Below are 57,671 nucleotides of genomic sequence, written 5' to 3' on the forward strand. Positions count from 1 at the left end.
CGCCAGCAATGCCAACAGCTCGCGCTTCACGGGTGCCGAATCACAGTTCGACTGGCGCATGAGCAACGCCGACCGCCTGCGCCTGACCTATGCTTACGTCGACGCCACCTCCAGCAACCCACGGGACAAGGTGCAAACCGCACGTAACAGCGGCTCGGCCGGCTGGCTGCGTGAATGGGGCCAGGGCTGGTCCAGTGCGTTGTTCTACTATGGCGACGACGCCCTCAACCAATATCGCTTCGAACGGGTCGACATGCGGGTAGCCAAGCGCATTGCCCTGGGCAAAGCCAACGTGGAGCTGGCCGGCATGTTGCAACAACGCCTCGACAGCCAGCCCACGACCTGGGCCGACAACAATTACGACAGTCGCCACGTACTCTACTTCAGCGCGGAGTTAGAGTTCTGACATGGGCGATCTGTCACCGATGACCCACTTCCTGACGATACGGCTGTGGCGTCACGGCCTGCTGCTGGCGTGCCTGCTGCTGGCGCCTTTTGCGTGGAGCGCCGATATCCTGCTGACCGCCGCCGAAGACGGTGCCGGCGTGCAAGCCTTTACCCAGGCGCTTGCCCAGCAGCGCCCCGAAGACCATGTCACCTTCACCCCGCTCAAAGACTTGCCGGCCCCAAGCCAGTTGCCCGCCAGCACCCGCGTGATCCTCCTCGACCTGCCGGGCCTCGACTGGCGCCTGCAGGATGCCCAAGGGCCGCCGACCCTGGTGCTGCGCATCAGCCGCCTGCAAGCGCGTCAACGCCTGGGGAGCACTCATCCGGCCAAAATCAGCCTGCTGTGGAGCGACCCGCCGCTGGCGCGTCAGTTGCAGCTGATTGCCAATATCCTGCCTCAGGCCGAACGCATCGGTGTGCTCTATGGCCCCGACAGCGAGTTCCTGCTGCCTGAGTTAATCCAGTTCGCCAAGCCCATGGGCCTGGAAATCGTCCCCCAGCTCTGGGACAACACCAGTGACAGCCGCCCGCTGCAAACCCTGTTCAAGAACAGCGACGTGCTGCTGGGCCTCGACGACCCGCAGCTCTACAACCCCAAGACCGCCAAAAACCTGTTGCTGAGCAGCTATGCCCAACAGTTGCCGTTGGTGGGGCCCAATGCCGGATTTGTCAGAGCCGGCAGCCTGGCCAGCACCTACAGCGATCAGTCTGATTGGCTCGCTGTCCTGGACCGACTGCTGGACCATCCGCCTGCCAATTGGCCGCGCACGCTTTACCCGGAACACTTCAAAGTCGTGGGCAACCCGCAAGTCGCGCGCTCACTGGGGATCGAACAGGTCAATGAAGCCGCCGTCGCCGCACGCTTGGCCGAAGGAGAAAAACGTCCATGACCCTGCGTCGTCGTTGGGATATCAACACCCGCACCCAGCTCATTACCCTGGGCCCTGCGCTGTTGCTGACCCTGCTGTTAATCAGCTTCTTTACCTTCGTGCGGATCCAGGATCTGCGCCAGGAACTGGACCACACCGGTCAGTTGATCGCCAACCAACTGGCGCCGGCCACCGAGTATGGTGTGATTTCCGGCAACAACGATGTGCTCGACGCCTTGCTCCGCGCCACCCTGGCCACGCCCCACGTGCGCTTCCTGGAGATTCAGGACAGCGCCGAGAACATCCTGGTGTACGTCGAGCAACCCTCTGAGAAACACGACCGGTCATTGTCGGTCAAGGTGTTCCAGGCGCCGATCCGGCTGCAACATATCCAGTTAGGCAGTGACTTTTTCCAGGACAACCTCAACGAACCCAAGGCACCCCGGGCGGATTACCTGGGCCGGGTGATCGTCGGCATGTCCAACGACGCGTTCAGCCAACGCCAGCAAGAAATCCTGTTCAAGGCCGGTATCCTGGCGCTGTTCGCCCTGCTGTTTACCTTCCTGCTGGCACGGCGCCTGGCGGCGAGCCTGTCGCAGCCGATCAGCGCCATGGGGCATGCGGTCAAGGCCATCCAGCAAGGCGACTACAAGACACCGCTGCCGATTGTCGATGACTCCGAACTGGGCGACCTGTCGCGGCATATCAACAACCTGGCCGAGGGCCTTCACCAGGCCAGCCGCGAACAGCAACAGGCCATGGCCCAGTTGATCCAGACCCGCGAAGAAGCCGAACAGGCAAACAATGCCAAGTCGGATTTCCTGGCCATGATGAGCCATGAACTGCGCACGCCGATGAACGGTGTACTGGGCATGCTGCAACTGCTGGAAACCACCGAGATGACCGAGGAGCAGACCGAGTACGCGGCGCTGGCCTCCGAGTCCACCGAACACCTGCTCAAGGTGATCAACGACATCCTCGACTTCTCGCGTATTGAACGCGCCGCGCTGGAACTGGAACATATTCCATTCAACCTGGCCGACCTGATCAGCAGTTGCGCCCAGGCTTTCCAACATATTGCCCAGCAGCGGGGCCTGGCCCTGGAGCTGCCGATCCCCATGGGCATGGACGCCCTGCGCGTACAGGGTGACCCGACGCGTATCCGGCAAATCCTGGTGAACCTGATCGGCAACGCGCTGAAATTCACCGAGCACGGTACCGTTACCGTCGAGCCCCACTGGCAAACCCTGGACCACGAACTGGTCTGGTTCACCTGCACGGTGCGCGACAGTGGCATCGGGATTTCTGCTGAACGCCTGGAATTGATGTTCGACGCGTTCCAGCAGGCCGACAGTTCCATTTCAAGACGTTACGGGGGCACCGGCCTGGGCTTGCCTATCGCCCGTACCCTGGCCGAACGCATGGGAGGCACCTTACGTGCCCAGAGCGAAGAAGGCCGTGGCTCGGTGTTTACCCTGGAAATTCCGTTGGCCATTGACCAACAAAGCCTGCCGGCCATCACCCCGGACGGCACTGGCAAAGCCAGCGCCGGCGATGGGCGCCACGTGTTGCTGGTAGAAGACAACCCGGTCAACCGCACCGTGGTCGAAGCGATGCTGCGCAGCCTGGGCTTTGAAGTCAGCCTGGCCACCGATGGCGCCGAGGCGATCCGCAGCGCCGAAAGCCTGATTTTCACCGCAATCCTGATGGACTGCCGCCTGCCGCTGATCGACGGCTACGAAGCGACCCGGCAAATTCGCCAACTGCCCGGCTGCGCTGACCTACCCATCATCGCCCTCACCGCCAATGCCTTGCAGGGCGATCGCGAAGCCTGTCTGGCGGCGGGAATGAACGATTACCTGGCCAAGCCGTTCAAACGTACGGATTTGCAGAAAATCCTGCAGCGCTGGGTGTGATAGCGCGGCAACATCAGCCAACTGCGACTGGCGTGAAAGACGAAAGTGCGGCAGTCTTAGGCACCCAAACGGACCGATAAACAGGGCCGGTTTAAAATTTCAGTGAACAAGTGTACATTCAGTACCTTAACGCTGTGACTTTCACTACAACGCAATAGTCTATGTGTAGGCTGCCGATATGAGGCGTAAACGCTTCATTCGGTCCGGGAAGATTTGCCCCACCCTGCCGCATGGGATTATTGAGGAGCTCGCATGACCAAACAAAACGCCTTTACTCGGGAAGATCTGCTGCGCTGCAGTCGCGGTGAGCTGTTCGGCCCAGGTAACGCGCAACTGCCCGCCCCGAACATGCTGATGGTGGATCGCATCACCCATATCAGCGAAGAGGGTGGCAAGTACGGCAAAGGTGAATTGGTCGCCGAGCTGGATATCACCCCTGACCTCTGGTTCTTCGCCTGCCACTTCGAAGGTGACCCTGTGATGCCTGGTTGCCTGGGCCTCGATGCCATGTGGCAACTGGTCGGTTTCTACCTCGGCTGGCAAGGTTTGCCGGGCCGCGGTCGCGCCCTGGGTTCAGGCGAAGTGAAGTTCTTTGGCCAGGTCCTGCCGACCGCCAAGAAAGTCACCTACAACATTCAAATCAAGCGCGTCCTCAAGGGCAAGCTGAACCTGGCCATCGCCGACGGTTCGGTGACTGTCGACGGTCGCGAGATCTATACTGCCGAAGGCCTTCGGGTCGGCGTATTCACTTCAACTGACAACTTTTAAGGGTTATCCGCATGCGCCGCGTCGTTATCACTGGTCTGGGCATTGTTTCTTGCCTGGGCAATGACAAAGAGACCGTCACCGCTAACCTGCGTGCAAGTCGCCCTGGCATCCGCTTCAACCCGGAATATGCCGAAATGGGTCTGCGTAGCCAGGTTTCCGGCTCCATCGACCTGCCCCTCGAAGAACTGATCGATCGCAAGATCTATCGCTTCGTCGGCCACGCTGCCGCTTATGCCTACCTGGCCATGAAAGACGCGATCGCCGACTCCGGCCTGAGCGAAGACCAGGTATCGAACGTACGCACCGGCCTGATCGCCGGCTCCGGCGGCGCATCGACCCTCAACCAGATGGAAGCGCTGGACATCCTGCGCGAAAAAGGCGTGAAGCGCGTTGGCCCATACCGTGTCACGCGGACCATGGGCAGCACCGTTTCGGCCTGCCTGGCCACGCCGTTCCAGATCAAGGGCGTGAACTACTCGATTTCTTCGGCATGCGCCACCAGTGCTCACTGCATCGGTACTGCTGTCGAGCAGATCCAGCTGGGCAAGCAGGACATCGTGTTCGCCGGTGGCGGTGAAGAAGAACATTGGAGCCAGTCGTTCCTGTTCGACGCCATGGGCGCGCTGTCTACCCAGTACAACGAAACGCCGGAAAAAGCCTCCCGTGCCTACGACGCCAAGCGTGACGGTTTCGTCATTGCCGGCGGTGGCGGCATGGTGGTGGTCGAAGAACTGGAACACGCTCTGGCCCGCGGCGCGAAGATCTACGCGGAAATCGTCGGCTACGGCGCGACATCCGACGGCTACGACATGGTTGCGCCAAGCGGCGAAGGCGCCATCCGCTGCATGCAGATGGCGATGTCCACCGTGGATACGCCAATCGACTACCTGAACACCCACGGCACCTCCACTCCGGTCGGCGACGCCAAGGAAATGGAAGGCGTGCGTGCGGTATTCGGCGACAAGGCTCCGGCCATCAGCTCCACCAAGAGCCTGTCCGGCCACTCCCTGGGCGCCGCCGGCGTTCACGAAGCGATCTACTGCCTGCTGATGATGGAAGGCAACTTCATGGCGGGTTCCGCCAACATCGAAGAGATCGATCCGGCTGTCGCCGATATGCCGATCCTGACCAAGACCGTCGAGAACGCTAAGATCGACACCGTGATGAGCAACAGCTTCGGCTTCGGTGGCACCAACGCCACCTTGGTGCTGAAACGCTGGCAGGGCAAGTGAGCCCCGCAGGTTGATCGCCTGAAAAAGCCCTGACTGGTTCGGGGCTTTTTTCATTCTGCTACACGGAAAAGCGCGCCACCATCGTATTCAGATCCACTGCCAACCTCGACAGCTCCAGGCTCGCCGCACTCGTCTGATTCGCCCCGGTAGAGGTCTGGTGTGCCAGGTCGCGGATATTCATCAAATTGCGATCCACCTCCCTCGCCACCGCCGCCTGCTGCTCCGACGCGCTGGCAATCACCAAATTACGCTCGTTGATCAGGGTGAACGCCGAGGCAATCTCCTCCAGTGCCGTGCCCGCCGACTTGGCGATCTCCAGCGTCGAACGTGCGCGGCCATTGCTCTGCTGCATCGAGCTGACAGCCTGGTCGGTCCCCTGCTGAATTGCGCCGATCATCTGTTCGATTTCCTGGGTCGACTGCTGCGTGCGATGGGCCAAGGCCCGCACCTCGTCCGCCACCACCGCAAAACCGCGCCCGGCATCCCCGGCTCGCGCAGCCTCAATCGCCGCGTTCAGCGCCAGCAGGTTGGTTTGCTCGGCAATCGAGCGGATCACGTCCAGCACCTTGCTGATGCCGTAGACCTTTTGCGCCAGATCCTCGACCTGGGTCGCATTAGCCGTCACATCCGTGGCCAGGGCCTCAATCGACACCACCGTTTGACGCACCTGCTCACGCCCTTGCTGGGCAAAACGGTCAGACTCGCGTGACGCCTGGGAAGTAGCCACGGCGTTGCTCGCCACCTCTTCCACCGCCGCAGTCATCTGATTGACCGCCGTGGCCGCCTGTTCAATCTCCTGGTTCTGCAGGTGCAGGCCGCGAGTGGCATCCTCGGTTACACAACTGAGCTCTTCGGAGGCAGACGCCAGTTGGCTCGAAGACTCGGCAATGCGCCGGATGGTATCGCGCAGGTTCTCCTGCATCCCCTTGAGGGCCTGCTGCAAGCGCGCTGGCTCATCGCTCCCCGTCACACTGATGTCACCGGTCAGGTCGCCACTGGCCACCCCCTGGGCGACTTTCAGCGACTGCGCCAACGGCAGCACAATGCTGCGCGTCAACCACACCGCCAGCCCGATAGTGATCAGCGCCGTGACGACGATCATGCCAATCACCCAAATGCGAGATTGGCTGAACACGTTTTGCGCCAGGCTCGCGGCCTGGTTGGCGCTGGTTTTATTGAGGTTGGCCAGTTCACGCAAGGTGCCGGTCAGCGCATCAGCGAGTTGATTCATCTCGCCGTTGACCACTTTGGTCGCCTCGTCCAACTGATTCGCCTTGGAAAACGCCATGACCTGCCCCTGGCGTTGCAGGTATTGCTGCTCTTCGACCTTGAAGCGATCGAACAGCGTGCGCTCTTGCGGCAGGACGATCAGCCCCTCATACAGGGTTTGCGCGTGGTGCAGGCCATTTTTGAGTTCGGTGAGTTTCTGCTCATTCTGTGCCAGCGCCTGCGGGTCGCGATTGAGCAGCAAACGCAGGGTCAATGCACGCACCCGTAGCAGGTCTTGGTTCATTTCTCCCACGGCCATCACGCTGGGCAGCCAATTATTCTCCACCTGGTCCGACTGTTGACGCATATTGGCCATCTGCAACAGGGCGAAACCGCCCAAGGCAAACACCATCAATGCCAGCACGCCAAAGCCCAAGCCAGCGCGTGGGGCGATATTCAGACTACGGATACTCATGCCAGGATTCCTTTCGAATGCGCTGCATCCACCTGCAGCAAGTCTCCTGAAAGGTATCGGCCCTTTAGCGAAATTGTGTAAGACGAAAACGTAATATCAAAACGCCTTACGATCGCGTCAAAAACCCGCCGGGAAAAAATGCGGAACGCCGCTCGCCTCGAATGCTCTATAACTGCATGACCTTCTTCCCGCCCCTAGTGAGGTTCACCATGCCTGTTACCGTTAACACCCTGAACCACGATAACTTTCGCCATAGCGTGAATATCAACCACCACGAGCTGTTCACCGACCTGCCCAAGAGCCTGGGCGGCGACGACTCGGCGCCGTCTCCCCACGACTACTTCGATGCCGCACTGGCCTCATGCAAGGCACTGACCGTCAAGCTCTACGCACAGAAGAAAGATATCCCCCTCACCGGCGTCACCGTGGAGGTCAGCCATGACAGCACCGAGGAGCAAAAGGGCAAATACAAGCTCAACGTCAAACTGACCCTCAAGGGCGTGCTCACCGATGCGCAGCGCGATGAGCTGCACCGTGTGGCTGATCGCTGCCCGGTACACAAGCTAATGACCACCGCCGAAATCACCATCGAGACAAAATTATCGGAAGGCGCTTTCAGCCAATAACGCCAACTTCCCGCCGAGCGGGTTATGCTCAGTGTCATCTAACCCGCTCAGACAGGGATGCCCCATGACCGCCCTTACCGTGATCCGCCCTCGAGCCGAAGATGTCGAAGGCCAACCGATCCTGCGTCCGTTGCCGTCTCGCGAATGCCGCAGCGTCGGGCCCTTTGTGTTTTTCGACCACATGCTGCCCACCCGCTATGCCCCAGGAACAGGCATGAATGTTCGCCAACACCCGCATATCGGGCTGTCCACCCTCACCTATCTGTTTGAGGGCGCCTTGCAGCACAAGGACAGCCTGGGCTCTGACCAGGTGGTACTGGCCGGCGATGTCAGCTGGATGACCGCAGGCAGCGCCATCGCCCATGTCGAGCGTACCCCCGAGACACTCAAGGCTCGTGGTTTCAGCCTGCACGGTCTGCAAGTGTGGCTGGCCTCTCCCAAAGACCACGAAACCGGCCCGGGGCACTATAGCCATCATCCAGCGGCGAGCCTGCCGGTCAGCGATAACCTGGGCGTACAGGTCCGCCTGATTGCCGGTCATGGGTTCTGCCTCAAGTCGCCGGTACCGGTGCTGTCGCCCACGTTGTACGCCGACGTGCAGATGTAAACCGCTACCACGCTACTGATCCCCGATGAGCACGAGGAACGCGCGGTGTATGTGCTGGAGGGTGAAGCGCAACTGGACGGTGAGGCACTGGAGGTACATAGCCTGGCGGTATTGCCGGCTGGGCAGGAGATGATGTTGTTTGCCGAGACCGACTGCCACCTGATGCTATTTGGCGGCGCACCACTGGATGGGCCGCGGCGGATCAATTGGAATTTTGTCGCCAGTGACCCAGCGGTGATTGAACAGGCCAGGCAGCGATGGGCGGCCGGGGATTGGCCGACGGTGCCGGGTGAAACTGAAAGAATTGAGTTGCCTGTGAGATAGCGATCGGGGGCAAGCCCCCTCCCACATTTAGATCACCTACGCTTTCAAGTGAGCGCAAGGCGCAGGTGGCACCGACTTTGAAACAGCGTGGCGGCTAAAGAAGGACGCTGGAGCAAAGTGAACGAGGCCTGAAATGTGGGAGGGAGCTTGCCCCGATGACGCCGGAACAGACGCTGAAGATTTAGCCCTTGAACACTTCATCCAGCAAGTTATGCATCGACTGGAAGGCCCGTGCGGCTGTCTTCGCGTCGTACATCATCTTGCCTGGCACATTGGCGTGAGGATCGGTGAAGGAATGCACCGCGCCGCCATAGCTCAGCAACTGCCAATCCACACCCGCCGCGTTCATCTCGTCTTCGAACGCCGGCAATTGCTCTTTGGGCACCAATGGGTCAGAGGCGCCGTGCAGCACCAGCACTGAACCCTTGATGTTCTTCGCATCCGCCGGGTTCGGTGTGTCGAGCGAGCCATGGAACGAAACCGCCGCTTTCAACGGTGCACCGGTGCGGGCCAGTTCCAGGGAGCAGCAGCCACCGAAGCAGAAACCAAAGGTCGCAAGCTTTGATGTATCCACCGCCGCTTCGGTCTGGCCTTGCAGTTGCTCGAGTGCCGCCTGCATACGCTTGTTCAGCAGTGGACGATCATTCTTCAATGGCATCATCGCCGCGCCGGCTTCGTCACCGTTCGAGGGGCGTACCTGTTGACCGTACAGGTCAACGATCAACACCACGTAGCCCTTACTGGCAACGCTTTTAGCGATCGCCTCGGCCCCCGCACTCACCCCCATCCAGTTCGGCGCCATCAGCAGGCCCGGCAGCGGGCCTTTGTGGCTGGCGTCGAACACAAGGCGGCTTTCATAAGACTGACCATCAATCTGATAGACCACGGAACGCACTGTGACTTGGCTCATCATTTACTCCAGTTGAGGTACACAAGAACGAAAAAACCCGCCGAAGCGGGTTTTTCTACAACGGTGTTAAACCGACAGTTCAACCAACAGCTTGTTCAGTCGACGCACATAGGCGGCCGGGTCTTTCAGGCTGTCGCCGGCAGCCAGGGCGGCCTGGTCGAAGAGGATGTGCGACAGGTCGCCAAAACGTTCTTCGCTCTGCTCGCCATCGAGTTTCTCGATCAGCGGGTGAGCCGGGTTGAATTCGAAGATCGGCTTGGAATCCGGAACCTTCTGACCACTGGCCTCCAGGATCTGGCGCATCTGCATGCCCAGGTCTTGCTCACCGATGGCCAGGATCGCCGGGGAATCCGTCAGACGGTGGGAAACCCGCACTTCGCTGACCGCATCACCCAATGCCGTCTTGATCCGCTCAACCAAACCTTCTTTGGCCTTGGCGACTTCTTCGGCTTCTTTCTTCTCTTCTTCGGAGTCCAGGTTCCCCAGGTCCAGGTCACCACGGGCCACGTCGACGAAGGTCTTGCCGTCGAACTCGCTGAGGTAGCTCATCAGCCACTCATCGATGCGGTCGGTCAGCAACAGAACCTCGATGCCTTTCTTGCGGAAGACTTCCAGGTGCGGGCTGTCTTTGACGGCTTCGTACTTCTCGCCGGTCAGGTAATAGATCTTGTCCTGACCTTCCTTGGCACGAGCCAGGTATTCGGCCAACGACACGATTTGCTCAGCGCCGTTGCCCTGAGTCGAGGCAAACCGCAGCAAACCGGCGATTTTTTCCTTATTGGCGAAATCTTCCGCCGGACCTTCTTTCATCACCTGGCCGAAGTTTTTCCAGAAGCCCTTGTATTGCTCAGGCTCGTTCTTCGCCAGTTTTTCCAGCATGTCGAGTACACGCTTGGTCAGCGCAGACTTCATGGAGTCGATAATCGGGTCTTTCTGCAGGATTTCCCGCGACACGTTCAGCGACAGGTCATTGGAGTCGACCACGCCTTTGATAAAGCGCAGGTACAGCGGCAGGAAGGATTCCGCCTGGTCCATCACGAACACGCGTTGTACGTAGAGCTTCAAGCCTTTTGGCGCTTCACGCTGGTACAGGTCGAACGGAGCGCGGGCCGGGACGTAGAGCAGCGAGCTGTATTCCAGCTTGCCTTCGACCTTGTTGTGGCTCCAGCTCAACGGGTTTTCGTAGTCGTGGGCAATATGCTTGTAGAATTCCTGGTATTCCTCATCCGTGACTTCGGTACGAGGACGGGTCCACAAGGCGCTGGCACGGTTGACCACTTCCCATTCCTGGGCAGGTTTCTCTTCGCCTTCGGCCGCTGTTTGCTCTTTCGGCAGCTCGATTGGCAGTGCGATGTGGTCGGAGTACTTCTTGATGATGTTACGCAAGCGCCAGCCATCGGCGAACTCATCTTCACCGGCTTTCAGGTGCAGCACGATACGAGTGCCGCGGTCGGCCTTGTCGACAGTGGCGATTTCAAATTCGCCCTCGCCTTTGGACGACCAGTGCACGCCTTCGCTGGCGTCGAGACCGGCGCGACGGCTGAACACTTCCACTTTGTCGGCAACAATGAAGGCCGAGTAGAAGCCCACGCCGAATTGGCCGATCAGGTGCGAATCTTTCTTCTGGTCACCCGACAGGTTTTTCATGAAATCGGCGGTGCCGGATTTAGCGATGGTACCCAAATGGGTGATCGCATCTTCACGGCTCATACCGATACCGTTGTCTTCAATAGTGACGGTCTTGGCGTCCTTGTCGAAGCTCACACGGATTTTCAGTTCGGCGCCACCTTCCAGCAACTCAGGCTTGGACAGGGCTTCGAAACGTAATTTATCAACAGCGTCAGAGGCGTTCGAGATCAATTCGCGAAGGAAAATTTCCTTGTTGGAATACAGCGAATGGATCATGAGGTGCAGCAGTTGCTTCACCTCGGTCTGGAAGCCCAGGGTTTCCTTTTGAGTTTCCACACTCATCGTCATCAAACTCCAATTGGATGGCAGTGGCCGCGCCCTTGAGGGTTGGCGGCGGGTTGTCATCAAAGTTGGGGGCTAAGACCAGGATTTCAAGGGCGCGACAACGCCTCAATTTTGAAATGTGCACGGGCAGTGGCAATCGGCTCGGCCGGCGTGCTTTGCCAAGCGGTAATCGCCACATTGGCGACTCGCCGGCCCTGGCGCCATACCTGGCATTTGGCGTAGGTGTCGCGAAACTGCCCCGCACGCAGGTAATCCAGGGAAAAATCGATGATTTTCGGCAGGCCCGGAGCGCCGGTAAACACCTGCAAGTGCAACGCCGCCGACAGCTCCATGAAACCGGCGATCACCCCGCCGTGCAGCGCCGGCAAAATAGGGTTACCAATGTTGTCCTTGTTGGCCGGCAGGCGAAACAGCAACTCATCCCCCAGTCGAGTGCATTCGACGCCGATCAGCTTGGCGTAGGGCACCCGATCGAGCAGTGCGTCGTAGTTGCCACGCGCCTGGGCTTGTTCCAGACGGGTCTTGAACCGATGCGTCATGCCTGTTCTCCCTTGATCATACCGCCCAGCCCTTGAGTGCCTGTGAGACGCTTGCCCATGCGCATGAAGGTGCCCACCCCATGGGCGATAGGTTGTTGCGGGTCATCCTGATAGGCGAAGCCGCGGGTGAAGATGACGTCGGCGGTCACTCGGTAGCATTGAGCAAAGCCATAGACCGGCTTATGGGGCTCGGCGGGATGCATGTAGTCGATGCGCAAGTCCAGGGTCGGGCACACCTCGAACTCGGGTAATACGCACAGGGTGGCCATGCCGCAGGCAGTGTCCATCAATGAGGTCAGCGCACCGCCGTGGATCACGCCGGTCCTAGGGTCACCGACGATATGCGGGCCATAGGGCAGGACAAGGGTCATGCCCTCCTCGCTGGCAGCGTGGACCGCCAGGCCGAGTACTTGGCAATGGCGCAGCGCCGAAACAAAACGAGTGGCGCGCTCTAACAGGGGGTTTTCGGTCATTGGTTTTAGACTCTTATTAGTGTGAATCCGGGGTGTAGGGTTCACCAAGGAAAGTTCCTTGGCGAAAAGCTATATATATCTGTGGGATAAAAGGAACTAATACTGGCCCCTTATGCTCGAAAGGCCAGTAGATATCTTCAATAAGGAGAAACACCCCATGCGCAAGACTTTAGCTATTTCCATGATGCTGGCCGCTGCCCTCGGCCTGGCTGCCTGCGACAAGAAATCCGAAGACAAAGCCCAAGATGCCGCTGCACATGCTGAGCAAGCTCAGAAAGACATGGCCAAAGCACAGGATAAAGTGAACGACGCTGCGAAAGAAAACGCCGAAGCTGCCAAAGCTCAGGCTGAATCGAACGAAGCCGCAGCAAAAGAAGCCGCACCTGCCGCACCAGCAGAACCCGCCAAGCCTTAATCCCATGGCGTGAAGCTGCACTGATGCAAAAAGAAAGCCCGCTTACATAGCGGGCTTTACTTTGTCTGCTGATTACCCAGAACGCGAAGTTGGACTGAGCACACCGCTGCACGTCATTAAGAAGGCGCGGTCTCTTTAACGGCTTCCGGCACCGGCATATCGGTTGGGGTATACACCATCACCTGCAAGACATCGGAATGAAACTCGCGCCGGTACAGCACCAGCACGACGCCGCTGCTCATCAACATGAACAACCAGGGGCTGACAAACCAGGCCAGCATGGTCATGCCGAAGTAATAAGCACGCAGACCGAAGTTGAACTGGTTGGCCGCCATGGAAATGACCCGCGCCGCCCGCAAGGCGAACGCCTTGCGCTCCTGCTCCGAGACTTGCCGCTCACCGATCATCGGTGCCGAGCCAACCAGGACCGCCGCGAAGTTGTACTGGCGCATGCACCAACTGAAGGTAAAAAAGGCGTAGACGAACACCAGTGCCAGGCACAGCAGCTTGATCTCCGACATCCCCTGGGACGCCTGCTGCACCATGGGAATGTCCGCCAGCAATGACACGGCCCGCTCGGAAGCGCCCAGTACGGTCAGAATACCGGCGAGGATGATCAGCGTACTGGAGGCGAAGAACGAGGCGTTACGCTCCAGGTTACCGATCACGCTGGCATCGGCAATACGGTTGTCGCGCAGCAACATGCGACGCATCCAGTCTTCACGGTACAAGTGCAGCACGCTGGCCAGGCACGCGGTGTCACGGGCTTTCCAGGTGGCGTAACGGGTATACCCTCCCCAGCAGAGGGCAAACCAGAGCGCAGCCAGCAGGTGGATCTGATTGGTTTCGACGAACGACATGCGGGTCCTTATACACAACAGATGAAGGCAAATACGGCCTGAACCTGTGAGCGCAGCGTTGCTCGCGCCAACAGTTACCGAATTCAAACTCTAGAAGGTTGTTACCTTATAGGCATAAAAAATGCCCCGTATCGATTGATACGAGGCATTTCAGTAACGCGTACAACTGCTCGTTACGCGATGGCTTCGCTGCGCTTACCGAGCATGCGATCAACCACCACGGCCACAACCAGGATCATCACCGACGGTACCAGCCACGCCAGGCCCTGCTCACTCAGCGGCAGGTGCGCCAACTGCTCAGGCATCCAATCCGCCAGGCCCGCGCCCTTGAGCGCATCGATGCAACCAAAGATGAACGACACCAGCATCACCGGGCCAACAATACGCCCCTGCTCCTGCCAGAAATCTTTGCAGAAGCTAAGAGCCACCAGCACGATGCAAGGTGGGTAGATCGCAGTGAGTACCGGGATCGAGAAAGCAATCAGCTTGGTCAGGCCCAAGTTGGATACGAACAGCGAGAACAACGCCAGGATGACTACCAGGGTCTTGTAGGACAGCGGCAGGACACGGCTGAAATACTCGGCGCAGGCGCAGGTCAGGCCAACAGCGGTGACCAGGCACGCCAGCGAGATCAGCACCGCAAGGAAACCACTGCCCAGGGAGCCGAACGTGTGTTGCACGTAAGCGTGCAGTACCGCTGCGCCGTTGCTTGCGCCGGCGGCCACAGCATGGCTGCCCGAGCCCAGGCGGAACAGGCTGATGTACACCAACGCCAAGCCCACGCCGGCAATCAGCCCGGCAATGATCGCGTAACGGGTGATCAACTTCGGCGACTCGACACCACGAGAGCGAATGGCATTGACGATAACGATACCGAACACCAGGGCGCCCAGGGTATCCATGGTCAGGTAGCCATTGATGAAACCTTGGGAGAACGGCGCAGCCACGTATTCCGGGGTCGCGACACCAACGTCACCCACCGGCAAGGCAAAGGCGGCGATGCCGAGAATGGCCAGCGCGATGATCTTCAACGGTGCCAGGAAACGGCCCACGGTATCCAGCAGGCGGCCCGGGTACAGGGAAACGAAAAACACCACCAGGAAGTACACGGAGCTGTAGAGGAACAGCGCCAACGGGCTTTCTCCGGTCAGCGGCGCCAGGCCCACTTCAAACGACACCGTCGCGGTACGCGGGGTGGCGAACAGCGGCCCTACCGCCAGATACGCCGCCGCCGCGAGCAGGCCGCCAGCGATCTTGCCGATCGGGCTGCTCAACGCGTCCATACCGCCGCCGACCTTGGCCAGGGCGATCACAGTGACCACCGGCAAACCGACCGCAGTGATCAGGAAACCCAGTGCCGCCATCCAGACATGTGGCCCGGACTGCAACCCAACGATAGGCGGGAAGATGATGTTGCCAGCGCCCACGAACAGGGCAAAAGTCATAAAGCCCAACGCCAGGATATCCTGGCTTTTCAACACTTTCATTTGAGGAAATACCACACTACTGAATCGGAATTTAGAGAGGGATTCCCTATGGATGAGGGAACTGCTGCCGGCCCTGATGGGGACCGACCGGTCTAGCGCGCAGCTTCCTTTTGGGAGGCGGACGCATAAAGAGGCAGCTAGAGTACAGAATTAGGCTGACAAACGCACTGTTGCAGGGCGAACTGTCCGATAAGCGACATTCAGATGTCGTGTTTTTATAAGAACAGCGACAAGTGGCAAGCTTCAAGCGGCAAGGAAGATTGCATGCTCTGGTCTTGCAGCTTAAAGCTTGCCGCTTACAGCTGCCCTTAAACGCACAAAGGCCACCCGAAGGTGGCCTTTGTGTGGTGAAGCGTCAGCTAAGCGCGAGGCTTACTTGACAGCCCAACCGGTCAGCTCAGCCAAAGCTTTGCCGATGTCTGCCAGCGAACGCACGGTTTTAACGCCTGCGTCTTGCAGAGCAGCGAATTTCTCGTCTGCTGTGCCTTTGCCGCCAGAGATGATTGCGCCAGCATGGCCCATGCGCTTGCCAGCAGGGGCAGTCACACCAGCGATGTAGGAAACAACCGGCTTGGTCACGTGTGCCTTGATGTAGGCAGCCGCTTCTTCTTCAGCCGAACCGCCGATCTCACCGATCATCACGATCGCTTCGGTCTTCGGGTCTTCCTGGAACAGCTTCAGGATGTCGATGAAGTTCGAGCCTGGGATCGGGTCACCGCCGATGCCGACGCAAGTCGACTGACCGAAACCGGCGTCAGTAGTCTGCTTCACAGCTTCGTAGGTCAGGGTGCCGGAACGGGAAACGATACCGACTTTACCTGGCAAGTGAATGTGACCTGGCATGATGCCGATCTTGCATTCGCCTGGAGTGATCACGCCTGGGCAGTTAGGGCCGATCAGGACTACGCCCAGCTCGTCGCACTTAACTTTAGCGTCCAGCATGTCCAGGGTAGGAATGCCTTCGGTGATGCAAACGATCAGCTTGATGCCGCCGAATGCTGCTTCCAGGATGGAGTCCTTGCAGAAAGGAGCTGGAACGTAGATCACGCTGGCGGTGGCGCCAGTGGCAGCTACAGCGTCTTTCACGGTGTTGAACACTGGCAGGCCCAGGTGCTCGGTACCGCCTTTACCAGGCGTAACGCCACCGACCATCTTGGTGCCGTATTCGATGGCTTGCTGGGTGTGGAAACTACCTTGCGAACCGGTAATACCCTGGCAGATAACTTTGGTGTCTTTATTGATCAGGACGCTCATTATTTGCCCTCCGCAGCTTTGACAACTTGTTGAGCAGCGTCGGTCAGGCTGGTAGCCGCGATGATGTTCAAACCGCTTTCTGCCAGTACTTTAGCGCCCAGTTCAGCGTTGTTACCTTCAAGGCGAACAACAACCGGGATTTTAACGCCGACTTCTTTCACTGCACCGATGATGCCTTCGGCAATCATGTCGCAACGAACGATGCCGCCGAAGATGTTGACCAGTACTGCAGCGACGTTGGAGTCGGACAGGATGATCTTGAACGCTTCGGTCACGCGTTCCTTGGTAGCACCACCACCTACGTCGAGGAAGTTGGCTGGTTTGCCGCCATGCAGGTTGACGATGTCCATGGTACCCATGGCCAGGCCAGCACCGTTGACCATGCAACCGATGTTACCTTCCAGGGCTACGTAGTTCAGTTCGAACTTGGCAGCGTGCGCTTCGCGCGGATCGTCTTGCGACGGATCGTGGAAAGTCTTCAGCTTAGGCTGACGGTACATGGCGTTGGCGTCGATGTTGATCTTGGCGTCGAGGCAGTGCAGATCGCCGTCAGCCTTGATCACCAGCGGGTTCACTTCCAGCAGGGCCAGATCGTGATCCTGGAACAGTTTGGCCAGACCGACGAAGATCTTGGCGAACTGGGCAACTTGCTTGCCTTCCAGACCCAGCTGGAAAGCCAGCTCACGACCCTGGAATGGCTGAGCGCCAACCAGTGGATCGATAGTGGCCTTCAGAATTTTCTCTGGGGTTTCGTGAGCGATTTTCTCGATGTCCACGCCACCTTCGGTGGAAGCCATGAACACGATGCGACGGCTCGAACGGTCAACGACAGCGCCCAGGTACAGCTCTTTAGCGATATCAGTGCACGATTCAACCAGGATCTTGGTGACTGGCTGGCCATTGGCATCAGTCTGGTAAGTCACCAGACGCTTGCCCAGCCACTGCTGTGCGAAGGCCTTGGCGTCTTCTTTGCTGCGAACCAGCTTAACGCCGCCCGCTTTACCGCGACCACCGGCGTGGACCTGGGCTTTGACAACCCACTCGCTGCCGCCGATTTTGTCGCAAGCTTCTGCTGCTGCTTCCGGGGTGTCTACTGCGTAGCCCTTGGAAACTGGCAGGCCGTATTCAGCGAACAGCTGCTTACCCTGATACTCGTGAAGATTCATGCTTTTTACCGTCTTCGTTAGGTACTGCGCATTCGGCGCTGCGCTCATTATGAGTGCCGCGCCACCTGTGACTGCTGCTTGCGCAACTTGCTGGGCTCAAGGCCCGTAAAGCTGCGCAAGACTGCGTCCAGCGGATATTCCGCGGTGAGTCTTGCGCGCAAGGCTCACGACGGGCAACTCCGCCGTGGTTTCTTATTATCTCGCTTAGCGCTTCTTCTTGTTGGCGATGTGGATGGCATGGCCATTCACTGCCAACGCGGCTTCGTGCAGCGCTTCGGACAGGGTCGGATGGGAGAAGACCATCATGCCGATGTCCTCGGCACTGGTGCCGAATTCCATACCGATTGCGCCCTGCTGAACCAGTTCTGCTGCGCCAGGGCCAATCACGTGGACGCCCAATACGCGGTCAGTCTTGGCATCAGCGATGACTTTGACAAAACCACCGGTGTCGTTGGCTGCCATGGCACGGCCAGAAGCGGCAAACGGGAAGGTGCCGACGTTAACTTCAACGCCTTCAGCTTTCAACTGCTGTTCGTTCTTGCCGACCCATGCAATTTCCGGGTGGGTGTAGATAACCGATGGGATCAGGTCGTAGTTCATCTGGGTTTTGTGGCCCTTGATGCGCTCGACAACCATGATGCCTTCTTCGGAAGCCTTGTGCGCCAGCATCATGCCGCGAACCACGTCACCGATGGCGTAGACGCCTGGCACGGTGGTAGCGCAGTGATCGTCAACATGCACGTAACCGCGCTCGTCGAGGGTCACACCGCAGTCAGCCGACAGCAGGTCGGTGGTCACTGGACGGCGACCAACGGCGACGATCAGCTTGTCGAAGGTGATGGTCTGCTCGCCATCCTTGTCGGTGTAGGTCACGACCACTTCTTCGCCGTTAACCTTCGAACCGGTCACGCGTGCGCCCAGCTTGATGTCCAGACCTTGTTTGGTCAGGGTTTTCAGCGCTTCTTTGGACACCGCGGTGTCGGCAGCCAGCAGGAACGTGTCCAGGGCTTCCAGCACAGTCACCTGGGAACCCAGGCGGGACCATACCGAACCCAGCTCCAGGCCGATCACGCCAGCGCCGATCACGCCCAGACGCTTAGGAACCGCTTGGAATTCCAGGGCACCGGTCGAATCAACGATCACCTTCTGGTCAACAGGAGCCGGTGGAATGTCGATTGGACGCGAACCTGGCGCCAGGATCACGTTCTCGGCTTCAATAATTTCAACCGAGCCGTCTGGCTTGGTGATTTCAACTTTCTTGCCGGCCAGCAGCTTGCCGTGGCCTTGCAGGGAAGTCACGCCATTGGCCTTGAACAAGGTCGCAACGCCGGAAGTCAGGCCCTTAACGATGTTGGCTTTACGGCCGACCATTGCTGGCACGTCCATGGTCACGCCAGCATGGTGAATACCGTGGATCGCGAAACCGTCTTGGGCTTCGTGGAATTTCCAGGAGCTGTCCAGCAGCGCCTTGGAAGGAATGCAACCAACGTTCAGGCAGGTACCGCCCAGTGCCAGTTTGCCTTCCTTGTCGGTGTACTTTTCGATGCAAGCAGTCGAGAGACCCAGTTGTGCGGCCTTGATCGCAGCAACATAACCGCCAGGGCCAGCACCAATCACTACAACGTCAAATTTCTGTGTCATGAAATAGATCCTCTATTAGCGTCAAGCGTCAAGCCGCAAGCTGCAAGCCAAACTGCGTTTACTTGCAGCTTGCAGCTCGCAACTTGAAGCTGCTCCAATCAAATATCCAGGAGCAAGCGAGCCGGGTCTTCCAGCAGATTCTTGATGGTCACCAGGAAAGTCACGGCTTCTTTACCATCGATCAGGCGGTGATCGTAAGACAGTGCCAGGTACATCATCGGGCGGATCACGACTTGGCCGTTGATGGCCATCGGACGCTGGATGATGTTGTGCATGCCCAGGATCGCAGCTTGTGGTGGGTTGACGATCGGCGTCGACATCATCGAACCGAAGGTACCACCGTTGGTGATGGTGAAAGTACCGCCGGTCATCTCGTCGATGGTCAGCTTGCCGTCACGGGCTTTCTTGCCGAAGCCGGCAATGCCGCCTTCGATTTCAGCCAGGCTCATCAGTTCGGCGTTACGCAGAACCGGTACGACCAGGCCACGGTCGCTGGACACGGCAACGCCGACGTCTGCATAGCCGTGGTAAACGATGTCGCCGCCGTCGATGGAAGCGTTGACTGCCGGGAAGCGTTTCAGCGCTTCGGTGGCCGCTTTCACGAAGAACGACATGAAGCCCAGGCGCACGCCGTTGTGGGACTTCTCGAACAGATCCTTGTACTTCGAACGCAGGGCCATGACTTCGGTCATGTCGACTTCGTTGAACGTGGTCAGCATCGCCATGTTCGACTGTGCTTCAACCAGGCGCTTGGCCACGGTGGCACGTACACGGGTCATCGGTACGCGCTTCTCGGTGCGGTCGCCGGCAGCGAACACAGGAGCAGCGGCAGCCGGGGCAGCGGCCTTGGCAGGCGCAGCAGCCGGAGCGTTTTTCTTGGCTTCAACAGCAGCAACCACGTCTTCCTTGGTCACGCGGCCATCTTTGCCGGTGCCTTTGATGGTGGCCAGGTTGATGCCGTTTTCTTCGGCCAGCTTGCGAGCGGCGGGTGCAGCAATCGCGTCTTCGTCGGCGGCAGCCGGGGCAGCAGCAGAAGCGGCAGCCGGTGCAGCAGCGGCGGCAGGAGCAGCGGCAGCAGCAGTGCCCTCCTCGATCGAACCCAGCACCTGGTTGGACAGGACGGTATCGCCTTCGTTGGCAACGATTGCGCCCAGGACGCCGTCGGCTTCGGCCAACACTTCCAGTACGACTTTGTCAGTCTCGATGTCGACGATCAGGTCGTCACGCTTGACGGCGTCGCCTGGTTTCTTGTGCCAGGTGGCAACGGTGCCATCGGCAACCGATTCCGGGAATGACGGGGCTTTGATTTCGATAGCCATTATCTGTAGGTCCTTAAAATTCGGTTTCAGTCAGCGCGAAGGCGTTAAACAGTGAAAGCATCTTGCAGCAGTTTTTCCTGCTGCTCGGCGTGCATCGACGCATAACCACAAGCAGGTGCAGCAGAAGCATCACGACCGGCATACTCCAGGCCCAGGGCCTTGTTGTGGTTACCGATGCTGCGACGCAGGTGATGCTGGCTGCTGTACCAGGCGCCCTGGTTCATCGGTTCTTCCTGACACCACACCACATGGGTGAGGTTGGTGTAAGGCGCGATGATCTCCATGAGGTCATCTTCCGGGAACGGGTAAAGCTGCTCGATACGCACGATAGCGATGTCTTCGCGGCCTTCGGCACGGCGTTTTTCCAGCAGATCGTAGTAGACCTTGCCGCTGCACAGGATCAGGCGAGTGACCTTGGCGGCGTCCAGTGTGTCGATTTCTGGAATAACGGTCTGGAACGAACCTTCAGCCAGATCTTCCAGGGTCGAGATGGCCAATTTGTGACGCAACAGCGATTTCGGAGTCAGCACTACCAGCGGCTTGCGCAGCGGGCGGATCACCTGGCGACGCAGCAAGTGGTAGATCTGGGCCGGCGTAGTCGGCACGCACACCTGGATGTTGTGCTCGGCGCACAGCTGCAGGTAACGCTCCAGACGGGCCGAGGAGTGCTCCGGACCCTGACCTTCATAACCGTGTGGCAGCAGCATGGTCAGACCGCACAGGCGACCCCACTTGTGCTCGCCGCTGGTGATGAACTGGTCGATAACCACCTGGGCACCGTTGGCAAAGTCACCGAACTGGGCCTCCCAGATCACCAGCGCATTCGGCGTGGTGGTCGAGTAGCCGTATTCGAACGCCAGTACGGCTTCTTCGGACAGGAACGAATCGTACAGGTCGAAACGTGGCTGGCCTTCGTACAGGTGTTGCAGCGGAATGTAGGTGCTTGCGTCTTTCTGGTTGTGCAGAACCGCGTGACGGTGCGAGAACGTACCACGGCCGATGTCCTGGCCGGTCATGCGGATCGGGTGACCTTCGAACGCCAGGGTCGCGTACGCCATGGTTTCGGCGTAACCCCAGTTGATCGGCAGGCCGCCGGCTTGCATCTTCTGACGGTCTTCGTAGATCTTCGCAACCTGGCGCTGTACGACGAAGCCCTCTGGAATTTCCAGTAGCTTGGCGGACAGTTCCTGCAAGGTCTTGAGGTCGAACGAGGTGTCGTGACGCGCAGTCCAGGTGTGACCCAGGTACGGGCGCCAGTCAACGAACAGCTCTTTGTTCGGCTCTTTGACCAGGCTTTTTACTACATGCAGACCATTGTCCAGCGCGTTGCGGTATTCGTCGACTTTCGCCTGAACACGCGCATCGTCAACCACACCAGCCTTGATCAGGCTTTCGGCGTACAGCTCACGGGTGGTGCGCTGCTTGGTGATCTGCTGGTACATCAGCGGCTGGGTGCCGCTTGGCTCGTCGGCTTCGTTGTGACCGCGACGGCGGTAGCAAACCAGGTCGATGACCACGTCACGCTTGAACTGCATGCGGTAGTCGACAGCCAGTTGGGTCACGAACAGCACGGCTTCCGGATCATCACCATTCACATGGAGGATCGGGGCCTGGATCATCTTGGCAACGTCGGTGGCGTACTCGGTGGAGCGCGCGTCCAACGGGTTGCTGATGGTGAAGCCCACCTGGTTGTTGATGACGATGTGAACGGTACCGCCGGTCTTGAAGCCGCGAGTCTGCGACATCTGGAACGTTTCCAGGACCACACCCTGACCGGCGAACGCCGCGTCACCGTGGATGGAAATCGGCAGGACCTTCTCACCGGTGGAATCGTTACGACGGTCCTGGCGAGCACGTACCGAACCCTCGACCACTGGAGAAACGATTTCCAGGTGGGATGGGTTGAACGCCATGGCCAGGTGAACTTCACCGCCGGTGGTCATCACGTTGGACGAGAAGCCCTGGTGGTATTTAACGTCACCGGAACCCAGCTCGACCTTCTTCTTGCCTTCGAACTCGTCGAACAGCTCGCGTGGGTTCTTGCCGAAGGTGTTGACCAACACGTTCAGGCGACCACGGTGCGCCATGCCGATCACAATTTCCTTGGTGCCATAGGAACCGGAACGCTGGATCAGCTCGTCGAGCATCGGAATCAGGCTTTCGCCGCCTTCCAGGCCGAAGCGCTTGGTGCCTGGGTATTTGGTGCCCAGGTATTTCTCGAGGCCCTCGGCCGCGGTCACGCGCTCAAGCAGGTGGCTGCGGACATCGGCGGACAACACCGGACGCCCACGCACGCCTTCCAGGCGATGCTGGAACCAGTGGCGCTGCTCGGAATCGGTGATGTGCGTAAACTCAGCGCCGATGGTGCGGCAATATGTCTGCTGCAACGCTTCGTGAATTTCGCGTAGGCTCGCTTCCTCTTTGCCGATGAACAGGTCGCCGGCACGGAAGGTCGTATCAAGATCGGCATTGGTCAAGCCGTAATGATTGATCGACAGGTCTGCAGGTGCAGGACGCTTCCAGAGCCCCAGCGGGTCAAGCTGGGCCGCCTGGTGGCCACGCATCCGGTAAGCCTGGATCAGTCGCAATACTTCAACTTGCTTCTTCTCATGCTCACTGCTCACGCTGCCGGCGGAAACCGGTTGGGCGCGGCGCTGGTTCTTTGCCAGCAGCACAAACTGATCGCGAATTGTTGCGTGCGATACATCGGTGGCAGCGTTGCCGTCTGAAGACAACGTCTGAAATTTGGTGCGCCATTCTTCTGGCACAGCGTTAGGGTCGTGCAGGTAGAGCTCATAAAGCTCTTCCACATAGGCAGCGTTACCACCTGAAAGATAGCCGCTGTTCCACATGCGCTGCATCACGCTTTCTTGCATGCTTGGTCACCCTCGATTTGGGGACACCACCGGCGAAAACACCGAGTTTGCTTGCAAAAGGCCAAGTGCAGCGACCAAAACAAGCCACTTAGGATCACGCTGATAGTTCGGGTACCAACCCGAATGCCCCTGCTTGTCTCATTTCTTCAAAATAAGAGCTGCGGCTTTGTAAGTCGCTGCTCAAGTTAAAACTACGGCGCCGGTTGAAGCCTGCGCCGTAGCATTTACGGGCACAACGGTCCTGCTTTTACTACAACGTCAGTTACACGCCGCTTTGCAGCAGCATGTTACGGATATGACCAATGGCCTTAGTCGGGTTCAGGCCCTTGGGACATACGTTGACGCAGTTCATGATCCCGCGGCAGCGGAATACGCTGAACGGGTCATCCAGTGAAGCCAGGCGCTCGGACGTCTTGGTATCACGGCTGTCTGCCAGGAAGCGGTACGCTTGCAGCAGGGCAGCTGGACCCAGGAACTTGTCCGGGTTCCACCAGAAGGACGGGCACGAAGTCGAGCAGCAAGCGCACAGGATGCACTCGTACAGGCCATCGAGCTTTTCACGCTCTTCAGGGGACTGCAGACGCTCGATGGCCGGAGCCGGCGTGTCGTTCTGCAGGAACGGCTTAACTTTCTCGTATTGCTTGTAGAAGATGCTCATATCGACAACCAGGTCACGGATAACCGGCAAACCTGGCAGTGGACGAACGATCAGCTTGTTGCCTTTCACCACGGCGGACAGCGGCGTGATGCACGCCAGGCCGTTTTTGCCGTTGATGTTCATGCCGTCGGAACCGCAAACACCTTCACGGCAAGAGCGACGATAGGAGAAACCTTCGTCCTGCTCTTTGATCAGGGCCAGCACGTCCAGCACCATCAGGTCTTTACCACCGGTATCGACCTGGAATTCCTGCATGAACGGCGCAGCGTCCTGATCAGGGTTGTAGCGATAAACACTGACTTTCAACATGGCAGCCACCCTTAGTAAGTCCGAATCTTCGGTTCAAACGTCGGAACCGTCTTCGGCGAGAAGTTCACGGCACGCTTGGTTACGCGCTTGTCACCCGGGAAGTACAGGGTGTGGCACAACCAGTTTTCGTCGTCGCGATCTTCATAGTCTTCACGAGCGTGAGCACCACGGGATTCTTTACGAACCTCGGCGGCGATCGCAGTCGCTTCAGCCACTTCCAACAGGTTTTGCAGTTCAAGGGCTTCGATACGAGCGGTGTTGAACGCCTGGCTCTTATCGTTGATCTTGACGTTGGCGATACGCTTGCGCAGGTCGGCCAACTGGGCGATACCCTTCTGCATGTATTCGCCGGTACGGAATACACCGAAGTAGTTCTGCATGCAGTTTTGCAGCTCGCGACGCAGGGTCGCCACGTCTTCGCCATCGGTACGCTCGTTCAGAGCGTTCAGGCGCGCCAGGGCAGCTTCGATGTTGGCGTCGGTCGCGTCATCGTATTCGATGCCGTCGGTCAGCGCCTTTTCCAGGTGCAGGCCGGCCGCGCGGCCGAATACCACCAGGTCGAGCAGCGAGTTGCCGCCCAGGCGGTTGGCACCGTGTACCGATACGCACGCCACTTCACCGACCGCGAACAGACCATGAATGATCTCGTCCTGGCCTTCGGCGTTCTGGGTGATCGCCTGGCCATGAATGTTGGTCGGCACGCCGCCCATCATATAGTGGCAAGTCGGAACGACTGGAACCGGAGCAACCACCGGGTCAACGTGAGCAAAGGTCTTGGACAGCTCGCAGATGCCTGGCAGGCGGCTGTGCAGGACTTCTTCACCGAGGTGATCGAGCTTGAGCAGTACGTGGTCGCCATTCGGGCCACAGCCGTTGCCGGCGATGATTTCTTTAACCATCGAACGGGCCACAACGTCACGACCAGCCAAGTCTTTGGCGTTCGGAGCATAACGCTCCATGAAACGCTCGCCGTGCTTGTTGATCAGGTAACCGCCTTCACCACGGCAACCTTCGGTCACCAGTACACCGGCGCCGGCGATACCAGTCGGGTGGAACTGCCACATTTCAATGTCTTGTACCGGCACGCCGGCACGCAGTGCCATGCCGACGCCGTCACCGGTGTTGATCAGGGCATTGGTGGTCGAAGCGTAGATACGACCTGCACCGCCAGTCGCCAGAACGGTAGCCTTGGCGCGGATGTAGGTGGTTTCACCGGTTTCGATGCAGATGGCGATCACACCGACGAACTCGCCTTGCGCGTTCTTGACCAGGTCAACCGCGTAGTACTCGTTCAGGAACGTGGTGCCGGCCTTCAGGTTGCCCTGATAAAGGGTGTGCAGCAACGCGTGACCGGTACGGTCGGATGCCGCGCAAGTACGGGCAGCCTGGCCGCCTTTACCGTAATCCTTCGACTGGCCGCCGAATGGACGCTGGTAGATACGACCCTGCTCGGTACGGGAGAACGGCAGACCCATGTGGTCCAGCTCGAACACCGCCGCAGGGCCTTCCTGACACATGTACTCGATAGCGTCCTGGTCGCCGATGTAGTCGGAACCCTTGACGGTATCGTACATGTGCCAGCGCCAGTCATCGTTCGGGTCGGCGGACGCGATGGCGCAGGTGATACCACCCTGGGCCGAAACGGTGTGGGAACGCGTCGGGAACACCTTGGTGATCACGGCAGTCTTGTGACCGCCCTGGGCCAGCTGCAGCGCTGCGCGCATGCCAGCACCGCCGCCACCAATAATGATGGCGTCGAAGGAAATAGTTGGAATGTTAGCCATGAATCAGATACCCCAAAGAATCTGCACACCCCAGACGAAGTAAGCGAACATCGCAACGCCGCATACTGCCTGGAAGAGAAACCGTACTGCTGTCGCGGACTTGCCCAGCGCCATCGGCGTCAGGTAGTCAGTCGCGATGGTCCACATGCCAACCCAGGCGTGAGCGCCCAGGGCTACCAGTGCCAGCAGACTGAAGATTCGCATCGCATTGTGGGAAAACAGGCCGTGCCATTGCTCATAGCCAATGCCCGGGTTTGCGACGAGGTATCCGATCAGGAAAATGAAATAAGCCGCGAGAACGACCGCAGACACACGCTGCGCCATCCAATCATAGAGGCCCGAACGCGAAAGGTTCGTAACGCTGGTTACCATATCCAAACTCCTGCCAGAACGATCAGCACCACGGAAATGGCGATGATGATTTTCGAGCCCAGGCGGCCGCCTTCCAGCGTCTCACCGATGCCCATATCCATGATCAAGTGGCGCACACCGGCTACCAGGTGATACAGCAGAGCGGACAGGAGGCCCCATGCTACGAACTTGGCCAGCGGGCTGGTCAAGCATGCCTTCACCTCGGCAAAACCTTCCTCGGAACCCAGGGATTTGCTCAATGCATAAAGCATGATGCCCAAGCCCAGGAACAGGATGATGCCGGAAACACGGTGCAGGAACGACGTAACGCCGGTGATGGGGAGTTTGATGGTCCTTAGGTCTAGGTTTACAGGTCGTTGGCTATTCACGGCTTTTTTTCACACTGAAGAGCCCCTAACAATCAGGGCAAAGTTGTTGGGGAGTGCACTGGTCAGGTAAGCACCACCCAGGGAGTGCGACCCCCAATGAAAGCAAGCCCAAAAGCCCTTGGCGGTCGGTGGCCGAGTATAGACAGTTAGGTTACTAATGACAACGCGCACACCTCACCCTAATAGCTGATTGCGCTGGCGGGATAAAAGGCGTAAATGGCAGTCAATTTCGAGGAAAAAGTACGGTTAAAGCCTTCTGGAGCAAGACTTTAGGCAAATTGACATCTGAATTTATCTCACTATAGTGGTGCGGGCCCTGCGTGGGGGGTCTGTCTGATGATTTGAAGCATAAATAGGAGGCCACATGGCTGACAAAAAAGCGCAGTTGATCATCGAGGGCGCAGCCCCCGTCGAGCTGCCCATTTTAACCGGCACCGTTGGTCCCGATGTTATCGACGTACGGGGCCTGACGGCCACGGGCCGTTTCACATTCGACCCAGGCTTCATGTCGACCGCCTCTTGCGAGTCGAAGATCACCTATATCGATGGTGACAATGGCATCTTGCTGCACCGCGGCTACCCGATCGAGCAACTGGCTGAGAAGTCGGACTACCTGGAAACTTGCTACCTGCTGCTAAATGGCGAACTGCCAACAGCCGAGCAAAAAGCCCAGTTCGTCAGCACCGTGAAGAACCACACCATGGTTCACGAGCAGTTGAAGACCTTCTTCAACGGCTTCCGTCGCGACGCCCACCCGATGGCCGTCATGTGCGGCGTGGTTGGCGCCCTGTCGGCCTTCTATCACGACTCCCTCGACATCAATAACCCGCAACATCGCGAAATTTCCGCGATTCGCCTGGTCGCCAAGATGCCGACCCTGGCAGCGATGGTTTACAAGTACTCCATGGGCCAGCCCATGATGTACCCGCGCAACGACCTGACGTACGCGGAAAACTTCCTGCACATGATGTTCAACACCCCGTGCGAGATCAAACCGATCAGCCCGGTGCTGGCCAAGGCGATGGACAAGATCTTCATCCTCCACGCCGACCACGAGCAGAACGCCTCCACCTCCACCGTACGTCTGGCCGGTTCTTCGGGTGCCAACCCGTTCGCCTGTATCGCCGCCGGTATCGCCGCACTGTGGGGCCCTGCCCACGGCGGTGCGAACGAAGCCGTATTGACCATGCTCGATGAAATCGGTGATGTCTCGAACATCGACACGTTCATCGCCAAGGCCAAGGACAAGAACGATCCGTTCAAACTGATGGGCTTCGGTCACCGGGTCTACAAGAACCGCGACCCGCGCGCCACCGTGATGAAGCAGACCTGCGACGAAGTGTTGAAGGAACTGGGCATCAAGAACGATCCGCAACTCGAACTGGCCATGCGCCTGGAAGAGATCGCCCTGACCGACCCGTACTTCATCGAACGCTCGCTGTACCCGAACGTCGACTTCTACTCGGGGATCATCCTCAAGGCGATCGGCATTCCAACCAGCATGTTCACCGTGATCTTCGCCCTGGCGCGGACCGTGGGCTGGATCTCCCACTGGAAAGAAATGCTCTCCAGCCCGTACAAGATTGGCCGTCCGCGCCAGCTGTACACCGGCTACGAGTCGCGTGACATTACCCAGCTGGAAGATCGGCACTAAATCCCAGCCCAATAAAACGGCCTCTTGATGAGGCCGTTTTTTTTGGCTGGGATTTAGTGAGCTGCAAGCTTCAAGCTATAAGCCGCCAGCAAAAAAATGTGGGAGGGGGCTTGCTCCCTCCCACATGTTGACCGAGTCAGGCGCCGGTTTTTGGTACTCGCCCATCTGATGCGGGGGGCTGGCCGGTCAAGCAGTACTTCATCATGCTGCTGTCGTTGGTGGTCTAACAGGCACACCGCAAAACAAATGTGGGAGGGGGCTTGCCCCCGATAGTGGTGGATCAGCCAACTTGTTCTTAGCTGACCCACTGTAATCGGGAGCAAGCCCCCTCCCACATGCTGACCGAGTCAGACGCCGGTTTTTGGTACTCGCCCATCTGATGCGAGGGGCTGGCTGGTCAAACAGTACTTCAGCATGCAGCTGTCGTTGGTGGTCTAACAGGCACACCGCCAAAAAAATACCCCTGCATCTCTACAGGGGTATCTCTCTACACAGCACTGCTTGCAGCTTGTAGCTTAAAGCTGCTTCAGTGCTGTACTGCCCCACTCGCCCCCAGGCCAGTCTGCGAACGCACAAACTGCGGGAAGTACAGCGCACGCTCTTTCTCTGCCGCCGCCGACTTGTCGGTGATGGAGAAGAACCAAATGCCGATGAACGCAATGATCATCGAGAACAGCGCCGGGTACTCGTACGGGAAGATGGCTTTTTCATGGTGAAGGATCGAGACCCAGATGGTCGGGCCCAGGATCATCAGGCCCACGGCACTGATCAAGCCCAGCCAGCCGCCAATCATCGCACCGCGGGTGGTGAGGTTTTTCCAGTACATGGAAAGCAGCAACACCGGGAAGTTACAGCTGGCGGCAATCGAGAACGCCAGGCCGACCATGAACGCAATGTTCTGGCTTTCGAACAGGATACCCAGGCCGATCGCCAGGACGCCCAAGGCGATGGTGGTGATCTTCGATACGCGAATCTCATCCTTTTCGTTGGCCTTGCCTTTCTTGATCACGCTGGCGTAAAGGTCATGGGACACCGCTGACGCGCCGGCCAGGGTCAAGCCGGCAACCACCGCGAGGATGGTGGCAAATGCCACGGCCGAGATGAAGCCCAGGAAGATACTGCCGCCTACCGCGTTGGCCAGGTGCACCGCCGCCATGTTGTTGCCGCCCAGCAAGGCGCCTGCCGCATCCTTGAACGCCGGGTTGGTGCTGACCAGCAGGATCGCGCCGAAACCGATGATAAAGGTCAGGATATAGAAGTAGCCGATGAAGCCCGTGGCATACAGCACGCTCTTGCGCGCTTCCTTGGCGTCGCTGACGGTGAAGAAACGCATCAGGATGTGCGGCAGGCCGGCGGTACCGAACATCAGTGCCAGGCCCAGGGAGAACGCGGAGACCGGGTCTTTCACCAGGCCACCGGGGCTCATGATCGCCTCACCCTTAGGGTGAACCTTGATCGCCTCGGAAAACAGCATGTTGAAGTCAAAGTTAACGTGCTTCATCACCATCAGCGCCATGAACGAGGCACCGGACAGCAGCAGCACGGCCTTGATGATCTGTACCCAGGTGGTCGCCAGCATGCCGCCGAACAGCACATACAGGCACATCAGGATGCCGACCAGGATCACCGCCACATGGTAGTCCAGGCCGAACAGCAGTTGGATCAGCTTGCCCGCCCCGACCATCTGCGCAATCAGGTAGAACGCCACCACCACCAGCGAACCACAGGCCGACAGGCTGCGGATCTGGGTTTGCCCGAGGCGATAGGACGCCACGTCGGCAAAGGTATATTTGCCCAGGTTACGCAGGCGCTCGGCGATCAGGAACAGAATGATCGGCCAGCCCACCAGAAAGCCGATCGAGTAGATCAGGCCGTCATAGCCAGAGGTGAACACCAGCGCGGAAATCCCCAGGAAGGACGCCGCCGACATATAGTCGCCGGCAATGGCCAGGCCGTTCTGGAAACCGGTGATCTTGCCGCCCGCGGCATAGTAGTCAGCTGCCGACTTGTTGCGCTTGGAAGCCCAGTAAGTGATACAAAGAGTGGCACCGACAAATACGACGAACATCACGATGGCCGAGACGTTCAGGGGTTGCTTGTGCACTTCACCGGTCAATGCGTCCGCCGCCCAAAGAGCCGGGGCAAACAGCGAAGCGCCGAATACAGCCAATAGACGCCGGATCATTGCGCAGCCTCCTTGAGAATCGCATTGTTCAGGTCGTCAAATTCACCATTGGCCCGGCGCACATAGATAGCGGTCAGCACGAAAGCGGACACAATCAGTCCGACGCCCAGGGGAATACCCCAGGTAATCGAGGAACCGGGGCTGATTTTGGCCCCCAGCACTTGTGGCCCGTAGGCAATCAACAGGATGAAAGCGGAGTAAAGCCCTAGCATGATCGCCGAGAGAGTCCAGGCGAATCGTTCCCTTTTTCTCACCAGCTCCTTGAAACGCGGGCTGTTTTGAATCGAGAGGTAAATGCTGTCGTTCATTGTTTTTATCCTCGCAGCACAGCTTTTTTATTATTGGAACGTATCCACTGTATGCGGCTGCGGAACAGGTTCCAGACGACCTTAGTATTAGAGGGAGTGTAGCGAGGGATTGGGAGGGCGCAGAAACATTTGCGGGTGACAAAAAAGAATGTGGGTGGGCGCTTGCCCCGAGTGCGGTGGACGCGTCAGACCACTAGCGACTGACACACCGCTATCGGGAGCAAGCCCCCTCCCACAGGGGGTTGCATCAACGGGAGAGGGATTATTTAGCGGTCCATTCGGCTACGCGTTCAGGGTGCTTGGCAACCCAGTCCTTGGCCGCAGCTTCAGGCTTGGCGCCCTCTTGGATCGCGAGCATGACTTCACCGATTTCATCCTTGGAAGCCCACTGGAATTTCTTCAGGAAGGCAGCGACTTCCGGCGCTTTCTTCTCCAAGCCCTTGCTGCCGATGCTGTTGACGGTTTCAGCAGCGCCATAAACCCCTTTTGGGTCATCCAGGAAACGCAGTTTCCACTTGGCGAACATCCAGTGTGGCACCCAACCGGTAACCGCGATGGACTCCTGCTTGTCTTCGGCGCGGGTCAGTTCCGCGATCATGGCGGCGCCCGAACTGGCTTGCAGCTTATAGTCCAGGCCATAGGCTTTGATCGCTTCGTCGGTCTTGAGCATCACCCCTGAACCGGCGTCGATACCCACGATCTTGTTCTTGAAGGTGGTGTCGGTCTTGAGGTCTTCGATGGACTTGGCCTTGACGTACTCCGGCACGATCAGGCCGATCTTCGCATCCTTGAAGTTGGGGCCGTAGTCGACCACCTTGTCCTTGTTCTTGGCCCAGTATTCACCGTGGGTCACGGGCAGCCAGGCAGAGAGCATGGCGTCGAGCTTGCCGGTGGCCACGCCTTGCCACATGATCCCGGTGGCAACCGCCTGCAGTTTCACGTCATAACCGAGTTTCTCCTTGATCACCTCGGCCGCCACATGGGTGGTGGCAACGCTGTCGGACCAACCGTCCACGTAACCGATGCTCAGGGTTTTGCTGTCGGCGCTGGCCAGTGTGGAGCTCATCGCAACTACCAGAGTGGCAACTGCGCCCAAGAGTCGTCGCATCTTCATCGTACTTCCCCGAAAGTGCTGCGCCCGACGGATGCCGAGCGACGTCAACCTGTTCTTATGTGGTGCACCGCGCCCCCTTCACGCGCCTCGATCACAGTGATCCGCCGCCAGTGGAGTGCTGACACTTCGATCATCAACCTGCCGGGGCCCGGGACCTGCTCTGGCTACGACCTTGGGTAAGCAAGAAACGACATCACAACGCCAGTAGGACGATTTGTAGGACTTGGCGCCAAAATCCCGCCCGGACTTTGCATGTCAAGATTATGCAGCCCCACTGGGACGGGGAAAATCCGGGTAAGATGCGCGCCTTTGCTCTTCCAGATAAGCCGACCATGCCCGCGAATGCCCGCTTCCCTGCCCTGCCCTATTTCTTCGCCCTGATCCTCGGCCTGCTGGCCCTTGTCGGCTATTGGTACGGCCTCGGCCGGCCGGTGGTGTTGCCGGACGTCGCCAGCGCCAGCCACAAAATGCAATGTGCGTCCTACACGCCGTTCGACAAGGACCAATCCCCCTTCGACCAGCCGTTCAAGCTGCGCCCCGAACGCATGGACGCCGACCTGGCCTTGCTGGCCACCCGCTTTGAATGCATCCGCACCTACTCCATGACCGGCCTGGAAGCCCTGCCCGACCTGGCGCGCAAGCATGGCTTGAAGCTGATGATCGGCGCCTGGGTCAGCAGCGACCCGGTGTCCACCGAAAAAGAAGTCGACCAACTGATCGCCTCGGCCAATGCCAACCCGGACGTGGTCACTTCGGTGATCGTCGGCAACGAAGCGCTGCTGCGCAAGGAAGTCACCGCCAAGCAACTGGTGACCCTGATCCATAAAGTCAAAAGCCATATCAAGCAGCCGGTTACCTATGCCGATGTCTGGGAGTTCTGGTTGAAACACCCGGAAATCGCCCCGGCAGTCGACTTCCTGACCATTCACCTGCTGCCGTACTGGGAAGATGACCCCTCCGGTATAGACCAAGCGCTCAAGCACGTCGGGGATGTACGCCAGACCTTCGGCAACCAGTTCGCGCCCAAGGACATACTGATCGGCGAGACCGGCTGGCCCAGCGAAGGTCGCCAACGCGAAACCGCCGTGCCGAGCCGCGTCAACGAGGCCAAGTTCATGCGTGGTTTTGTCGCCATGGCCGAAGCCAATGGCTGGCACTACAACCTGATCGAAGCCTTTGACCAACCCTGGAAGCGCGCCAGTGAAGGTGCGGTCGGCGGTTATTGGGGCCTCTTTGATGCAGATCGCCAGGACAAGGGCATCCTCGCCGGCCCCGTGACCAATGTGCCGTACTGGCCACTGTGGCTGGGCGTGGGCGGAATCATCCTGCTCGGCACCCTGGCGCTGGGCGGCCGCGTGCGCAGCACGCGCTCGGCCATGCTGCTGCCACTGCTGGGTGCAGTGGCGGCCTGCTCGATCGGCACCTGGGCGGAACTGACCCGTGTGACTGCACGCTTCAACGATGAGTGGGTGTGGGCCGGTTTGCTGGTGGTGCTGAACCTGCTGGTACTGAGTCACGCCGCCCTGGCCCTCAGTGCCCGCGACGGTTGGCGCGAGCGTGCGTTCAACTGGCTGGAGCAACGTGCAGGCTGGCTGGTGGCAATCGCAGGGTTTGCGGGGGCCGTGATGATGTTGGCGCTGGTGTTTGACCCACGCTATCGCAGCTTCCCAAGCGCGGCGTTGGTACTGCCGGCCCTGGTGTATCTGGCGCGCCCGGTGAGCGGGCCGCGTCGGGAAATCGCACTGCTGACCTTTATCATCGGGGCCGGCATTGCGCCGCAGTTATACCGTGAAGGGTTGTTGAACCAGCAGGCGTGGGGTTGGGCGCTGGTCAGCCTGCTCATGGTCGCAGCCCTGTGGCGTTGCTTACGGGTGCGCAAGGCTTAGGACTGCTATCGCAGGCAAGCCAGCTCCCACAATGTGGGAGCTGGCTTGCCCGATGGGGCCCGATCAGGCGCCCCGCGGCTTCCTGACCAACCGCAACCCGGCAATCACCACCGCAAACACCGCAAACGTGGTGTTGTACAACGCCAGCGCCGGCAACCCGAACACCATCCCCAGCACAGCCAACGCCCAGCCCGCACGCCCGGGTACAAAAAACCCCAGGACCGAAGTCACCAGCGCCGCCCAGCCCATCACCTTGAAGTGAATCAGCAAGCCGAGGTTCGAACGCAGTTGGCACTCCCAGCGGCTGGCCTCATCGACACAGATGCCGACCCATTGCCCATCCTCCATGAAGCCGTAACGGGCACCATAACTGGCGGCCAGCCATAACGGCAGGGCAATAAGCAGCAGGACAAGCGGCAAACGACGGGACATGGGGCACTCCGATAGGCAAAAACGGCGCTCAGCTTAATCCCACGGCCAGCGTTAGCAAGATGCACGCGCAGATATCTATTCACCAAAGCGTCGCAAAGTGTATCGTCTGGGTACTATTACCTCGACTCCGCCGTTTTTTCCGACTTTTCGTGCCGAAAGCTGGCACTTCGGTGGCAACGCGGTGGTCATAGCCTGCGAACTTCATTCAGCACGTTTCCTCTTAGGGATTAAGTCATGCTCCGTTCCTTGCGCTGTGCTGCCTTACTGGGCAGCCTTTTTTTGAGTGCGTCAGCACTGGCGGTCGACATCGACCAAGCCACCTATGGCTTCCCTTTGACCAACCCGTTCGAAGCGACCATCGCCACCACCCCGCCCGACCTTCGGCCTAAATTGCCGACCGAGGACGAGATCAACCAGTCCGACTACACCTTGAATATGCGCCCCGAGCGCGAATTCAGCCTGCCGGACAACTTCTGGGCGGTGAAGAAGCTCACCTACCGCATCGCCAAGCAGGACCGCGCCGCGCCGCTGATCTTCCTGATCGCGGGCACCGGCGCACGCTTTGACAGCAGCATCAACGAATACCTGAAAAAACTCTATTACCAGGCCGGCTACCACGTGGTGCAACTGTCGTCGCCCACCAGCTTCGACTTCATCAGCGCCGCCTCGCGCTTCGCTACCCCGGGCATCACCCAGGAAGACGCCGAAGACATGTACCGCGTGATGCAAGCCGTGCGCGCGCAGAACGCCTCGCTGCCAGTCACCGACTTCTACCTCTCCGGCTATAGCCTCGGTGCCCTGGACGCGGCGTTTGTCGCCAAACTGGATGAGACCCGCCGCAGTTTCAACTTCAAGAAGGTGCTGCTGCTCAACCCGCCGGTCAACCTCTACACCTCGATCACCAACCTCGACAAGCTGGTACAGACCGAGGTCAAGGGCATCAACAACACCACCACGTTCTATGAGCTGGTGCTGGCCAAGCTGACCCGCTATTTCCAGCAAAAGGGCTACATCGACCTCAACGACGCCCTGCTCTACGACTTCCAGAACTCCAAGCAGCACCTCTCCAACGAACAGATGGCCATGCTGATCGGCACCTCGTTCCGCTTCTCGGCGGCCGACATCGCCTTCACTTCGGACCTGATCAACCGCCGGGGCCTGATCATTCCACCGAAATACCCGATCACCGAAGGCACCAGCCTCACGCCGTTCCTCAAACGTGCGCTGCAATGCGACTTCGACTGCTACCTCACCGAACAAGTGATCCCGATGTGGCGCGCCCGCTCCGACGGCGGCAGCCTGCTGCAACTGGTCGACCAAGTCAGCCTGTACGCCCTCAAGGACTACCTGCACGACAGCCCGAAAATCGCCGTGATGCACAACGCCGACGACGTGATCCTCGGCCCTGGCGACCTGGGCTTCTTGCGTAAAACCTTCGGCGATCGCTTGACCGTCTATCCGCTGGGCGGCCACTGCGGCAACCTCAATTACCGCGTCAACGCCGACGCCATGCTGGAGTTCTTCCGTGGCTAAATATCTTCTGCTGCTCGCCGCTCTGATGTGCGCAGGCGTCGCCAATGCCGACAACAGCAAGGCCCATGAACCGACCAAAATCGATGCCGACGGCTTCAAGGAGCCGCTGAGCAAGCTCAAATTCAACCCAGGCCTGGACCAGCGTGAGTTCGAGCGCTCGTCGTTGACGGCGCTCAACGTGTATGACCCGCTGGAGTCGTGGAACCGCCGCGTGTACCACTTCAACTACCGGTTCGACCAATGGGTGTTCCTGCCGGTGGTCGACGGTTACCGCTACGTCACGCCGAGCTTCCTGCGCACCGGCGTGAGCAACTTCTTCAATAACCTGGGTGACGTGCCCAACCTGTTGAACAGCCTGCTGCAGCTCAAGGGCCATCGCTCCCTGGAAACCACCGGGCGCCTGCTGCTCAACACCACCATCGGTGTCGCCGGCCTGTGGGACCCGGCCACAGCCATGGGCCTGCCGCGCCAGAGTGAAGACTTCGGCCAGACCCTGGGCTTCTATGGCGTACCCGGCGGTGCCTATCTGGTGCTGCCGATCTTCGGTCCGTCGAACCTGCGTGACACCACCGGCCTGATCGTCGACTACGGCGCCGAGACCGAGATCAACTTCCTCAACGTCTCCAAGGTCAGCGAAAACCACCCGGAAATCTGGGCCCTGCGCGCAGTCGACAAGCGCTACCAGACCAGCTTCCGCTATGGTCAGATGAACTCACCTTTCGAGTATGAAAAGGTGCGCTACATCTATACGGAATCGCGCAAGTTGCAGATCGCCGAGTGACCCTCTTGAGGAGCCGGCTCGCCGGCTCCTACGCCCCAACGTTCAAATCGGTGCCCCTCAGGCACCACGTGCGCCAGGTAAACCGCAGTTGCAACACCGCCGCCCTGGCCATTTCCCGGTCCTGCTCCGCCAGCGCCAGTGGCCGCTCAAGTGCCTCCAGCAGTTCAGCACTGGGTGCATCCAGCAACGTCGCATTTGTACTGCTCGGCCCAGCGTGCCTGAGCGCCGCCGCCAACTGCCGTAGATAACCATCACGCATACTCGCCAGCGAACCCTCGCTACGCGACAAGCTCGCGCGCAATTCCAGCAACTCATCGCCCAGGTCCAGCCCCAGCAAACCGTTGTCCCAATGGGTGCGACGATCAGCAGGCAACGCTTGGCTGTAGCGGGACAGACGAATCAAACGATCCGCCATCCGCCCGCCAAACCAGCTTTCGGCCTGCTCCAAAGGGCGAGACGTCAGTTGCGCCAAGTCGAACAACGATGCCTTGAACATCCGCCGATAGTGATGCTCGCCCGGGTTAAGCTGGATCAGCCGAAACACCAGCACTGCAATCCCGACGCCCACCAGGGTCGCGATGGCCTTGTTCAGAAAGGCGGCGATGTCATAACTCATCAGATTGCTGGGTCCTACATTGTTGACGAAGAAGATGCAAAACGCAGACGCGGTGGCTGCCAGTTTGACCCGGCGCATGCACAACGAAGCGAAAAACAGCGGCACGCCCAATGCCACACATAGCAGTGGGAACGCATCAAAACCGGGTAACAAGGCAAAGCGCACAACACCGGCCACCGGGATCGAGAGCGCAATGCCTTTGAGAAAATTAAGACTGGACGCCGAAGGGTTTTCCCGCGCAGCAAACAAGCTCAATACCACGCCACAGATTGATACTGCGCCCAGCCCCGAGGGCCAGGCGGTAAACATCCAGAACGCAGCGACAGCCAGGAAAGCCAAGGCGCTGCGCAACCCACCGAGGACACCCTGCTCGATATCCCGATGCCAGGACATGGCCCCTGGCGCACCGGGTGGCACCCTGCCCGCTTCGACGGCTGCCAGGGTCAGTTCGCCCAGGTCAATCAAATGCAGGACCTGAGCCAACTGCGCCAGACAAAAGTGCACCTGCGGGTTCAAGCGCGGATCGTCCAACGCCAGCCTGAGGCGACGTGACAGTTCGGGCAACTCCGTGTGCCGCTCCTGCTGCAACACGGCCGCCACTTCGTCCACCCAAGGCGCAACAAGGGTCGTCTCTTCCAACATCATTCGTTGACGGGCTACACCGCGCGCTGTGCGCAACAGGCCCAGCAAATCTCGACTGAGCACCCGTAACGCCTGGGAGCGACGCCGCCCCTTGGGGCCCTCAAACCAGGCATGGTCGCGCTGGGCGTCCACCGCGACCAGACGGCCCAGCGCGTCGAGCAAGCCTTTGCGCTGATCGCTCCCCAGCAGCTCTGACGCGGCGGCGCGCAGGCCGGCCTGCCAGGCCGCCCGGCCTTGAGCGGCCAATGTGTGCTCAATCCGGCGCGGCCATAAGAGGGTGCTGGCGATGGAGGCGCAGATGATCCCCAAGCTGATTTCCTGGCAGCGCGCCACCGCCTCATCGAACACACCCAGCGGTGCCGCTGTCGCCGGTAACGCAATAATTGCCGTGGTGTAGCCCGCCAGCACAAAGCCATAGGACGCGTGATTACGCAGCAGCGACGCCCCGGTGGTGCAGAACGCTAGCCACAGCGCCATGCACAGCAGGAACAGCAAAGGCGCCTGGCCGAAAAAGCCGATCATCACGACCGAAGCCACCGCGCCGACAAAGGTGCCTAGCAACCGGTAAGCGCCCTTGGCCAGGACCATGCCGCTGGTGGACTGCCCGACGATAAACACCGTGGTCAGGGCCCATTGCGGCTGCTGCAAGTCCAAGCCAAAGGCCAAATACAAGGCGACCCCGCCGGCGATCATGTTGCGCAAGGCAAACAGCAGATCAGCACGCGAGGGCGCCAGGGTGGCTTGCCAGAAATCAGGGAGTTGAACCGTGGAAAGCTTCATTCAGTGCGCACATAGATAGCAAGCTAATGATTAGCATCGTATCTATATTCCCGGCGAATGCCAATCCGCAATTCTCTCCGCATCCTGACCGTCCCCGCGCCCCGACGATAGGTCAGGGCCACGTCCCCAGCCTGGAAGCAAACCTGTCAAAAAGTTTAAACACCGGGGAAAACAGCGAAAGGTGGCCGCGCACAGAATAGCCAAAACCCGGGTGCTGCTAACAACGCCACTCAACACCTTTCAGCACTCGCCGCGGCTCCAGAAATCGGAACAATTTTTTCACGCTATCGGCCAGTTCACGCAACCGGCAATCGAGGTACCAGATGATGACAGGACAGCAGGCGGCAAAATCGACCTATAGCATTGTGTTGGTTAACTATAAATCTCTTGAACTTACCAAGACCTGCCTGGCTTTTCTGAGGGACGCCTTGCAGGGCGAAAACCCACCTGTCTTTGTCGTCGACAATAACTCTGGGGATGCCAGCACTGACTACCTGCGTACAGTGAACTGGATCAACCTGATTGAGCGTAAACCTGAACGCCGTGAAGCGGGGAATATTGCCCATGGCCGTGCGCTTGATCTTGCACTGGGCAAGGTTGAAACCGAGTACATATTTCTATTGCATACGGACACGTTCATTTATGACCCTGATATTTTCGCCCTCATGATCAGCCAGTGCACCGCCCAACGCGACGTCGCCGCCGTTGGATGTGTGGAGCAACTCGATCGAGGCTTCATTCGCTCTGCCTGGCGCGTGACATCACGGTTTTTCAAGCACTACACCCGTCGCAGCCTGCTTGCATTGGGTGTCAACGCGCGGGCACCGAAGCCCTATAGAGAAACTCACTTAAAGAGCTTTTGTACGTTATGGAATGCACGCCTGATCAAACGTCATGGCTTCCATTTTCAAATGGATGGGCGCAACCCAGGCTATGAACTGCAAGATAGAATGACCGCCCTCAATTACAAGATCGGGCTTTTATCACCGCGCAAGATGTTCCGCTACCTGGATCATATTCAAAGCGGAACGGTGTCGGCCATGGGCGGTTATTCGACCGACCATCGAAGAGTCAAAATGTACAATCAGCTGACCGAGGAAAGACCATTAGCGGTTCATGCTGTGGGTGCAAAACCCACGCTGGGATCATTAAAACAGGCATGACGAAGGCGGATTGCTGCAGGGAGGCTCCCCTGGCTCAACTGCCCCTGGGTATCGCGCAAGTTCTGTTCGGCCTGCAACAACACCAACTGCTGGGTCAACACCGCCTCTTGGCTGACAGTCCCGGCGCGCAATTGCGCCTCCTGGCTACCGAACAGTTGCTGGTTGCGCTGGTAAACCTGCTGGAAAGCATCGGCCTGGGCCTGCAAATTGTCGTCTGCTTTTCTCCACGGTTTCTCACTCACGAAAGCCGAAATCAGGATGACGCGATGCGGCTTTGCACCCCATCACTGACCTGAACTCTAGCAGCGCGATCCACGTCTGCCTGTACCACTGCGAATGCGTTCAGCATCAAGACAGACAAAGTCAGCTGTAACGCCCGGAGTGCAAGGGTTGCGGCGAGATTCTTGAGCGCTGCGCAAAGCCGGTGCTACCATGCCCGACCGCCAGTCTTGGCAAGGAACAACTGGGTTTATGAGCACCATTCGCGAGCGCAACAAAGAAAAGATCCTGCGGGCGGCGAGCGAGGAGTTTGCCGACAAGGGCTTCGCCGCGACCAAAACCAGCGACATTGCCGCCAAGGCCGGGCTGCCCAAGCCCAACGTCTATTACTACTTCAAGTCCAAGGACAACCTCTACCGCGAGGTGCTCGAGAGCATTATCGAGCCGATCCTGGCGGCCTCTACGCCGTTCAACCCGGACGGCGAACCCGCAGTGGTGCTGCGTAACTACATCCGCTCGAAAATTCGTATCTCCCGCGACCTGCCGTTTGCCTCCAAGGTGTTCGCCAGCGAAATCATGCACGGCGCTCCACACCTGAGCCCTGAACAGATCGAGCAGCTCAACGCCCAGGCCAAGCACAATATCGATTGCATCCAGAGCTGGGTGGATCGCGGCCTGATCGCGGCGATTGACCCCAATCACCTGATGTTCAGCATCTGGGCGGCGACACAGACCTATGCGGATTTCGACTGGCAGATCTCGGCGGTGACCGGCAAGGCCAAGCTGGATGAGGCGGATTATGAAGCGGCGGCGCAGACGATTATTCGGCTGGTGCTCAAGGGGTGTGAGCCGGACTGAGAGACCGAGGTGCCTGTGCCATTCGCGAGCAAGCCCGCTCCCACAGGGCTTGTACCAGACACACAATGTATAAACACCGCAAAACCACTGTGGGAGCGGGCTTGCTCGCGAAAGCACACTCCCTGACACATCCAGCCAAAAGCCCGCCCATCAGCATCAACCACCCAGATCTAGCCTCTCAGAACTCCCACTGAAGAGAGGCCATGGAATGCCTGTTTTAGCGATCTCACACCGCCTGCGAATCGGACGGTTCAGCGAGCCCAATCGTATCTATCTGATCACCACCAACACCCACGAACGTGTGCCAATATTCAGTAACTTTCATTTAGGCCGCTTGGTGGTTTGGCAATTCAGGCTTGCCCAATATCAAGGGCTGGCGAACTCCTTGGCCTGGGTAGTGATGCCCGACCACTTCCACTGGTTGGTCGAGCTACAAAAGGGCTCACTGGGCGATTTGATGTGCCAAGTGAAATCCAAAAGTACTCGAAGCGTGAACGGTGCCACCGGCCGTAAAGGCCGTCTTTGGCAATCCAGTTTTCATGACCGGGCGCTGCGAAAAGAAGACGACTTGGTGAAAATGGCTCGGTATGTAGTGGCCAATCCTTTGCGAGCGGGCTTGGTGGAGCGAATTGGCGACTATCCGTTGTGGGATGCGATTTGGGTTTAAAGCAGAGACCGAGTTGCCCCTTTCGCGAGCAAGCCCGCTCCCACATTTGACCGAGTTTCAACTTTGGAATGCAGTCAAGTGTGGGAGCGGGCTTGCTCGCGAAGAGGCCCGACCAGTCACCCAAGAATCAAGCCGACACCCCCGCATCCGCCAACAACCCCACCCCCTCGATCGCCGTAATCGCGCACTGTTCGTCAATATCCGACGTATCCCCGCTGATCCCTATCGCCCCCAGCACCACGCCCTGCTGATTTCGAATCAACACGCCACCCGGCGCCGGCACCACGCTACCCTGCCCCAGGCTGTTCAATGCCGCGATAAACGCCGGGCGCTGCTGCGCGTCCAGCGCCAACAAGCGTGAGCCCTTGCCCAAGGCAATCGCGCCCCAGGCTTTGCCGATGGCGATTTGCGGGCGCAGCAGGCTGGCGCCGTCTTCCCGTTGCAGGGTGATCAAATGCCCGCCGCTGTCGAGCACCGCAATGGTCAGCGGTGCCGCGCAAATGGTGCGCCCTGCGGTGAGAGCCTGGCTGGCCAGCTGGGTGGCAAGTTTCAAGGTTAAAGCGCTCATGGTGCCGTCCTCATTTTGTTATGGGAAATGCGGTGGAGGTCTGTTTGATCAGATGCTCGATCAAACAAATAGAACACAATGACATTTGTTTTTGTATACAATATTTTCTAACAAAGTCTCCATACGTCGAAAAAAGCCGTTCCGACGAACGCGTAGGCCAGTTTATAAAATGCATTGACCTGCGCAGTCCGCCGTGAATACACTTTGGACAGACACCACTTGTATACAATTACAAAACGCAAGAGGCACCAAAACCATGAGCAAAATGAGAGCAATCGAAGCCGCCGTTCTGGTGATGCGTCGTGAAGGCGTAGATACCGCCTTCGGTATCCCGGGCGCCGCGATCAACCCGCTGTATTCGGCCTTGCAGAAGGTCGGTGGCATCGATCACGTCCTTGCTCGCCACGTTGAAGGCGCCTCGCACATGGCCGAGGGCTACACCCGCACCAAGGCCGGCAATATCGGCGTGTGCATCGGCACCTCGGGCCCGGCGGGCACCGACATGGTCACCGGCCTGTACAGCGCCTCGGCGGACTCGATCCCGATCCTGTGCATCACCGGCCAGGCCCCGCGCGCCCGGATGCATAAGGAAGACTTCCAGGCCGTCGACATCACCAGCATCGTCAAGCCAGTAACCAAGTGGGCAACCACGGTCCTGGAACCCGGCCAGGTGCCGTATGCCTTCCAGAAAGCCTTCTACGAAATGCGCTCCGGTCGCCCAGGCCCGGTGCTGATCGACTTGCCGTTCGACGTGCAGATGGCCGAGATCGAATTCGACATCGACGCCTACCAGCCGCTGCCCCTGGCCAAGCCATTGGCCACGCGCGTCCAGGTCGAGAAAGCCTTGGCGCTGCTGGACCAGGCCGAACGCCCACTGCTGGTGAGTGGTGGTGGTGTGATCAATGCCGACGCCAGCGAGTTGCTGGTGGAGTTCGCCGAGTTGACCGGCATTCCCGTGATCCCGACCCTGATGGGCTGGGGCACCATCCCCGACGATCACCCGCTGATGGTGGGTATGGTCGGCCTGCAAACCTCGCACCGTTATGGCAACGCGACGATGCTCAAGTCGGACGTCGTGCTGGGTATCGGCAACCGCTGGGCCAACCGTCATACCGGCTCGGTGGAGGTCTATACCGAAGGGCGCAAGTTCATTCACGTCGACATCGAGCCGACGCAGATCGGCCGCGTCTTCACCCCGGACCTGGGCATCGTTTCCGACGCCGGTTCCGCACTGACGATGTTCATTGAAGTCGCCCGCGAGTGGAAAGCCGCCGGCAAGCTCAAGGACCGCAGCGCCTGGCTGCATGACTGCCAACAGCGCAAAGCCACCCTGCACCGCAAGACCCACTTCGACAACGTGCCGGTCAAGCCGCAACGGGTGTACGAAGAGATGAACCAGGTGTTCGGCAAAGACACCTGCTATGTCAGCACCATCGGCCTGTCGCAGATTGCCGGCGCGCAGTTCCTGCATGTGTACAAGCCACGGCACTGGATCAACTGCGGCCAGGCCGGCCCGTTGGGCTGGACCATTCCCGCCGCACTCGGCGTGGTCAAGGCCGACCCAAGCCGCAAAGTGGTGGCGCTGTCCGGCGATTATGACTTCCAGTTCATGATCGAAGAGTTGGCGGTGGGCGCGCAGTTCAAGCTGCCGTATATCCACGTCGTGGTGAACAACTCCTACCTGGGGCTGATCCGCCAGGCCCAGCGTGGTTTCGAAATGGACTACTGCGTGCAGTTGTCCTTCGACAACCTCAATGCACCGGAACTCAACGGTTATGGCGTGGACCACGTCGCCGTCGCCGAGGGCCTGGGTTGCAAGGCCCTGCGAGTGTTCGAGCCAGGCCAGATCGCGCCCGCCTTGCGCAAGGCCGAGGCCATGATCGAAGAGTTCAAGGTCCCGGTGATCGTTGAGATTATTCTGGAGCGCGTGACCAATATTTCCATGGGCACCGAGATCAACGCCGTCAATGAATTCGAAGATCTGGCCCTGGTCGGCAACGATGCGCCGACTGCCATTTCCCTGCTCGATTAAGGAGAACCTTATGCCGCGCTTTGCTGCCAACCTGTCCATGCTGTTTACCGAACAGGATTTCCTTGCTCGCTTTAAAGCCGCCGCCGACGCGGGCTTCGAAGGGGTCGAGTACCTGTTCCCGTATGAGTTCAGCTCCGCTGAAATCAAGGCACAACTCGACGCCCATGGCCTGACCCAAGTGCTGTTCAACCTGCCGGCCGGTGACTGGGCCCAGGGCGAGCGCGGCCTGGCCTGCCACCCCGACCGGGTCGAAGAATTCCGCGCTGGCGTCAAACTGGCGATCGCCTACGCCCAGGTGCTGGGCAATACCCAGATCAACTGCCTGGCGGGCATTCGGCCTGCCGGTGTGGATGACGAAACCGTGGAAAAAACCTTCGTCGCCAACCTCAAGTACGCCGCCGACAAGCTACAGGCGGCGGGCATCAAACTGGTGATGGAGATGATCAATACCCGCGACATCCCGGGTTTCTATCTCAACAACACCGCCCAAGCCCTGTCGATTCGTGAACAAGTGGGCAGTGACAACCTGTTCCTGCAGTACGACATCTACCACATGCAAATCATGGAGGGCGACCTGGCCCGCACCATGGCGACGCACTTGGGTGAGATCAACCACATCCAGTTGGCCGACAACCCCGGGCGCAATGAGCCGGGGACGGGGGAGATAAACTATCGGTTCCTGTTCGAGCATTTGGACCGCATCGGCTACACGGGTTGGGTCGGCTGTGAGTACAAGCCGTTGACCACCACCGAAGCGGGCCTTGGCTGGCTCAAATCTCACAACGCGATCTAACTGACACAACACAATACCCATGTGGGAGGGGGCTTGCCCCCGATGACGTCAGGTCAGTCAGTACAAGTTCGCCTGACACACCGCTATCGGGGGCAAGCCCCCTCCCACATTGAGCCGGTTGTGCAATAAAAAGAGGATTTTCATCATGGCTAAAATCGGATTTATCGGCACCGGCATCATGGGCCAACCCATGGCCGCGAACCTGCAGAAAGCCGGTCATCAACTGTTTCTCTCCGAGCACCACGGCAAGGCCCCCTCCGAGCTGGTCGCCGCTGGCGCCGTGGCTCTGGCCAACCCGCAGCAGGTCGCCCAGGAAGCCGAGTTCATCATCGTAATGGTGCCCGACACCCCGCAGGTCGATGACGTGCTGTTCCGCGCCGACGGCGTTGCGGCGGGCCTGTCGCCGAACAAGGTGGTGATCGACATGAGCTCGATCTCCCCCACCGCCACCAAGGCGTTCGCGGCGAAGATCAATGCCACCGGCGCGCAGTACCTGGATGCGCCGGTGTCCGGCGGTGAAGTCGGTGCCAAAGCCGGTACGTTGAGCATCATGGTCGGTGGCGAGCCGCAGACGTTTGAACGCGCACTGCCGCTGTTCCAGGCCATGGGCAAAAATATCACCCTGGTAGGCGGCAATGGCGATGGCCAGACCGCCAAGGTGGCGAATCAGATCATCGTCGCGCTGAACATCCAGGCGGTGGCCGAAGCGCTGCTGTTCGCCGCCAAGAACGGCGCCGACCCGGCCAAGGTGCGTGAAGCGCTGATGGGCGGCTTTGCCTCGTCGAAGATCCTGGAAGTCCACGGCGAACGCATGATCAAGGGCACCTTCGATCCAGGCTTCCGTATCAACCTGCACCAAAAGGACCTGAACCTGGCCCTGGCCGGTGCCAAGGAGCTGGGGATCAACCTGCCGAACACTGCTGGCACGCAACAGGTGTTCAGCACCTGCACGGCGATTGGTGGCGGCAACTGGGACCACTCGGCGCTGATCAAGGGCCTGGAGCATATGGCGAATTTCTCGATTCGCGAGAAGTAAATCTTGATCTGAAATGCGATCGAATGTGGGAGGGGGCTTGCTCCCGAAAGCGGTGTACCAGTAGACAAAAATGTTGAATGAAAGACTGCTATCGGGAGCAAGCCCCCTCCCACATTTGATTGCATTTCAAGCCTGAAATTGAAGCACCTCTAATAACAAAAAATCTCCGGGAGCCCGCTTATGTCGGTCGATCCGCAACACCTGCTTCGCGAGCTGTTTGCCACAGCCATCGACGCCGCCCATCCCCGGCAAGTCCTTGAACCTTATCTGCCCACCGACCGCAGCGGTCGCGTGATCGTGATCGGCGCCGGCAAAGCCGCGGCTGCCATGGCCTTGGTCGTCGAAAATTGCTGGCAGGGCGAAGTCAGCGGCCTGGTCGTCACCCGCTACGGCCACGGCGCGCCCTGCAAGAAAATCGAAGTGGTCGAGGCTGCCCACCCGGTGCCCGATGCAGCGGGCCTGGCGGTGGCCAAGCGTGTGCTGGCGCTGATCAGCAACCTGACCGAAGCCGACCGCGTGATCTTCCTGCTCTCCGGTGGGGGCTCCGCGTTGCTCGCCCTGCCCGCCGCAGGCATCAGCCTGGCGGACAAACAAGCCATCAACAAAGCCTTGCTCAAATCCGGCGCCACCATTGGCGAGATGAATTGCGTGCGCAAACACCTCTCGGCCATCAAGGGTGGCCGGCTGGCGAAAGCCGCATGGCCGGCGACGGTGTACACCTACGCCATCTCCGACGTGCCAGGCGACCAGGCCACAGTGATCGCCTCCGGCCCGACCGTCGGCGACCCGAGCACCTCGCAACAGGCCCTGGCAATCCTCAAGCGCTACCACATCGATGCACCCGCCTCGGTACGCAGCTGGTTGCAGGACCCGGCCTCGGAAACCGTCAAACCCGGCGACCCGGTCCTCGCCCGCAGCCACTTCCAGTTGATCGCGCGACCACAGCAGTCCCTGGAAGCGGTGGCCGTGAAAGTGCGCCAGGCCGGGTTCAGCCCGTTGATCCTCGGCGACCTGGAAGGTGAAGCGCGGGAGGTGGCCAAGGTGCACGCCGGTATCGCCCGGCAAATCGTGCAGCACGGCCAGCCCTTGGCGGCGCCGTGCGTGATCCTGTCCGGCGGTGAAACCACCGTCACCGTACGCGGCGATGGCCGTGGCGGGCGCAATGCCGAATTCCTGCTAAGCCTCACCGACAGCCTCAAAGGGCTGCCCGGCGTGTACGCCCTGGCCGGTGACACCGACGGCATCGACGGCTCGGAAGACAATGCCGGCGCGCTCATGACCCCCACCAGCTACGTCCGCGCCGAAGCCCTGGGCCTGTCGGCCAGCGACGAGCTGGACAACAACAATGGCTACGGCTATTTCGCCGCGCTCGACGACCTGATCGTCACCGAGCCGACCCGCACCAACGTCAATGACTTGCGCGCCATCCTGATTCTTGAGACTGCCAAACATGACGCCTGACAAGAAGGTCAAAATCCTCGCCACCCTGGGCCCGGCCACCGACGGTATCGACGACATCCGCGAGCTGGTGGAAGCCGGGGTGAATATCTTTCGCCTCAACTTCAGCCACGGTGATCACGCTGATCATGCACAGCGCTACCAGTGGATTCGCCAGGTGGAGCGCCAGCTGAATTACCCGCTGGGTATTCTCATGGACTTGCAAGGGCCGAAACTGCGGGTCGGGCGTTTTGCCGAGGGCAAGGTACAACTGGTGCGCGGCCAGGCGTTGCGCCTGGACCTGGACCCGACCCCCGGCGACCAGCGCCGGGTCAACCTGCCCCACCCGGAAATCATCGCGGCGTTGGAGCCGGGCATGGATCTGCTGCTGGATGACGGCAAGCTGCGCCTGCGGGTCATCACCAAGCACGCCGACGCTATCGACACCACCGTGCTCAATGGCGGTGAGTTGTCCGACCGCAAAGGTGTGAATGTGCCGCAAGCCTTGCTCGAGCTCAGCCCGCTGACCGCCAAGGATCGGCGTGACCTGAGCTTCGGCCTGGAACTGGGTGTGGACTGGGTGGCACTGTCATTTGTACAGCGCCCGGAAGATATCCGCGAAGCACGAGAGTTGATCGGCGACCGGGCTTTCCTGATGGCCAAGATCGAGAAACCCTCGGCCGTGCAGCGCTTGCAGGAAATCGCCGAACTCAGCGACGCGATCATGGTGGCCAGAGGGGATCTAGGTGTGGAAGTGCCGGCCGAAAGCGTGCCGCAAATCCAGAAAGACATCATCAGCACCTGCCGCCATTTGGGTAAGCCGGTGGTAGTGGCCACGCAGATGTTGGAGTCCATGCGTTTCTCCCCGGCACCGACCCGCGCCGAAGTCACGGATGTGGCCAATGCGGTGGCCGAAGGCGCGGATGCGGTGATGCTGTCGGCGGAAACCGCCTCGGGCGAGTACCCGCTGGAGGCCGTGCAGATGATGAGCAAGATCATTCGCCAGGTGGAAAACGGCCCGGATTACCAGACGCAACTGGACGTCAGCCGCCCCAGGGCGGAGGCCACGGTGTCGGACGCCATCAGCTGTGCGATCCGGCGTATCAGTAGCATCCTGCCGGTGGCGGTGCTGGTGAACTACAGCGAGTCGGGCAGTTCCAGCTTGCGCGCGGCACGGGAACGGCCGGTGGCGCCGATCCTCAACCTCACCCCGAACCTGTCTACCGCTCGGCGCTTGAGCGTGGCGTGGGGCGTGCACTCGGTGGTCAATGATCGGCTGCGCCAGGTGGATGAGGTGTGCTCCACCGCGTTGGAGATTGCCCAGGCCCAGGGCATGGCACAGCGCGGGGATACGTTGGTGATTACCGCAGGGGTACCGTTCGGGCAGCCGGGGTCGACGAACTCGTTGCGTATTGAGACGTTGATTTAGCGCCTGCAAGGGCCCCTTCGGGGGCAAGCCCCCTCCCACATTGGACTGCATGCACACCTATGTGCACCCAAGGGAGGAGCTTGCTCCCGATAGGGACAACTCGGCCCCACTGACTGACTAAAAATGCACAACCATTCCTGCCCCGACTGGGCTGAAGCCCTGCTCAATGGCTTCAGCCAGATCTTCCTCCAGCGACACCCGCTGTGCGGCCTGCTGTGCCTGCTGGCCATCCTGATCGGTGCCCCGGCCTGGCTTGGCGGGGCGCTGTTGGGGGGCGTCGCAGGGTTGCTCACGGCTCAACGCCGTGGGTATCCCAAGGCCGAGCGGCAGGCCGGTCTTTACAGCTACAACGGCGTACTCCTGGGGTTGTTGATCAGCCAGCACTTCACCTGGTCGGCGCTGCTGCCGCCACTGATCCTGGCGTGCGGCGGCCTGAGTGCGATCCTCACCCGGCAATGGTTGAAACACAGCTCCCAGCCCAATGACCTGCCCGCCTACACCGCGCCCTTTGTCGGCCTGGGCTGGTTGCTGATCGGCACCGTACCTGCAAGCACGCTTGTGCCGATCGAACCCAATACCGTCTCCGTGCTGGCCGCTCCCTTTACCGGCCTGGGGCAAATCATGCTGCTGGAGCAGCCGCTGGCCGGCGCGTTGATTGCACTGGGCCTGTGGCTGGCCAACCGCCGCGCCGCGTTATGGGCCTTGATCGGTGCCACCCTCGGCATGCTGGCCGCCTTGCTGCTGGATGAACCGAGCAGCGCACTGCTCGGCCTGCACAGCTATAACCCGGCGTTGGCAGCCGTGGCCCTGAGCCAGACACGTCGCCAACCCTGGCTACCGCTGCTCGGCATCCTCCTGGCCATTGTGCTCACGCCCGGCTTCGCGGCCCTGCACCTGCCTGCGCTGACCGCACCGTTTATCCTCGCCTGCTGGCTGGTGCGCGCCGGCCACCGAGTCCTTCAGAAACCCCACATGGACAGCCCCTTCGAATCCCCCTAGGCTTGCTCGATATTCGATTCAGGCGACTTCCATGGACAGCAATAACTGGCGTCAACGACTGTATGTAATGGTGTTCCAGAGCAACACCGTGGCCGGCCGACGCTTCGACAGCACCCTACTTTTGATCATCCTCGCAAGCCTGGTGATCGTGATCCTCGACAGCATCCAGGAGGTGCACGACAACTACGCCGATGTACTGGCCTATATCGAGTGGGGCTTTACGATCATCTTCGCCATCGAGTACGGGCTGCGCCTGTATTGCTCGCCCAAGCCACTGCGTTATGCGTTCAGCTTTTATGGCTTGGTGGACCTGCTGGCCATCGTGCCCGGCATCCTCGCCCTGTATTACAGCGACGCCCAATACCTGCTGATCATCCGCATCATCCGCATGCTGCGCATCTTCCGTGTGCTCAAGCTGGGGCCGTACCTCAAGCAAGCCAACTACCTGATGTCGGCGCTGCAGGGCAGCAAGCAGAAGATCGTGGTGTTCCTGCTGAGCGTGTGCACCCTGGTGACGGTGTTCGGCACCTTGATGTATGTAATTGAAGGCCCGGAGCATGGGTTTACCAGTATTCCCAAAGGGATCTACTGGGCCATTGTGACCCTGACCACCGTGGGCTTTGGCGATATCGTGCCGAAGACGCCGCTGGGCCAGGTGATTTCGTCGCTGGTGATGATCACCGGTTATTCGATCATCGCCGTACCCACGGGGATCTTCACGGCGGAATTGGCCAATGCCATGCGCGGTGAACAACTGCAACACGACTGCCCGGTGTGCAAGAAAAACACCCACGAATCCAGTGCGGCATTCTGCTCTCGATGCGGCAGTGCACTTTTTAAGAAAGTGGAATAAGCAAAGTTCTTTTTAATCTTTAAGCGGCTATGCCCCCCCGGCTATAGTCGCTGGCAAATGGCCTTCTCCCCGTCTCTCGAACAACAAGGAATGAGCAGTGAAAAAAATCCTCAGCGCCTCTTTATTCGCCGCCGGCCTGGCCCTGGCCGGCGCCGTCCAAGCCGCCCCGGTCACCCTGCTCAACGTCTCCTACGACGTGATGCGCGATTTCTACAAGGACTACAACGCTGCCTTCCAAAAGCACTGGGAGGCCGAGCACCCGAACGACAAGCTGACCTTGCAGATGTCCTTCGGCGGCTCCAGCAAGCAAGCACGCTCGGTGATCGACGGCCTGCCGGCTGACGTGATCACCATGAACATGGCCACCGACATCAACGCCCTGGTCGACAACGGCAAACTGGTGCCGGACAACTGGGTCACCCGCCTGCCGAACAACAGCGCGCCGTTCACCTCGGCCACCGTTTTCATTGTGCGCAAAGGCAACCCCAAAGCCCTGAAAGACTGGCCGGACCTGCTCAAGGATGGCGTGCAGGTGATCGTGCCTAACCCGAAAACCTCCGGTAACGGCCGCTACACCTACCTGTCGGCCTGGGGTTATGTGCTCAAGAACGGCGGTGATGAAGAGAAGGCCAAGACCTTTGTCGGCAAGCTCTTCAAACAAGCGCCGGTACTGGATACCGGTGGCCGTGCAGCCACCACCACCTTCATGACCAACCAGATCGGCGACGTGCTGGTGACCTTTGAAAACGAAGCGGAAATGATTGCCCGTGAATTCGGCCGTGATCAGTTCGAAGTGATCTACCCAAGCGTTTCTGCCGAAGCCGAGCCACCGGTGTCGGTGGTCGATAAAGTGGTCGAGAAGAAAGGCACCCGCGCCGCCGCCGAGGACTACTTGAAGTACCTGTGGTCGCCGGAAGGTCAGGAAATCGCGGCCAACAACTACTTGCGCCCACGTGATCCGAAAGTGCTGGCCAAGTACACCGACCGGTTCCCGAAAGTCGACTTCCTGTCGGTGGAGAAGACCTTTGGTGACTGGCGCACCGTGCAGAAGACCCACTTCAATGATGGTGGGGTGTTTGACCAGATCTACAGCGGCCAATAACTGAACAAACGCGGTAAAAAATGTGGGAGGGGCTTGCCCCAATGCCAGTCAGTTAAGCGCTAGAACGAGCAACCGGTAACCTGTGGCGAGCGGGCTTGTCCCGCGTTGGGGCGCGGAGCGCCCCCAAAGAAGGACGAATGCGGTGTATCCGATACTCCGCGCAGATAGCTTTTGGGGCTGCTACGCAGCCCAACGCGGGACAAGCCCGCTCGCCACAACAAGCCCGCTCGCCACAGTGATAGTGTTCCTTCTTAACTGACAGGCATTAGGGCTTGCCCCCGATTGCGGTCTGTCGGCTAAGCATCTGCTGACTGGAACACCGCCATCGGGAGCAAGCCCCACATTGGGCTCTCTGCCAGCCAGTTACATCGGCGGTGTCACGCCATCTTTGCCGGCTGAGATGGCCTGGGCCGTGATCGTCCCATCCGTGCCCTTTGCGGCAAACAACACGACCTTCACCCCCGGTTTGAGCAAGCTGCGATCGCCTGGCTCCAGGTTGACGATCGGCACATCGTCCGGCACCACGATCTTCTGCTCCCCACCTTTGTATTTCACGGTCAGGGTACGTCCGTGGCTGACCACCAGGTCGCCGACGGTGCCGTTGGTCATGCTGCTGCCTTCTTTCAAATCGAATGCACGGTGCCCGTCGCCTGTGCCGGCCATGGCTGGTGGGAACACGTGGACTTCCAGGGCCGTCAGGGTGCCGTCGGCATTGGGCATCGCGGCAGAGCCGATGTAGCTGCCAGGCTTGATCTCATCGATCTTGGCCAGGGTCACGGCGCGTACTTGGGTGGCCTGGGTCAAGTGCACGGTGACGTCTTCGCCGCTGTTGACCTTGACCTGCATGGCGTCACCATTGATCGCGGTGATCGCGCCACGTACGCCGACCCGTGGGGCCTCGGCGGCATGGGCCAGTCCCACGGCCATGGCCGCGGCGAGGGTTGAAGCCAGGAGCATCTTGTTCAACGTGATCTTCATGACGGTGGATTTCCTGTTTCAGCAGTTGTGTCTGAATGTATCATTGCCATTCGCCCCAAACCTTAACGTTTCAGTCATTAATCCCAGGCATGAGTGTTATCACCACAAACCGCCTACTGCCCACCCGGCCTTGCCTTTACTCTCGCTCGCCATCTTCCTTCGCCTTTATGAGAACACCATGAACGCTACCTCAAACGCCACAAGCACCATGACCCGTGGGATGGTGATGCTGTTTGCGTTCTGCTGCGGCGCCATCGTCGCCAATATCTACTACGCGCAACCGATCATCGAACTGATCGCACCCGACATCGGCCTGACGCCGGCGATGGCCAGCCTGATCGTGTCCCTGACGCAAATCGGTTATGCCCTCGGCCTGTTCTTCCTGGTGCCCCTGGGCGACCTGCTGGAAAACCGCAAGCTGATGATCGCCACCACCGTGGTGGCCATCGCCAGCCTATTGGGCGCGGCGTTCACCGAGCAACCCAACCTGTTCCTGCTGGTGTCATTGCTGATCGGCTTCAGCTCGGTCTCGGTACAGATCCTGATCCCGCTGGCCGCACACCTGGCGCCGGCCGAATCCCGTGGCCGGGTGGTCGGCAGCATCATGGGTGGCCTGCTGCTGGGCATCCTGCTGGCACGGCCGGTCTCCAGCGTGGTGGCTGACCACTTCGGCTGGCGCGCGATGTTCATGGCTGCCGCCGCGCTGATGGCGTTTATCAGCGTGGTCCTGCTGCTGACCATCCCCAAGCGCCAGCCCGACCACAGTGCGAGCTATGGCCAACTGCTGCGCTCCCTGGGCACCCTGCTGCGTGAACAACCGCTGCTGCGCCAACGTGCGTTCTACCAGGGCTGCATGTTCGCCACCTTCAGCCTGTTCTGGACCGCCGCCCCGCTGGAGCTGGTGCGCAACCATGGCCTGAGCCAGACCCAGATCGCGATCTTTGCCCTGGTCGGCGCCATCGGCGCGATCGCAGCGCCCATCGCCGGGCGCCTGGCGGATGCCGGGCACACCCACCGTGCTTCGTTGCTGGCCATGGTGTTTGCGGTATTGAGCTTCCTGCCGGCGTTTGTGCATCCGCTGTACAGCGTGATCGGCCTGGCGGTGACCGGTGTGGTGCTGGACTTCTGCGTGCAGATGAACATGGTCCTCGGCCAACGTGCCATCTACGCCCTCGATGCCAACAGCCGCAGCCGCCTCAACGCGCTGTACATGACCAGCATCTTCGTCGGCGGTGCGTTCGGCTCGGCGATTGCCAGCAGCGTGTACGAGCACGGTGGCTGGCTGGGCGTGATGCTGGTGGGCAGCGCCTTCCCACTGGTGGCGCTGCTGCGCTTCCTGAGTGCGTCGCGCCAGGTAGTGGTCGCAACCGCCTAGGAGCGCACCAACTTCTCCAGAGCCGCGTCCGCCAGAAATGACGAGCGGCTTTTGACCTTGTGCTCGCGCACATAGCGATCGATGCGTTGGATGACATAACCGGGCAAGGTCACATTGACCTTCTCGGTCTTGCCAAGATAAGGCGAGATGTCCAGCTCCAACATCCCCCACCCCATTCCGGCGTAGTCTTCATGACCATGATGATTGGCCACCGAAGTGGGCATCGGAATGGGCCCACCCTCTGCGGCGATCTCCTGCAACAGGATGTGGGCCACTTCTACGACGGCGTTGTAAGCCTCTTCGAAACTATCCCCGGCGGTGACGGCACCTGGAATATCAGGGATCTGGATACCGGTGGCGGTAAAGTCATCGCCCCATTCGATACAGATTGGGTATTGCATGCATGCTCTCCTTAAAACTGAAACAGGCCGGCGCGTTTCCTGATGCTTCTAACGGTGCCCAGCCCGCCTCTTGCAGCTCCTTGATCAATAACCTGCTTTGCACCCGAGCCTCCTTGGCTTTGGCCTGAATAAAAGTAACCCTAGGGTTATATTTACTCAAGCACAAAATACCTCGTTCGGACTGGCGGCTGTTTTACCGAATGTTGGGAACTTGCACCTTGCTTGTGCGCCGGCCGCTAGAGAACGCGATTGTCCCAGCCTACGCTGACGTGTCGTGGTAATTCGCGGCGATGCGCCAGCAACCATGCATCAAGCGTGTGTCCCACGTGGGTCAACACGTGCGTCATCGGTGCCGAGCAGCGTCAGGCGCACGTCGTGTGCCCGTGGTCCAGGCAACACAACAAGCGCTCGACGGTATGCGCCAAGGGCCCGGAGTTTTCCAGCACGAACAAGCCCTCGCCATGGCCCGCAATCAGCTCGGCGGTGAACCGTGCATTGCGCGCCAGGCGCTTCTCGATATCCGCCAGGGACTCACGCCCCCGAGCGATCAGGCGCTGGCGCAACACCGCTTGATCAACCGTCAATAACAGCACCAGCACATCCGGATAGCGCTCGCGGGTTTGCGCCAGGTGTGCACGGGAGCCGTTGACCAACACGTCGTCCCCCGCCGCCAGCCAGTCGTCGATGGCCTTGGGAATGCCATAGGACAACCCATTGGCGTGCCAACTGAGGGCAAACGCCCCCTGCGCGTCCATCTGGGCGAACTGTTCCGGGCTCACACCCTGCGCCGCCTCGCCCACCGCTTCCGCCGACCGCGTGATGACCCGGCGTACGATGCGGCAGCCGCGCTCTGCCAAGCGCGGGCGTGCGGCGTCCAGCAGGCTGTCCTTGCCCGAACCCGATGGCCCGATGAGATAGATCAACCTGCCCGCCATCAAAACACCCTCTTCGCTTGTCTCAAGCCTTGTTGCAACACCTGGCGTGTGTACCAGCAAGCCAGGTCGGCGGCCACATTACCCGAGAGCGACCCGCCACGCACCCGGTTCAACGTGCCTATCAAGACTTTCATATTCAGGTGCCAGTCACCGCGCGGGGGAATATGACTGCCTTCACAAGTTGTGTAGATACCTATGGCCATCGGGGGCAAGCCCGAATGCCCCCTCCCACATTTGTGCCACAGTGTTTGAAGAGTGCGTTTCAAATGCCAAGAAAAAGGCGACCCGAATGCGAAGGTCGCCTTTTGTCATTGCGCGTACTGCTTGCTCAACCCCGGCGGCACGCCGTGCACGTCGGTGTCTTCCCACGGCCCGTTAGGGCTGATGGCGCGGCTCCAGCCGTTGCTCCAGCGGTAGTAGGTGCGCTGGCGGTAGAAGGTGTCGGGCTGGTCGTCCAGCACATACACCTGCATCCTGCCGTCCCAGTGGCTGGCGGCGCCCGGGGGCGGGGCGAAGGTCGGTGACGAACTCGGCGCTGGCTTGGGCGACGGGGTGACCGGGCCGGAGGGTTTGGAGCTGGGGTGGCTCGAGGGGCCTGACGGTGGAATCGTCGGGCCGGTGGGCGCGGTAGGTCGATGGACCGCACAAGCGCTCAGGCCCAATACCAGGCTGAGCAGGGTGATACGTGCAAGTGCGGTCATAAGCGTTTCCTCGAATTACTGGTCCGGACGGTCAATGGTCAACTGCTGCAGCGCCGTGGTGCTGCTGGCCAAGGGTTGGCTGCGGCCGATCCACTCGCCAGCGGTCGGAAGACCTGCCCGGGATATGCGCGCAACCAGTTGGACTTCGGGGAAGTTCGACAGTTTCAACTGCGGCATCATCGCGTCAGCATCGCCCAGCTCAACGGTGACGGGCAACTCGGCGACGGTCACGCGCTTGGCCGCCAAAGGCGCCGGTGGGCCGTTTACGGCACGGGCAAAGATGAACACGCTGTCGCCTGGCAGGGCTTTGGCCTTCACGTCGGCGGACAGGTCCACCCGTACTTTCATCACGTTTTTTGGCGCAACGGTGCCGCCGCTTTCCTTGAGTTTCTCGGCCGCACGGTCGATACCGCCTTGCAGCGCGACACGGGAATTGTCCTGCGGTGGCAATTGCGCCAGCAGGCGGTTCCAGTAGTCGATTGCCTCTTGATAACGCTGCCCCTCAAAGGCCGCGATACCCAGCAGGCCAAGGCTGGTGACTTCCTTCGGGTCGAGCTTCAACGCTTCATCGGTCAGGGCCTGGACCTTGGGCGACCATTGTTTGTTGTCGGCAAAATACTGGGCCTGCGCCCACTGGCCGAGCAGTTCCGGCTGGCGACCGGCCAGGGCCACGGTGCGCTCGAAAACCTTTGCGGCATCGGCAGAACGGTCTTGGGCCATATAGGCACGGCCGAGGAAGTACAGGCCCTCCGGCGAATCCGGCTGCGCGGCGGCGGCGCGCTCCAGGCGACGGGTCATGTCTTCCATGGACACCGGTGGCTGGGCAAATTCGCGGGTCAGCTCGACCTTGTCACTGGCACCGAAGTGCAGATACAAGCCAAGGCCCAACACGGGCACTAATACCGCCGCGAGCAGCGGCAGGGGTTTGCCCAGGCGCGATTCGCGAGGTTTTTCCAGACCCTCGGTATCGGCCAGCAACTCACGGGCGGCCTCGGCGCGGCCGGTGTCGAATTGCGCGACGTTGAGCACGCCTTCGTCCTGCTGCACTTGCAGCTCGGCGACGCGTTCTTGATACAGCGCCACGTTCAGCGCGGTGCGATCCTCTTCACGCTGGGCGCGGCGGCCGCGCAATACAGGGATCAACAGGAAACTCAGGGCAATCAGAAGCAGCAAGCCGGCTGCGAGCCAGAAATCAATCATCAGTCTTGGTGTCCAGCAATTGGTCGAGGCGTTTACGCTCTTCAGGGGATAGCGCGTCGGAACCATCGGTAGGCGCGGCGCGGCGGCGACGGACGATCACGGCCATGACCACGACG

General features: G+C 59.7%; 51 protein-coding genes and 3 pseudogenes (2 of these 54 only partly in view). 24 read left to right on the forward strand and 30 right to left on the reverse strand.

The genetic code is table 11. From position 1 onward, the window contains the following. From M5B43_RS13275 to fabB, 5 genes are all read left to right on the forward strand, one after another. Window positions 1-406, forward strand: partial view of a TonB-dependent receptor gene (locus tag M5B43_RS13275; RefSeq protein WP_349292372.1) — the 3' portion only. It extends 1,715 nt beyond the left edge of the window; only the last 406 of its 2,121 coding nucleotides appear in the window; its start codon lies beyond the left edge, outside the window; the stop codon is at window positions 404-406. A 1-nt stretch (window position 407) separates the two neighbouring features. Beyond that, window positions 408-1,337 carry an ABC transporter substrate binding protein gene (locus tag M5B43_RS13280; protein WP_248750541.1) on the forward strand — a complete coding sequence of 310 codons (930 nt, stop codon included), beginning with the start codon at window positions 408-410 and terminating at the stop codon, window positions 1,335-1,337. Then, window positions 1,334-3,232, forward strand: coding sequence for an ATP-binding protein (locus tag M5B43_RS13285; RefSeq protein ID WP_248750542.1), 1,899 nt, complete (start codon window positions 1,334-1,336; stop codon window positions 3,230-3,232). Before M5B43_RS13280 ends, M5B43_RS13285 begins: the two co-directional genes overlap by 4 nt. Window positions 3,233-3,484: 252 nt before the next feature. Then, a complete protein-coding gene (gene fabA, locus M5B43_RS13290; protein ID WP_003210552.1) occupies window positions 3,485-4,000 on the forward strand; it encodes a 3-hydroxyacyl-[acyl-carrier-protein] dehydratase FabA in 516 nt (171 codons plus the stop codon). Between the two features lie 11 nt (window positions 4,001-4,011). Beyond that, window positions 4,012-5,232: a beta-ketoacyl-ACP synthase I gene (fabB, locus tag M5B43_RS13295; protein WP_071486430.1), complete on the forward strand. Its 1,221-nt coding sequence runs from the start codon at window positions 4,012-4,014 to the stop codon at window positions 5,230-5,232. Between the two features lie 58 nt (window positions 5,233-5,290). On the opposite strand, the gene M5B43_RS13300 is transcribed toward fabB, so the two are convergent. Then, window positions 5,291-6,916 carry a methyl-accepting chemotaxis protein gene (locus M5B43_RS13300; protein WP_248750543.1) on the reverse strand — a complete coding sequence of 542 codons (1,626 nt, stop codon included), beginning with the start codon at window positions 6,914-6,916 and terminating at the stop codon, window positions 5,291-5,293. A 209-nt stretch (window positions 6,917-7,125) separates the two neighbouring features. On the opposite strand from M5B43_RS13300, the gene M5B43_RS13305 reads away from it, so the two are divergent. Further along, window positions 7,126-7,542: an OsmC family protein gene (locus M5B43_RS13305; RefSeq protein ID WP_248750544.1), complete on the forward strand. Its 417-nt coding sequence runs from the start codon at window positions 7,126-7,128 to the stop codon at window positions 7,540-7,542. Between the two features lie 64 nt (window positions 7,543-7,606). After that, window positions 7,607-8,473, forward strand: a pseudogene (locus M5B43_RS13310) (pirin family protein). A 181-nt stretch (window positions 8,474-8,654) separates the two neighbouring features. On the opposite strand, the gene M5B43_RS13315 reads toward M5B43_RS13310, so the two are convergent. The 4 genes from M5B43_RS13315 to M5B43_RS13330 all read right to left on the reverse strand — a co-directional run bounded on the left by M5B43_RS13315 (window position 8,655) and on the right by M5B43_RS13330 (window position 12,369). Further along, window positions 8,655-9,383 carry a dienelactone hydrolase family protein gene (locus M5B43_RS13315; protein WP_248750545.1) on the reverse strand — a complete coding sequence of 243 codons (729 nt, stop codon included), beginning with the start codon at window positions 9,381-9,383 and terminating at the stop codon, window positions 8,655-8,657. Between the two features lie 66 nt (window positions 9,384-9,449). Then, window positions 9,450-11,354 (reverse strand): molecular chaperone HtpG, encoded by a 1,905-nt coding sequence (htpG, locus tag M5B43_RS13320; RefSeq protein ID WP_248750546.1) that lies wholly within the window; start codon window positions 11,352-11,354, stop codon window positions 9,450-9,452. An 89-nt stretch (window positions 11,355-11,443) separates the two neighbouring features. Then, complete coding sequence (locus tag M5B43_RS13325; protein WP_248750547.1) at window positions 11,444-11,896, reverse strand: PaaI family thioesterase; 453 nt, start codon at window positions 11,894-11,896, stop codon at window positions 11,444-11,446. Continuing rightward, window positions 11,893-12,369 carry a PaaI family thioesterase gene (locus tag M5B43_RS13330; protein WP_248750548.1) on the reverse strand — a complete coding sequence of 159 codons (477 nt, stop codon included), beginning with the start codon at window positions 12,367-12,369 and terminating at the stop codon, window positions 11,893-11,895. Before M5B43_RS13330 ends, M5B43_RS13325 begins: the two co-directional genes overlap by 4 nt. Before the next feature lie 157 nt (window positions 12,370-12,526). Here M5B43_RS13330 and M5B43_RS13335 point away from each other — a divergent pair, with 157 nt between their 5' ends. Then, a complete protein-coding gene (locus M5B43_RS13335) occupies window positions 12,527-12,784 on the forward strand; it encodes a hypothetical protein (protein ID WP_248750549.1) in 258 nt (85 codons plus the stop codon). 116 nt (window positions 12,785-12,900) lie between these two features. On the opposite strand, the gene M5B43_RS13340 is transcribed toward M5B43_RS13335, so the two are convergent. The 11 genes from M5B43_RS13340 to sdhC all read right to left on the reverse strand — a co-directional run bounded on the left by M5B43_RS13340 (window position 12,901) and on the right by sdhC (window position 26,878). After that, entirely contained in the window at window positions 12,901-13,644 is a 744-nt protein-coding gene (locus M5B43_RS13340) for a DUF599 family protein (protein WP_248750550.1), read from the reverse strand. Between the two features lie 173 nt (window positions 13,645-13,817). Next, window positions 13,818-15,131, reverse strand: a complete 1,314-nt coding sequence (gene brnQ / locus M5B43_RS13345) for a branched-chain amino acid transport system II carrier protein (protein WP_248750551.1) — start codon at window positions 15,129-15,131, stop codon at window positions 13,818-13,820. Between the two features lie 372 nt (window positions 15,132-15,503). Then, window positions 15,504-16,385, reverse strand: coding sequence for a succinate--CoA ligase subunit alpha (gene sucD / locus M5B43_RS13350; protein WP_003172813.1), 882 nt, complete (start codon window positions 16,383-16,385; stop codon window positions 15,504-15,506). Beyond that, a complete protein-coding gene (gene sucC, locus M5B43_RS13355; RefSeq protein WP_003190011.1) occupies window positions 16,385-17,551 on the reverse strand; it encodes an ADP-forming succinate--CoA ligase subunit beta in 1,167 nt (388 codons plus the stop codon). Before sucC ends, sucD begins: the two co-directional genes overlap by 1 nt. A gap of 204 nt (window positions 17,552-17,755) precedes the next feature. Beyond that, window positions 17,756-19,192: a dihydrolipoyl dehydrogenase gene (gene lpdA / locus M5B43_RS13360; protein ID WP_248750552.1), complete on the reverse strand. Its 1,437-nt coding sequence runs from the start codon at window positions 19,190-19,192 to the stop codon at window positions 17,756-17,758. Window positions 19,193-19,290: 98 nt separating this feature from the next. After that, entirely contained in the window at window positions 19,291-20,511 is a 1,221-nt protein-coding gene (odhB, locus tag M5B43_RS13365) for a 2-oxoglutarate dehydrogenase complex dihydrolipoyllysine-residue succinyltransferase (protein ID WP_248750553.1), read from the reverse strand. 44 nt (window positions 20,512-20,555) lie between these two features. Further along, window positions 20,556-23,387: a 2-oxoglutarate dehydrogenase E1 component gene (locus M5B43_RS13370; RefSeq protein WP_248750554.1), complete on the reverse strand. Its 2,832-nt coding sequence runs from the start codon at window positions 23,385-23,387 to the stop codon at window positions 20,556-20,558. Between the two features lie 262 nt (window positions 23,388-23,649). After that, complete coding sequence (locus M5B43_RS13375; RefSeq protein ID WP_003172807.1) at window positions 23,650-24,354, reverse strand: succinate dehydrogenase iron-sulfur subunit; 705 nt, start codon at window positions 24,352-24,354, stop codon at window positions 23,650-23,652. Between the two features lie 11 nt (window positions 24,355-24,365). After that, on the reverse strand, window positions 24,366-26,138 hold the full coding sequence (gene sdhA, locus M5B43_RS13380) for a succinate dehydrogenase flavoprotein subunit (RefSeq protein ID WP_248750555.1): 1,773 nt from the start codon (window positions 26,136-26,138) through the stop codon (window positions 24,366-24,368). 3 nt (window positions 26,139-26,141) lie between these two features. Next, a complete protein-coding gene (gene sdhD, locus M5B43_RS13385; protein ID WP_003172805.1) occupies window positions 26,142-26,510 on the reverse strand; it encodes a succinate dehydrogenase, hydrophobic membrane anchor protein in 369 nt (122 codons plus the stop codon). After that, complete coding sequence (sdhC, locus tag M5B43_RS13390) at window positions 26,504-26,878, reverse strand: succinate dehydrogenase, cytochrome b556 subunit (protein ID WP_106576743.1); 375 nt, start codon at window positions 26,876-26,878, stop codon at window positions 26,504-26,506. Before sdhC ends, sdhD begins: the two co-directional genes overlap by 7 nt. A gap of 364 nt (window positions 26,879-27,242) precedes the next feature. Between sdhC and gltA the strand changes: the two genes are divergently transcribed. Then, window positions 27,243-28,532: a citrate synthase gene (gltA, locus tag M5B43_RS13395; protein WP_248750556.1), complete on the forward strand. Its 1,290-nt coding sequence runs from the start codon at window positions 27,243-27,245 to the stop codon at window positions 28,530-28,532. Window positions 28,533-29,058: 526 nt separating this feature from the next. On the opposite strand, the gene M5B43_RS13400 is transcribed toward gltA, so the two are convergent. The 3 genes from M5B43_RS13400 to M5B43_RS13410 form a co-directional block, all read right to left on the reverse strand. Beyond that, window positions 29,059-30,717 (reverse strand): cation acetate symporter, encoded by a 1,659-nt coding sequence (locus M5B43_RS13400; RefSeq protein ID WP_248750557.1) that lies wholly within the window; start codon window positions 30,715-30,717, stop codon window positions 29,059-29,061. Next, window positions 30,714-31,025, reverse strand: coding sequence for a DUF485 domain-containing protein (locus M5B43_RS13405; protein WP_248750558.1), 312 nt, complete (start codon window positions 31,023-31,025; stop codon window positions 30,714-30,716). Before M5B43_RS13405 ends, M5B43_RS13400 begins: the two co-directional genes overlap by 4 nt. Window positions 31,026-31,287: 262 nt before the next feature. Beyond that, window positions 31,288-32,139, reverse strand: a complete 852-nt coding sequence (locus tag M5B43_RS13410) for a glycine betaine ABC transporter substrate-binding protein (RefSeq protein ID WP_248750559.1) — start codon at window positions 32,137-32,139, stop codon at window positions 31,288-31,290. 332 nt (window positions 32,140-32,471) lie between these two features. Between M5B43_RS13410 and M5B43_RS13415 the strand changes: the two genes are divergently transcribed. Then, entirely contained in the window at window positions 32,472-34,025 is a 1,554-nt protein-coding gene (locus M5B43_RS13415) for a glycosyl hydrolase family 17 protein (protein ID WP_248750560.1), read from the forward strand. Window positions 34,026-34,088: 63 nt separating this feature from the next. On the opposite strand, the gene M5B43_RS13420 is transcribed toward M5B43_RS13415, so the two are convergent. After that, window positions 34,089-34,457, reverse strand: coding sequence for a hypothetical protein (locus M5B43_RS13420; RefSeq protein ID WP_248750561.1), 369 nt, complete (start codon window positions 34,455-34,457; stop codon window positions 34,089-34,091). Between the two features lie 234 nt (window positions 34,458-34,691). On the opposite strand from M5B43_RS13420, the gene M5B43_RS13425 reads away from it, so the two are divergent. After that, window positions 34,692-35,990 carry a serine/threonine protein kinase gene (locus M5B43_RS13425; RefSeq protein WP_248750562.1) on the forward strand — a complete coding sequence of 433 codons (1,299 nt, stop codon included), beginning with the start codon at window positions 34,692-34,694 and terminating at the stop codon, window positions 35,988-35,990. Next, complete coding sequence (locus M5B43_RS13430) at window positions 35,983-36,771, forward strand: VacJ family lipoprotein (RefSeq protein ID WP_248750563.1); 789 nt, start codon at window positions 35,983-35,985, stop codon at window positions 36,769-36,771. Before M5B43_RS13425 ends, M5B43_RS13430 begins: the two co-directional genes overlap by 8 nt. 28 nt (window positions 36,772-36,799) lie before the next feature. Here M5B43_RS13430 and M5B43_RS13435 read toward each other — a convergent pair whose 3' ends face one another. After that, window positions 36,800-38,809: an FUSC family protein gene (locus tag M5B43_RS13435; protein ID WP_248750564.1), complete on the reverse strand. Its 2,010-nt coding sequence runs from the start codon at window positions 38,807-38,809 to the stop codon at window positions 36,800-36,802. A 326-nt stretch (window positions 38,810-39,135) separates the two neighbouring features. Here M5B43_RS13435 and M5B43_RS13440 point away from each other — a divergent pair, with 326 nt between their 5' ends. Beyond that, the gene (locus M5B43_RS13440; RefSeq protein WP_248750595.1) at window positions 39,136-39,972 is read left to right on the forward strand and encodes a glycosyltransferase; all 837 of its coding nucleotides are present in this window, start codon (window positions 39,136-39,138) and stop codon (window positions 39,970-39,972) included. On the opposite strand, the pseudogene M5B43_RS13445 reads toward M5B43_RS13440, so the two are convergent. Further along, window positions 39,924-40,184, reverse strand: a pseudogene (locus M5B43_RS13445) (hypothetical protein); the annotation flags it as partial. The gene M5B43_RS13440 and the pseudogene M5B43_RS13445 overlap by 49 nt on opposite strands. Before the next feature lie 259 nt (window positions 40,185-40,443). Between M5B43_RS13445 and M5B43_RS13450 the strand changes: the two are divergent. Further along, a complete protein-coding gene (locus M5B43_RS13450; protein ID WP_248750565.1) occupies window positions 40,444-41,049 on the forward strand; it encodes a TetR/AcrR family transcriptional regulator in 606 nt (201 codons plus the stop codon). A 208-nt stretch (window positions 41,050-41,257) separates the two neighbouring features. Beyond that, window positions 41,258-41,716 (forward strand): transposase, encoded by a 459-nt coding sequence (locus M5B43_RS13455; RefSeq protein ID WP_248750566.1) that lies wholly within the window; start codon window positions 41,258-41,260, stop codon window positions 41,714-41,716. Between the two features lie 127 nt (window positions 41,717-41,843). On the opposite strand, the gene M5B43_RS13460 is transcribed toward M5B43_RS13455, so the two are convergent. Then, the gene (locus M5B43_RS13460; RefSeq protein ID WP_248750567.1) at window positions 41,844-42,284 is read right to left on the reverse strand and encodes a heme-binding protein; all 441 of its coding nucleotides are present in this window, start codon (window positions 42,282-42,284) and stop codon (window positions 41,844-41,846) included. Window positions 42,285-42,540: 256 nt separating this feature from the next. On the opposite strand from M5B43_RS13460, the gene gcl reads away from it, so the two are divergent. From gcl to M5B43_RS13500, 8 genes are all read left to right on the forward strand, one after another. Further along, window positions 42,541-44,316: a glyoxylate carboligase gene (gene gcl, locus M5B43_RS13465; protein WP_248750568.1), complete on the forward strand. Its 1,776-nt coding sequence runs from the start codon at window positions 42,541-42,543 to the stop codon at window positions 44,314-44,316. Window positions 44,317-44,326: 10 nt separating this feature from the next. Continuing rightward, window positions 44,327-45,109, forward strand: a complete 783-nt coding sequence (hyi, locus tag M5B43_RS13470; RefSeq protein ID WP_248750569.1) for a hydroxypyruvate isomerase — start codon at window positions 44,327-44,329, stop codon at window positions 45,107-45,109. A 145-nt stretch (window positions 45,110-45,254) separates the two neighbouring features. After that, on the forward strand, window positions 45,255-46,145 hold the full coding sequence (locus M5B43_RS13475; RefSeq protein WP_248750570.1) for a 2-hydroxy-3-oxopropionate reductase: 891 nt from the start codon (window positions 45,255-45,257) through the stop codon (window positions 46,143-46,145). Between the two features lie 180 nt (window positions 46,146-46,325). Beyond that, the gene (locus tag M5B43_RS13480; protein ID WP_248750571.1) at window positions 46,326-47,606 is read left to right on the forward strand and encodes a glycerate kinase; all 1,281 of its coding nucleotides are present in this window, start codon (window positions 46,326-46,328) and stop codon (window positions 47,604-47,606) included. After that, a complete protein-coding gene (gene pyk / locus M5B43_RS13485; protein ID WP_248750572.1) occupies window positions 47,596-49,011 on the forward strand; it encodes a pyruvate kinase in 1,416 nt (471 codons plus the stop codon). The genes M5B43_RS13480 and pyk overlap by 11 nt, the downstream gene beginning before the upstream one ends. A gap of 123 nt (window positions 49,012-49,134) precedes the next feature. Next, window positions 49,135-50,010, forward strand: coding sequence for an urea transporter (locus M5B43_RS13490; protein ID WP_248750573.1), 876 nt, complete (start codon window positions 49,135-49,137; stop codon window positions 50,008-50,010). Window positions 50,011-50,041: 31 nt separating this feature from the next. Next, a complete protein-coding gene (locus tag M5B43_RS13495; protein WP_248750574.1) occupies window positions 50,042-50,863 on the forward strand; it encodes an ion transporter in 822 nt (273 codons plus the stop codon). 97 nt (window positions 50,864-50,960) lie between these two features. Beyond that, a complete protein-coding gene (locus M5B43_RS13500) occupies window positions 50,961-51,965 on the forward strand; it encodes a sulfate ABC transporter substrate-binding protein (protein ID WP_248750575.1) in 1,005 nt (334 codons plus the stop codon). Window positions 51,966-52,328: 363 nt separating this feature from the next. Here the strand turns inward: M5B43_RS13500 and M5B43_RS13505 are convergent, their stop codons facing one another. Beyond that, window positions 52,329-52,943 (reverse strand): DUF5666 domain-containing protein, encoded by a 615-nt coding sequence (locus tag M5B43_RS13505; protein WP_248750576.1) that lies wholly within the window; start codon window positions 52,941-52,943, stop codon window positions 52,329-52,331. Window positions 52,944-53,121: 178 nt separating this feature from the next. Here M5B43_RS13505 and M5B43_RS13510 point away from each other — a divergent pair, with 178 nt between their 5' ends. Continuing rightward, on the forward strand, window positions 53,122-54,318 hold the full coding sequence (locus tag M5B43_RS13510; RefSeq protein ID WP_248750577.1) for an MFS transporter: 1,197 nt from the start codon (window positions 53,122-53,124) through the stop codon (window positions 54,316-54,318). Here the strand turns inward: M5B43_RS13510 and M5B43_RS13515 are convergent. From M5B43_RS13515 to M5B43_RS13540, 6 genes and pseudogenes are all read right to left on the reverse strand, one after another. Further along, window positions 54,315-54,719 (reverse strand): type II toxin-antitoxin system HicB family antitoxin, encoded by a 405-nt coding sequence (locus M5B43_RS13515; RefSeq protein ID WP_248750578.1) that lies wholly within the window; start codon window positions 54,717-54,719, stop codon window positions 54,315-54,317. The two genes, M5B43_RS13510 and M5B43_RS13515, sit on opposite strands and share 4 nt — an antisense overlap. A 236-nt stretch (window positions 54,720-54,955) precedes the next feature. Beyond that, window positions 54,956-55,057, reverse strand: a pseudogene (locus M5B43_RS13520) (phosphonate metabolism protein PhnP); the annotation flags it as partial. A 24-nt stretch (window positions 55,058-55,081) separates the two neighbouring features. Beyond that, window positions 55,082-55,654 carry a phosphonate metabolism protein/1,5-bisphosphokinase (PRPP-forming) PhnN gene (phnN, locus tag M5B43_RS13525; RefSeq protein WP_248750579.1) on the reverse strand — a complete coding sequence of 191 codons (573 nt, stop codon included), beginning with the start codon at window positions 55,652-55,654 and terminating at the stop codon, window positions 55,082-55,084. A gap of 308 nt (window positions 55,655-55,962) precedes the next feature. Further along, a complete protein-coding gene (locus M5B43_RS13530) occupies window positions 55,963-56,355 on the reverse strand; it encodes a hypothetical protein (RefSeq protein WP_248750580.1) in 393 nt (130 codons plus the stop codon). A 15-nt stretch (window positions 56,356-56,370) separates the two neighbouring features. Then, window positions 56,371-57,555, reverse strand: a complete 1,185-nt coding sequence (gene ccmI / locus M5B43_RS13535; RefSeq protein ID WP_248750581.1) for a c-type cytochrome biogenesis protein CcmI — start codon at window positions 57,553-57,555, stop codon at window positions 56,371-56,373. Then, window positions 57,548-57,671 carry the end of a cytochrome c-type biogenesis protein gene (locus M5B43_RS13540; protein ID WP_248750582.1) on the reverse strand. It continues 350 nt past the right edge of the window, so the window shows 124 of its 474 coding nt (coding positions 351-474); its start codon lies beyond the right edge, outside the window; the stop codon is at window positions 57,548-57,550. The genes ccmI and M5B43_RS13540 overlap by 8 nt, the downstream gene beginning before the upstream one ends.

Origin of the sequence: Pseudomonas sp. MWU15-20650, from assembly GCF_023242475.1 — a bacterium.
Taxonomy (GTDB): Bacteria; Pseudomonadota; Gammaproteobacteria; order Pseudomonadales; family Pseudomonadaceae; genus Aquipseudomonas.

Coding starts and splice junctions, on each gene's coding strand:
- pyk (WP_248750572.1), top strand. CDS start 47,596: ATGACGCCTGACAAGAAGGTCAAAATCCTCGCCACCCTGGGCCCGGCC.
- M5B43_RS13490 (WP_248750573.1), top strand. CDS start 49,135: ATGCACAACCATTCCTGCCCCGACTGGGCTGAAGCCCTGCTCAATGGC.
- M5B43_RS13495 (WP_248750574.1), top strand. CDS start 50,042: ATGGACAGCAATAACTGGCGTCAACGACTGTATGTAATGGTGTTCCAG.
- phnN (WP_248750579.1), bottom strand. CDS start 55,654: ATGGCGGGCAGGTTGATCTATCTCATCGGGCCATCGGGTTCGGGCAAG.
- M5B43_RS13415 (WP_248750560.1), top strand. CDS start 32,472: ATGCCCGCGAATGCCCGCTTCCCTGCCCTGCCCTATTTCTTCGCCCTG.
- M5B43_RS13450 (WP_248750565.1), top strand. CDS start 40,444: ATGAGCACCATTCGCGAGCGCAACAAAGAAAAGATCCTGCGGGCGGCG.
- M5B43_RS13330 (WP_248750548.1), bottom strand. CDS start 12,369: ATGACCGAAAACCCCCTGTTAGAGCGCGCCACTCGTTTTGTTTCGGCG.
- fabA (WP_003210552.1), top strand. CDS start 3,485: ATGACCAAACAAAACGCCTTTACTCGGGAAGATCTGCTGCGCTGCAGT.
- M5B43_RS13425 (WP_248750562.1), top strand. CDS start 34,692: ATGCTCCGTTCCTTGCGCTGTGCTGCCTTACTGGGCAGCCTTTTTTTG.
- M5B43_RS13285 (WP_248750542.1), top strand. CDS start 1,334: ATGACCCTGCGTCGTCGTTGGGATATCAACACCCGCACCCAGCTCATT.
- M5B43_RS13405 (WP_248750558.1), bottom strand. CDS start 31,025: ATGAACGACAGCATTTACCTCTCGATTCAAAACAGCCCGCGTTTCAAG.
- odhB (WP_248750553.1), bottom strand. CDS start 20,511: ATGGCTATCGAAATCAAAGCCCCGTCATTCCCGGAATCGGTTGCCGAT.
- M5B43_RS13475 (WP_248750570.1), top strand. CDS start 45,255: ATGGCTAAAATCGGATTTATCGGCACCGGCATCATGGGCCAACCCATG.
- sucD (WP_003172813.1), bottom strand. CDS start 16,385: ATGAGCGTCCTGATCAATAAAGACACCAAAGTTATCTGCCAGGGTATT.
- gltA (WP_248750556.1), top strand. CDS start 27,243: ATGGCTGACAAAAAAGCGCAGTTGATCATCGAGGGCGCAGCCCCCGTC.
- brnQ (WP_248750551.1), bottom strand. CDS start 15,131: ATGAAAGTGTTGAAAAGCCAGGATATCCTGGCGTTGGGCTTTATGACT.
- M5B43_RS13400 (WP_248750557.1), bottom strand. CDS start 30,717: ATGATCCGGCGTCTATTGGCTGTATTCGGCGCTTCGCTGTTTGCCCCG.
- sdhD (WP_003172805.1), bottom strand. CDS start 26,510: ATGGTAACCAGCGTTACGAACCTTTCGCGTTCGGGCCTCTATGATTGG.
- M5B43_RS13280 (WP_248750541.1), top strand. CDS start 408: ATGGGCGATCTGTCACCGATGACCCACTTCCTGACGATACGGCTGTGG.
- fabB (WP_071486430.1), top strand. CDS start 4,012: ATGCGCCGCGTCGTTATCACTGGTCTGGGCATTGTTTCTTGCCTGGGC.
- M5B43_RS13435 (WP_248750564.1), bottom strand. CDS start 38,809: ATGAAGCTTTCCACGGTTCAACTCCCTGATTTCTGGCAAGCCACCCTG.
- M5B43_RS13370 (WP_248750554.1), bottom strand. CDS start 23,387: ATGCAAGAAAGCGTGATGCAGCGCATGTGGAACAGCGGCTATCTTTCA.
- M5B43_RS13455 (WP_248750566.1), top strand. CDS start 41,258: ATGCCTGTTTTAGCGATCTCACACCGCCTGCGAATCGGACGGTTCAGC.
- M5B43_RS13460 (WP_248750567.1), bottom strand. CDS start 42,284: ATGAGCGCTTTAACCTTGAAACTTGCCACCCAGCTGGCCAGCCAGGCT.
- gcl (WP_248750568.1), top strand. CDS start 42,541: ATGAGCAAAATGAGAGCAATCGAAGCCGCCGTTCTGGTGATGCGTCGT.
- M5B43_RS13300 (WP_248750543.1), bottom strand. CDS start 6,916: ATGAGTATCCGTAGTCTGAATATCGCCCCACGCGCTGGCTTGGGCTTT.
- ccmI (WP_248750581.1), bottom strand. CDS start 57,555: ATGATTGATTTCTGGCTCGCAGCCGGCTTGCTGCTTCTGATTGCCCTG.
- M5B43_RS13335 (WP_248750549.1), top strand. CDS start 12,527: ATGCGCAAGACTTTAGCTATTTCCATGATGCTGGCCGCTGCCCTCGGC.
- M5B43_RS13515 (WP_248750578.1), bottom strand. CDS start 54,719: ATGCAATACCCAATCTGTATCGAATGGGGCGATGACTTTACCGCCACC.
- M5B43_RS13440 (WP_248750595.1), top strand. CDS start 39,136: ATGACAGGACAGCAGGCGGCAAAATCGACCTATAGCATTGTGTTGGTT.
- sdhA (WP_248750555.1), bottom strand. CDS start 26,138: ATGGCTAACATTCCAACTATTTCCTTCGACGCCATCATTATTGGTGGC.
- M5B43_RS13480 (WP_248750571.1), top strand. CDS start 46,326: ATGTCGGTCGATCCGCAACACCTGCTTCGCGAGCTGTTTGCCACAGCC.
- M5B43_RS13420 (WP_248750561.1), bottom strand. CDS start 34,457: ATGTCCCGTCGTTTGCCGCTTGTCCTGCTGCTTATTGCCCTGCCGTTA.
- M5B43_RS13315 (WP_248750545.1), bottom strand. CDS start 9,383: ATGAGCCAAGTCACAGTGCGTTCCGTGGTCTATCAGATTGATGGTCAG.
- sucC (WP_003190011.1), bottom strand. CDS start 17,551: ATGAATCTTCACGAGTATCAGGGTAAGCAGCTGTTCGCTGAATACGGC.
- M5B43_RS13510 (WP_248750577.1), top strand. CDS start 53,122: ATGAACGCTACCTCAAACGCCACAAGCACCATGACCCGTGGGATGGTG.
- lpdA (WP_248750552.1), bottom strand. CDS start 19,192: ATGACACAGAAATTTGACGTTGTAGTGATTGGTGCTGGCCCTGGCGGT.
- M5B43_RS13325 (WP_248750547.1), bottom strand. CDS start 11,896: ATGACGCATCGGTTCAAGACCCGTCTGGAACAAGCCCAGGCGCGTGGC.
- M5B43_RS13410 (WP_248750559.1), bottom strand. CDS start 32,139: ATGAAGATGCGACGACTCTTGGGCGCAGTTGCCACTCTGGTAGTTGCG.
- M5B43_RS13530 (WP_248750580.1), bottom strand. CDS start 56,355: ATGACCGCACTTGCACGTATCACCCTGCTCAGCCTGGTATTGGGCCTG.
- M5B43_RS13505 (WP_248750576.1), bottom strand. CDS start 52,943: ATGAAGATCACGTTGAACAAGATGCTCCTGGCTTCAACCCTCGCCGCG.
- M5B43_RS13305 (WP_248750544.1), top strand. CDS start 7,126: ATGCCTGTTACCGTTAACACCCTGAACCACGATAACTTTCGCCATAGC.
- hyi (WP_248750569.1), top strand. CDS start 44,327: ATGCCGCGCTTTGCTGCCAACCTGTCCATGCTGTTTACCGAACAGGAT.
- M5B43_RS13340 (WP_248750550.1), bottom strand. CDS start 13,644: ATGTCGTTCGTCGAAACCAATCAGATCCACCTGCTGGCTGCGCTCTGG.
- M5B43_RS13375 (WP_003172807.1), bottom strand. CDS start 24,354: ATGTTGAAAGTCAGTGTTTATCGCTACAACCCTGATCAGGACGCTGCG.
- htpG (WP_248750546.1), bottom strand. CDS start 11,354: ATGAGTGTGGAAACTCAAAAGGAAACCCTGGGCTTCCAGACCGAGGTG.